The organism is Modestobacter versicolor, assembly GCF_041028285.1.
Classification (GTDB): Bacteria; Actinomycetota; Actinomycetes; order Mycobacteriales; family Geodermatophilaceae; genus Modestobacter; species Modestobacter versicolor_A.
Map to the genome: position 1 here is coordinate 565,707 of NZ_JABGDB010000002.1, position 56,718 is coordinate 622,424.

Annotated in this window: 54 protein-coding genes (2 of these 54 running past the window's edge); 24 read left to right on the forward strand and 30 right to left on the reverse strand. The window is 74.4% G+C overall.

Features of this window, described 5'->3' with window-relative positions; all coding sequences use genetic code 11:
• The 5 genes from HL054_RS09095 to HL054_RS09115 form a co-directional block, all read right to left on the reverse strand.
• Positions 1-552 carry the 5' portion of an extracellular solute-binding protein gene (locus HL054_RS09095; RefSeq protein ID WP_369138607.1) on the reverse strand. Its footprint begins 546 nt before the window's first position, so 552 of the gene's 1,098 nt are visible here — the first part of the coding sequence; the start codon lies at positions 550-552; its stop codon lies beyond the left edge, outside the window.
• Between the two features lie 272 nt (positions 553-824).
• Positions 825-1,958, reverse strand: coding sequence for an ABC transporter ATP-binding protein (locus HL054_RS09100; protein ID WP_369138608.1), 1,134 nt, complete (start codon positions 1,956-1,958; stop codon positions 825-827).
• The gene (locus HL054_RS09105) at positions 1,958-2,830 is read right to left on the reverse strand and encodes an ABC transporter permease (RefSeq protein ID WP_369138610.1); all 873 of its coding nucleotides are present in this window, start codon (positions 2,828-2,830) and stop codon (positions 1,958-1,960) included. The genes HL054_RS09100 and HL054_RS09105 overlap by 1 nt, the downstream gene beginning before the upstream one ends.
• Positions 2,827-3,669 carry an ABC transporter permease gene (locus HL054_RS09110; RefSeq protein ID WP_369138611.1) on the reverse strand — a complete coding sequence of 281 codons (843 nt, stop codon included), beginning with the start codon at positions 3,667-3,669 and terminating at the stop codon, positions 2,827-2,829. The genes HL054_RS09105 and HL054_RS09110 overlap by 4 nt, the downstream gene beginning before the upstream one ends.
• A gap of 113 nt (positions 3,670-3,782) precedes the next feature.
• On the reverse strand, positions 3,783-4,568 hold the full coding sequence (locus HL054_RS09115; RefSeq protein WP_369138612.1) for an IclR family transcriptional regulator: 786 nt from the start codon (positions 4,566-4,568) through the stop codon (positions 3,783-3,785).
• 194 nt (positions 4,569-4,762) lie between these two features.
• Between HL054_RS09115 and HL054_RS09120 the strand changes: the two genes are divergently transcribed.
• The 7 genes from HL054_RS09120 to HL054_RS09150 are packed head-to-tail and all read left to right on the forward strand — an operon-like array spanning position 4,763 to position 11,742.
• On the forward strand, positions 4,763-5,683 hold the full coding sequence (locus HL054_RS09120; protein ID WP_369138613.1) for a DUF6282 family protein: 921 nt from the start codon (positions 4,763-4,765) through the stop codon (positions 5,681-5,683).
• Positions 5,683-6,630 (forward strand): 3-keto-5-aminohexanoate cleavage protein, encoded by a 948-nt coding sequence (locus HL054_RS09125; RefSeq protein WP_369138614.1) that lies wholly within the window; start codon positions 5,683-5,685, stop codon positions 6,628-6,630. The genes HL054_RS09120 and HL054_RS09125 overlap by 1 nt, the downstream gene beginning before the upstream one ends.
• Positions 6,627-7,538 (forward strand): hypothetical protein, encoded by a 912-nt coding sequence (locus tag HL054_RS09130; protein WP_369138615.1) that lies wholly within the window; start codon positions 6,627-6,629, stop codon positions 7,536-7,538. Before HL054_RS09125 ends, HL054_RS09130 begins: the two co-directional genes overlap by 4 nt.
• Positions 7,535-8,320 (forward strand): HpcH/HpaI aldolase family protein, encoded by a 786-nt coding sequence (locus HL054_RS09135; protein WP_369138616.1) that lies wholly within the window; start codon positions 7,535-7,537, stop codon positions 8,318-8,320. Before HL054_RS09130 ends, HL054_RS09135 begins: the two co-directional genes overlap by 4 nt.
• A gap of 11 nt (positions 8,321-8,331) precedes the next feature.
• On the forward strand, positions 8,332-9,087 hold the full coding sequence (locus HL054_RS09140; protein WP_369138618.1) for an SDR family NAD(P)-dependent oxidoreductase: 756 nt from the start codon (positions 8,332-8,334) through the stop codon (positions 9,085-9,087).
• Positions 9,080-10,318 (forward strand): iron-containing alcohol dehydrogenase, encoded by a 1,239-nt coding sequence (locus HL054_RS09145; RefSeq protein ID WP_369138620.1) that lies wholly within the window; start codon positions 9,080-9,082, stop codon positions 10,316-10,318. Before HL054_RS09140 ends, HL054_RS09145 begins: the two co-directional genes overlap by 8 nt.
• Positions 10,315-11,742, forward strand: coding sequence for an NAD-dependent succinate-semialdehyde dehydrogenase (locus HL054_RS09150; protein ID WP_369138621.1), 1,428 nt, complete (start codon positions 10,315-10,317; stop codon positions 11,740-11,742). Before HL054_RS09145 ends, HL054_RS09150 begins: the two co-directional genes overlap by 4 nt.
• A gap of 16 nt (positions 11,743-11,758) precedes the next feature.
• Here HL054_RS09150 and HL054_RS09155 read toward each other — a convergent pair whose 3' ends face one another.
• Complete coding sequence (locus HL054_RS09155) at positions 11,759-12,907, reverse strand: 3-deoxy-7-phosphoheptulonate synthase (protein WP_369138622.1); 1,149 nt, start codon at positions 12,905-12,907, stop codon at positions 11,759-11,761.
• Between the two features lie 149 nt (positions 12,908-13,056).
• On the reverse strand, positions 13,057-13,929 hold the full coding sequence (purU, locus tag HL054_RS09160; protein ID WP_369138623.1) for a formyltetrahydrofolate deformylase: 873 nt from the start codon (positions 13,927-13,929) through the stop codon (positions 13,057-13,059).
• A 315-nt stretch (positions 13,930-14,244) separates the two neighbouring features.
• On the opposite strand from purU, the gene HL054_RS09165 reads away from it, so the two are divergent.
• Positions 14,245-14,874 carry a putative quinol monooxygenase gene (locus HL054_RS09165; RefSeq protein WP_369138624.1) on the forward strand — a complete coding sequence of 210 codons (630 nt, stop codon included), beginning with the start codon at positions 14,245-14,247 and terminating at the stop codon, positions 14,872-14,874.
• Between the two features lie 45 nt (positions 14,875-14,919).
• On the opposite strand, the gene HL054_RS09170 is transcribed toward HL054_RS09165, so the two are convergent.
• From HL054_RS09170 to HL054_RS09215, 10 genes are all read right to left on the reverse strand, one after another.
• Positions 14,920-15,702: an NAD(P)-dependent oxidoreductase gene (locus HL054_RS09170; RefSeq protein ID WP_369138625.1), complete on the reverse strand. Its 783-nt coding sequence runs from the start codon at positions 15,700-15,702 to the stop codon at positions 14,920-14,922.
• The gene (locus tag HL054_RS09175) at positions 15,699-16,655 is read right to left on the reverse strand and encodes a VOC family protein (protein ID WP_369138626.1); all 957 of its coding nucleotides are present in this window, start codon (positions 16,653-16,655) and stop codon (positions 15,699-15,701) included. Before HL054_RS09175 ends, HL054_RS09170 begins: the two co-directional genes overlap by 4 nt.
• A 90-nt stretch (positions 16,656-16,745) precedes the next feature.
• Positions 16,746-17,822, reverse strand: a complete 1,077-nt coding sequence (locus HL054_RS09180; protein ID WP_369138627.1) for a 4-oxalomesaconate tautomerase — start codon at positions 17,820-17,822, stop codon at positions 16,746-16,748.
• Complete coding sequence (locus tag HL054_RS09185) at positions 17,819-18,514, reverse strand: GntR family transcriptional regulator (RefSeq protein WP_369138628.1); 696 nt, start codon at positions 18,512-18,514, stop codon at positions 17,819-17,821. Before HL054_RS09185 ends, HL054_RS09180 begins: the two co-directional genes overlap by 4 nt.
• Positions 18,515-18,638: 124 nt before the next feature.
• Entirely contained in the window at positions 18,639-19,895 is a 1,257-nt protein-coding gene (locus HL054_RS09190) for an ABC transporter substrate-binding protein (protein WP_369138629.1), read from the reverse strand.
• Positions 19,892-20,977, reverse strand: coding sequence for a branched-chain amino acid ABC transporter permease (locus HL054_RS09195; protein ID WP_369138630.1), 1,086 nt, complete (start codon positions 20,975-20,977; stop codon positions 19,892-19,894). The genes HL054_RS09190 and HL054_RS09195 overlap by 4 nt, the downstream gene beginning before the upstream one ends.
• Positions 20,977-21,858: a branched-chain amino acid ABC transporter permease gene (locus HL054_RS09200; RefSeq protein ID WP_369138631.1), complete on the reverse strand. Its 882-nt coding sequence runs from the start codon at positions 21,856-21,858 to the stop codon at positions 20,977-20,979. The genes HL054_RS09195 and HL054_RS09200 overlap by 1 nt, the downstream gene beginning before the upstream one ends.
• A 2-nt stretch (positions 21,859-21,860) precedes the next feature.
• Positions 21,861-22,571 (reverse strand): ABC transporter ATP-binding protein, encoded by a 711-nt coding sequence (locus HL054_RS09205; RefSeq protein WP_369138633.1) that lies wholly within the window; start codon positions 22,569-22,571, stop codon positions 21,861-21,863.
• Positions 22,558-23,340, reverse strand: a complete 783-nt coding sequence (locus HL054_RS09210) for an ABC transporter ATP-binding protein (protein WP_369138634.1) — start codon at positions 23,338-23,340, stop codon at positions 22,558-22,560. Before HL054_RS09210 ends, HL054_RS09205 begins: the two co-directional genes overlap by 14 nt.
• A gap of 223 nt (positions 23,341-23,563) precedes the next feature.
• Positions 23,564-24,784: an MFS transporter gene (locus tag HL054_RS09215; protein ID WP_369138635.1), complete on the reverse strand. Its 1,221-nt coding sequence runs from the start codon at positions 24,782-24,784 to the stop codon at positions 23,564-23,566.
• Positions 24,785-25,329: 545 nt separating this feature from the next.
• Between HL054_RS09215 and ligM the strand changes: the two genes are divergently transcribed.
• Together ligM and HL054_RS09225 are read left to right on the forward strand one after the other, a co-directional pair.
• Positions 25,330-26,730, forward strand: coding sequence for a vanillate/3-O-methylgallate O-demethylase (gene ligM, locus HL054_RS09220; protein WP_369138636.1), 1,401 nt, complete (start codon positions 25,330-25,332; stop codon positions 26,728-26,730).
• 258 nt (positions 26,731-26,988) lie between these two features.
• The gene (locus tag HL054_RS09225; protein ID WP_369138637.1) at positions 26,989-28,350 is read left to right on the forward strand and encodes an aminomethyl transferase family protein; all 1,362 of its coding nucleotides are present in this window, start codon (positions 26,989-26,991) and stop codon (positions 28,348-28,350) included.
• Positions 28,351-28,480: 130 nt separating this feature from the next.
• Here HL054_RS09225 and HL054_RS09230 read toward each other — a convergent pair whose 3' ends face one another.
• The 8 genes from HL054_RS09230 to HL054_RS09265 form a co-directional block, all read right to left on the reverse strand.
• A complete protein-coding gene (locus tag HL054_RS09230) occupies positions 28,481-29,332 on the reverse strand; it encodes a class III extradiol dioxygenase family protein (protein ID WP_369138639.1) in 852 nt (283 codons plus the stop codon).
• Positions 29,325-29,693 carry a protocatechuate 4,5-dioxygenase subunit alpha gene (gene ligA, locus HL054_RS09235; protein WP_369138640.1) on the reverse strand — a complete coding sequence of 123 codons (369 nt, stop codon included), beginning with the start codon at positions 29,691-29,693 and terminating at the stop codon, positions 29,325-29,327. Before ligA ends, HL054_RS09230 begins: the two co-directional genes overlap by 8 nt.
• Positions 29,694-29,743: 50 nt before the next feature.
• Positions 29,744-30,025 carry a muconolactone Delta-isomerase family protein gene (locus HL054_RS09240; RefSeq protein WP_369138641.1) on the reverse strand — a complete coding sequence of 94 codons (282 nt, stop codon included), beginning with the start codon at positions 30,023-30,025 and terminating at the stop codon, positions 29,744-29,746.
• A 1-nt stretch (position 30,026) separates the two neighbouring features.
• Entirely contained in the window at positions 30,027-30,764 is a 738-nt protein-coding gene (locus HL054_RS09245; protein ID WP_369138643.1) for an alpha/beta fold hydrolase, read from the reverse strand.
• A gap of 168 nt (positions 30,765-30,932) precedes the next feature.
• Complete coding sequence (locus HL054_RS09250; RefSeq protein WP_369138645.1) at positions 30,933-31,232, reverse strand: 2Fe-2S iron-sulfur cluster-binding protein; 300 nt, start codon at positions 31,230-31,232, stop codon at positions 30,933-30,935.
• 161 nt (positions 31,233-31,393) lie between these two features.
• Positions 31,394-32,056 (reverse strand): response regulator, encoded by a 663-nt coding sequence (locus HL054_RS09255; RefSeq protein ID WP_369138646.1) that lies wholly within the window; start codon positions 32,054-32,056, stop codon positions 31,394-31,396.
• Positions 32,053-33,645, reverse strand: coding sequence for a sensor histidine kinase (locus tag HL054_RS09260; RefSeq protein WP_369138647.1), 1,593 nt, complete (start codon positions 33,643-33,645; stop codon positions 32,053-32,055). The genes HL054_RS09255 and HL054_RS09260 overlap by 4 nt, the downstream gene beginning before the upstream one ends.
• A gap of 143 nt (positions 33,646-33,788) precedes the next feature.
• Positions 33,789-35,630, reverse strand: coding sequence for an acyl-CoA dehydrogenase (locus tag HL054_RS09265; protein ID WP_369138648.1), 1,842 nt, complete (start codon positions 35,628-35,630; stop codon positions 33,789-33,791).
• Between the two features lie 238 nt (positions 35,631-35,868).
• On the opposite strand from HL054_RS09265, the gene HL054_RS09270 reads away from it, so the two are divergent.
• The 11 genes from HL054_RS09270 (at position 35,869) to folP (ending at position 47,558) form a co-directional block, all read left to right on the forward strand.
• Positions 35,869-36,675 carry an ABC transporter ATP-binding protein gene (locus tag HL054_RS09270; protein ID WP_369138649.1) on the forward strand — a complete coding sequence of 269 codons (807 nt, stop codon included), beginning with the start codon at positions 35,869-35,871 and terminating at the stop codon, positions 36,673-36,675.
• Positions 36,672-37,535, forward strand: a complete 864-nt coding sequence (locus tag HL054_RS09275) for an ABC transporter ATP-binding protein (RefSeq protein ID WP_369138651.1) — start codon at positions 36,672-36,674, stop codon at positions 37,533-37,535. The genes HL054_RS09270 and HL054_RS09275 overlap by 4 nt, the downstream gene beginning before the upstream one ends.
• Positions 37,532-38,422: a branched-chain amino acid ABC transporter permease gene (locus HL054_RS09280; protein WP_369138652.1), complete on the forward strand. Its 891-nt coding sequence runs from the start codon at positions 37,532-37,534 to the stop codon at positions 38,420-38,422. Before HL054_RS09275 ends, HL054_RS09280 begins: the two co-directional genes overlap by 4 nt.
• A complete protein-coding gene (locus tag HL054_RS09285; RefSeq protein ID WP_369138654.1) occupies positions 38,422-39,573 on the forward strand; it encodes a branched-chain amino acid ABC transporter permease in 1,152 nt (383 codons plus the stop codon). The genes HL054_RS09280 and HL054_RS09285 overlap by 1 nt, the downstream gene beginning before the upstream one ends.
• Complete coding sequence (locus tag HL054_RS09290) at positions 39,570-40,844, forward strand: ABC transporter substrate-binding protein (protein WP_369138655.1); 1,275 nt, start codon at positions 39,570-39,572, stop codon at positions 40,842-40,844. The genes HL054_RS09285 and HL054_RS09290 overlap by 4 nt, the downstream gene beginning before the upstream one ends.
• A 276-nt stretch (positions 40,845-41,120) precedes the next feature.
• Entirely contained in the window at positions 41,121-41,984 is an 864-nt protein-coding gene (locus HL054_RS09295; protein WP_369138656.1) for a methylenetetrahydrofolate reductase, read from the forward strand.
• A gap of 76 nt (positions 41,985-42,060) precedes the next feature.
• Positions 42,061-42,921: a bifunctional methylenetetrahydrofolate dehydrogenase/methenyltetrahydrofolate cyclohydrolase FolD gene (folD, locus tag HL054_RS09300; protein WP_369138658.1), complete on the forward strand. Its 861-nt coding sequence runs from the start codon at positions 42,061-42,063 to the stop codon at positions 42,919-42,921.
• Complete coding sequence (gene pabB / locus HL054_RS09305) at positions 42,921-44,759, forward strand: aminodeoxychorismate synthase component I (protein ID WP_369138659.1); 1,839 nt, start codon at positions 42,921-42,923, stop codon at positions 44,757-44,759. Before folD ends, pabB begins: the two co-directional genes overlap by 1 nt.
• Positions 44,756-45,388 carry a cyclodeaminase/cyclohydrolase family protein gene (locus tag HL054_RS09310; RefSeq protein WP_369138660.1) on the forward strand — a complete coding sequence of 211 codons (633 nt, stop codon included), beginning with the start codon at positions 44,756-44,758 and terminating at the stop codon, positions 45,386-45,388. The genes pabB and HL054_RS09310 overlap by 4 nt, the downstream gene beginning before the upstream one ends.
• Positions 45,385-46,719, forward strand: coding sequence for a bifunctional folylpolyglutamate synthase/dihydrofolate synthase (locus HL054_RS09315; protein ID WP_369138661.1), 1,335 nt, complete (start codon positions 45,385-45,387; stop codon positions 46,717-46,719). The genes HL054_RS09310 and HL054_RS09315 overlap by 4 nt, the downstream gene beginning before the upstream one ends.
• Entirely contained in the window at positions 46,716-47,558 is an 843-nt protein-coding gene (folP, locus tag HL054_RS09320; RefSeq protein WP_369138662.1) for a dihydropteroate synthase, read from the forward strand. The genes HL054_RS09315 and folP overlap by 4 nt, the downstream gene beginning before the upstream one ends.
• Here the strand turns inward: folP and HL054_RS09325 are convergent.
• Together HL054_RS09325 and HL054_RS09330 are read right to left on the reverse strand one after the other, a co-directional pair.
• The gene (locus tag HL054_RS09325) at positions 47,546-48,142 is read right to left on the reverse strand and encodes a 5-formyltetrahydrofolate cyclo-ligase (RefSeq protein WP_369138663.1); all 597 of its coding nucleotides are present in this window, start codon (positions 48,140-48,142) and stop codon (positions 47,546-47,548) included. The two genes, folP and HL054_RS09325, sit on opposite strands and share 13 nt — an antisense overlap.
• A 77-nt stretch (positions 48,143-48,219) precedes the next feature.
• On the reverse strand, positions 48,220-49,329 hold the full coding sequence (locus tag HL054_RS09330) for a transglycosylase family protein (RefSeq protein ID WP_369138664.1): 1,110 nt from the start codon (positions 49,327-49,329) through the stop codon (positions 48,220-48,222).
• A 131-nt stretch (positions 49,330-49,460) separates the two neighbouring features.
• Here HL054_RS09330 and HL054_RS09335 point away from each other — a divergent pair, with 131 nt between their 5' ends.
• Complete coding sequence (locus HL054_RS09335) at positions 49,461-50,027, forward strand: hypothetical protein (protein WP_369138665.1); 567 nt, start codon at positions 49,461-49,463, stop codon at positions 50,025-50,027.
• Between the two features lie 31 nt (positions 50,028-50,058).
• Here the strand turns inward: HL054_RS09335 and HL054_RS09340 are convergent, their stop codons facing one another.
• Complete coding sequence (locus HL054_RS09340) at positions 50,059-50,658, reverse strand: TetR/AcrR family transcriptional regulator (RefSeq protein ID WP_369138666.1); 600 nt, start codon at positions 50,656-50,658, stop codon at positions 50,059-50,061.
• 86 nt (positions 50,659-50,744) lie between these two features.
• Here HL054_RS09340 and HL054_RS09345 point away from each other — a divergent pair, with 86 nt between their 5' ends.
• Positions 50,745-51,368 (forward strand): hypothetical protein, encoded by a 624-nt coding sequence (locus tag HL054_RS09345; RefSeq protein WP_369138667.1) that lies wholly within the window; start codon positions 50,745-50,747, stop codon positions 51,366-51,368.
• A gap of 4 nt (positions 51,369-51,372) precedes the next feature.
• Entirely contained in the window at positions 51,373-54,183 is a 2,811-nt protein-coding gene (locus HL054_RS09350; protein WP_369138668.1) for a BTAD domain-containing putative transcriptional regulator, read from the forward strand.
• On the opposite strand, the gene HL054_RS09355 is transcribed toward HL054_RS09350, so the two are convergent.
• Both HL054_RS09355 and HL054_RS09360 read right to left on the reverse strand, forming a co-directional pair.
• Positions 54,152-55,330 carry an FAD-dependent monooxygenase gene (locus HL054_RS09355; protein ID WP_369138669.1) on the reverse strand — a complete coding sequence of 393 codons (1,179 nt, stop codon included), beginning with the start codon at positions 55,328-55,330 and terminating at the stop codon, positions 54,152-54,154. The genes HL054_RS09350 and HL054_RS09355 overlap by 32 nt on opposite strands.
• On the reverse strand, positions 55,327-56,718 hold the 3' portion of the coding sequence (locus HL054_RS09360) for an FAD-binding oxidoreductase (RefSeq protein ID WP_369138670.1). The gene runs 60 nt beyond the window's last position; the window shows 1,392 of its 1,452 coding nt (coding positions 61-1,452); its start codon lies off the right edge, out of view; the stop codon is at positions 55,327-55,329. Before HL054_RS09360 ends, HL054_RS09355 begins: the two co-directional genes overlap by 4 nt.

Genomic DNA, 56,718 nt, shown 5'->3' on the forward strand with positions numbered 1-56,718 from the left:
CAGGATGCCGCGCTGACCGGGGTACTTCTCCGTGTCGAAGAAGTCCGCCACCGTCTTCGGCGCCTCGGCCGGGTCGGGGAAGGCCTCGGTGCGGTACGCCAGCGGGGTGGAGTTGATGAACCCGCCGACGTAGCAGTCACCGACCGCCTGGTCGACCAGCTCGGCCTCGTCCACGCCGCTGTAGTCGATCTCCTCGAACAGCGTGCCGCAGTTCTGCTGCGCCGCCGCGGGGGCGACCGCGACGACGTCCCAGGCCACCGCGCCCGCCTCCACCTGGGCCTTGACCTGGGCGACGTCCGGCGGGGAGGTGTTGACGAAGGTGATGCCGGGGTTCTCGGCCGTGTACGGCTCCTGCCAGTCCTTGATCATCGCGTCCTGGCCGTCACCGCCGTACCCGACGAAGGTCAGCTGGGCCTCGTCGGCGGCGGGGCTGCCGCCGGCGGAGGTCGCCGCCGCGGTGTCGCCACCGCCGTCGTCGCTCCCGCACGCGGCCAGCGAGGCCGCCAGGACCATCGCACCGAGGGCTCCGAACGCGCGCTTGGATCGTGGCACCGTTGTCACTTCCCTTTGAGTTGCGGGCCCGAAGGCCTCGGGCGAGTTGTTCGGCATGTGATGTATGCCTTCGCGATGTGAACGCTAGCCCCGAGGGAACCCGCGCGGCAAGCATGCGCGGCACGCCATCCGAGAAAGTCGCCCGCGCCGTGACGCATCGGTCCGCATCGTGAACGTGCAGGTGACAGCCCTGTCCCGGCGGTCGGCACAGCCCGGGCGCAGACGTGCCGGCGGTGCCGAACGGAGCTCCCGCGCGGCACCGCCGGACGCCGTCAGCGGGAGACGACCCGCTGCCGCTCCACCCGCCACCAGGCCGTCACGGCCTGCCCGACGGCCAGCTGGGTCTCCGACGCGTCCAGTCGCGCCCGGCCGGCCACGCCGCCGGCGTAGGACAGCACCACGGTGCGGTAGGACCCGAGGTACTGGACGTCGGTGACGGTCGCCGGCACCGACGGGACCCCCGGCGGGACGGCGTCGTCGGAGGGGGCGATGTGCACGTCCTCCGGCCGCACCACCAGCGCCGCCTGGGCCGCCGCGCGGGCCCGGTCGGACACCGTCCCCGGGTCGACGGTCCAGCTGCGGTCCTGCCATGCCACGGTGCTGCCCGGCGCCGAGGCGAGCTCGAAGACGTTCGAGTCGCCGAGGAAGCGGGCGGTGAACAGCGTCTCCGGCGCCTTGTACAGCGCCTCGGGCGACCCGACCTGCTCGATCTTGCCGTTGTTGAACAGCGCGATCCGGTCGGACAGGCTCATCGCCTCCTCCTGGTCGTGGGTGACGAAGACGAACGTCGACCCGACCTCCCGGTGGATGCGCTGGATCTCCGCCTGGAGCGCGCCGCGCAGGTTGCGGTCCAGCGCACCGAGCGGCTCGTCGAGCAGCAGCGCGGTGGGGCCGAACACGATGGCCCGGGCCAGCGCGACCCGCTGCTGCTGCCCGCCGGACAGCTGGGCGGGCACGTTGTCGTCGCGGCCGGTGAGCTGCACCAGCTCCAGCACCTCGGCCACCCGGCGGGTGATCTCGGCCTTGGGCACCTTCCGCTCCCGCAGCGGGTAGGCGACGTTCTGCGCCACCGTCATGTGCGGGAACAGCGCGTAGTTCTGGAACAGCATCCCGAGGTTGCGCTTGTGCGGCGGCAGGCTGCTGACGTCGTCCCCGTCGAAGGAGATGTGCCCGGAGGTGAGCGTCTCGAAGCCGGCGATGAGGTTCAGCGTCGTCGTCTTGCCCGAGCCCGACGGGCCGAGCAGCGTCATGAACTCCCCCGGCTCGATGGTCAGGGAGACCCCGTCGACGGCGGGGACGGCCAGGCCGTAGTCCTTGACGACGTCGGTCAGCCGGATCTGCGTCCCGGCGCGGGCCACCACGGGGGCGACGGGCGGCCGGGCGGTGGAGGTGGAGGTGGCGGGCATTACGACTCCTGTCGGTTCTTGCGCCGGGTGCCCAGCAGCAGCGGGACGAGGCAGACAACGGTGACCGCGGTGACCACCAGGGAGGACGTCGCGGCGATGGTCGGGTCGACCTCGAAGGTGACGCTGTTGAACATCTGGACGGGCAGCGTCTGGAAGGTCGGGGAGCGCAGGAAGAGCGCGATGACGACCTCGTCGAAGGAGGTCACGAAGGCGAAGACGGCGCCGGTGACGATGCCCCGGCTGATCAGCGGCATGGTCACCCGGACGAAGGTCCGCAGCGGGGTCGCCCCCAGGGACGCCGACGCCCGCAGCAGCTTCGAGTCGAAGCCGGACAGCGCGCTGGTCACCGAGACCAGCACGAACGGCATGCCGATCGCGGCGTGGGCGAGCACGTAGCCGGTGAAGCTGCCGACCAGGTGCCACTTCAGAAAGGAGATGTAGACGACGACCGCGATCACGATGCCCGGCGTGACGATCGAGATCATCAGCACCGTGCGGGCCAGCCGGGCCAGCCGGCCGGTGAGGTGGTGCAGCCCGACCGCCGCGGCGGTGCCGACCACGGTGGCCAGCAGGGCGGCGACCAGCGCGACGACGAAGGAGTTGCGCAGCGAGGTGAGCCACACCGGGTCGGTGAAGAAGTTCCGGTACAGCTGCAGCGAGAAGCCCTCCGGCGGGAAGCTGAAGGTGGTGGACTCGCTGAAGCTCATCGGGATGACGAACAGGGTGGGGAGCACGAAGTAGAGCCCCACCACGGCGACCACCAACCGCAGCCACCACGGGACGGCGTCCACCCCGCGGGAGCGGCGCCGGACCGGGCGGGCCGGCGGTGCGTCGGGGACGTCGGTGCGCGGGGCGCTGCCGGTCGCGGTCATCGCGGGTCCTTCGTTCCGGAGGTGGCGACGACGCCGATGGCCGAGACGGTGCCGCCGATGCGGTTGGCCCAGGCCACCAGGACCAGGGTGATGACCAGGACGACGAGGCCGAGCGCGCCGGCGCCCTCGAAGTCCAGGAGCTGGGTGGTGCGCTGGGCGAGCAGCTGCGCGATCAGCGACTCCTGCGGCGTGCCGAGCAGCGCCGGGGTGACGTAGAAGCCGAGGCTCAGGGTGAAGACCAGGATCAGCCCAGCCGTGACGCCGGCTCGGGACAGCGGCCAGTAGATCTTCCAGAAGGCGACCACCGGCGAGGAGCCGAGGCCGCGGGCGGCCAGCAGCAGCCGCCGGTCGATGCCGCCGAGCGCGCTGTACAGCGGCAGCACCATGAACGGCAGCAGCACCTGGCTCATCGCGATCGCGACGCCGGAGACGTTGCCGTAGAGGACGACGTCGAGGCCGAAGAGCTGGAAGAACCGGTCGACCGGGCCGCCGCGCTGCAGGATGAGGATCCAGGCGAAGTTGCGGGCCATCACCGAGGTCCAGAACGGCACCAGCACGATGACCAGCAGCACCGCCCGCATCCGCGGTCCGACCCGCGTCATCACGTAGGCGTAGGGGTAGCCGAGGACGAAGGCGATCACGGTGACCAGCAGCGCCGTCTGCACCGTGCGCAGCAGCACCCGCATCGTCACGCCGTCGGTGAACAGCGTCCGGTAGTGCTCATCGGTGAGGTCCGGCGCCCCGACGCTGCGCAGGAAGCTCTGCGCCAGCGGGAGGAGCAGCACCACCCCGAGCAGCGCGAGCGCCGGGACGAGCAGCAGCCAGTGCGGCCGCGGCACCCGGCGGGCGGGACCGTCGGTCCGCGCCGGGCGCCTCGTCGGTGCGGCGGTGTCGGGCGGTGTCCTGTCGGGCGGTGTCCTGTCGAGCGTTGTCATGGGGAGCCCTTTCCGACTCAGCCGGCGACCATGGAGCCGAGCGTGGACGCCGCCTCCTGGAGCGCGGCGACGCGCTCCGCGGAGTCGGCGGGGTTGAGCATCGTGCTGGTGCCGATCAGCGCCATCGCGGCCTGGACGTCGTAGGTGGCCAGCACCGGGACGGCGACCGAGGCCAGCCCGACCCGGTCGAGGTCGGCCCAGGCCAGCCGGTGCCGCCGGACGTCGTGCAGGGCCTGCCGCTCGACGGCCGCCTGGGCCTCGGTCAGCGTGGCGTGGGCCCGGGTGACCGCGCGCGGGTCGGACTGGAAGGCCAGCAGGACCCGCGTCTGGGCCGCCTTGACCTCGAGCACCGTGCCGACCCGGACGGTCAGCAGGATGGTGGTCTGCTGCGGCTCCTCGACCAGCGTGACGACCGCGCCGGTGCGGCCCAGGAAGCTGAGCACGCTGGTGAGGCCGGTGGTGTCGGCCAGCTGGCGCATGATCGCCGGGGCCAGGGTGATCAGCTGCTGGCGCACCGAGACCAGCGCGGAGAGCTGGTCGAGCAGCGGCCCGGGGCCGGCGGTGGCGCTGAGGAAGCCGGCCTGCTGCAGCGACTGCAGGTAGCGGTGCGCGGTGGTGCGGTTGAGGCCGAGCCGCTCGGCGACCAGCGGCGCGGTGAGCCGGCGGGTGTCCTGGTCGAGCAGGGCGAGCACGTTGGCCGCCCGGTCGATCGCCTGGATCAGCGCCCGCTCCGGGTCGGCACCCACCGGTGCCCGGCCCGGCGGCGGCGCCGGCGGGGCCTGGCCGCGGACGGCGACCTCCATGTGCGACTCCTCCCCTGAGCGCCCGGTGCGCTCTGCGTCACAGAGTCAAGCAGCCGTTCGTTCAGGATGCAATCACCAGATCCGCATGATGAACAATGCGCCTCACCGGTGCTGGACACCTCTCGAGCCGTGTGCATAGGCTGAACACGACGAACGCATCCCGAACACGGGTCCCGAACACGAGGAGGTCACGGATGGTCACCGCAGGCACAGACGTCACGCCGTCGCCGGCACTGCTGAAGGTCCTGGACGGCACCGTCGACCTGCACTGCCACTCCGGCCCCAGCCCGTTCCCGCGGCGCCTGGACCACGTCGAGGCGTCCTGGGAGGGCGCCCGGATCGGCATGCGCGCCGCGCTGGTGAAGTCCCACCACCACAACACGGTGATGGACCTGCTGGCCATGGGCCCGCGGCTGGCCGAGGCGCCGACGCCGATGTACGGCGGTGTCGCCCTCAACTCCGAGGTCGGCGGCATGAACCCGTCGGCGGTCGCGGTGGCGATCAACATGGGCGGCCGCTGCGTCTGGGGGCCGACGGTCTCCGCGGCGCAGCACATCGAGGCGCACCGCCACGACGACGGCTTCCCGCACAACACCGGCAACCTCTACGAGCAGGAGGTGTCGGTCTTCGACGCCGCCGGTGAGGTGTCCGAGCAGACCGACCTGGTCACCCGGCTGGTCGGCGACGCCGGCATCCTGCTCACCGGCGGGCACCTGGACGGCGACTCGATGGTGGCCTTCTTCGAGACGGCCCGCCGCAACGGGGTGACCCGGATGCTCGTCCACCACCCGGACTACATCATCAAGGCCTCGGACCAGGCGATCGAGAAGATGCTCTCCCTGGGCGCCTTCGTGGAGCACGAGCTGTCCATGTACGACCCGCGGGTGACCGCACCGGACTGGCCGATCGAGCAGCTCGTGGACTGGATCCACAAGATCGGGCCGGAGCGCACGGTCATCGACTCCGACCTCGGCCAGGTGGGCAACCCGCTGCCGGTCGACGCCTACCTGCTCGTCGTCCAGCAGCTGCTCGACCACGGCATCGCCGAGGCCGACATCCGCCAGATGATCTGCCGGAACACCGCCTTCCTGCTGGGGCTGGAGGAGACCAACTGATGCGCAAGGCCGAGAAGGTCGTCATCACCACCGCGGTCACCGGGTCGGTCAACGTCCCGTCGCAGAGCCCGTACCTGCCGCTGAGCGCCGACCAGGTGGTCGAGGCCGCGCTCGGGGCGATCGAGGCGGGTTCGGCCGTCGTCCACCTGCACGCCCGGCACCCCGACGGCCGGCCGGCGTGGGAGCCGGAGGTGTTCGAGCAGATCGTCCCGCGGATCACCGAGGCCACCGACGCGGTCATCAACATCACCACCGGCGGCTCGTCGGCGATGACCATGGAGCAGCGGCTGGCCGGCGCCACCCGGTTCCAGCCGGAGCTGGCCTCGATGAACATGGGCTCGATGAACTTCGTGTACTCGGGGATCGCCGACCGGGTGACCGACTGGCAGCACGACTGGGAGCGCCCGTACGTGCTCAACACGTACTCGCACCCCTTCGTCAACAGCTTCGACCGGATCGAGCACACCCTGCGCACGCTGGGCGAGACCGGCACCCGCTTCGAGTACGAGTGCTACGACATCGGCCACCTGTACTCGCTTGCCTACTTCGTCGACAAGGGCCTGGCCCCGACGCCGCTGCTGGTCCAGGGCGTGTTCGGCATCCTCGGCGGCATCGGCGCCGACCACGAGAACCTCGAGCACATGGTGCGGATCGCCGACAAGCTCTTCGGCGACGACTACTCCTTCTCCGCCTTCGCCGCGGGGCGGGACCAGATGCAGTTCGCCACCCACAGCGCCTGGCTCGGCGGGCACGTCCGGGTCGGGCTGGAGGACAGCCTGTGGCTGGGCAAGGGCCGCCTCGCGGAGACCAACGCCGAGCAGGTCACCAAGATCCGTGGCGTCGTCGAGGACCTCGGCAAGCAGATCGCCACACCGGACGACGCCCGCGCGATGCTCGCGCTGCGCGGCCGGGACACCACCTCATCGAAGGGCAGTGCGCTCGCATGACCACCTACGCCGCCGACGACATCCGCTCCGCGCTGGCCACCGCCGCGCCGGTGCAGACCGTCGACCCCAGCACGCCGATCCGGCCGTCGCAGTGGATCGCCTTCCTCGAGCAGCCGCCGACCGAGACCGCAGCGCACGGCAGCCGCACCTGGGTCGCCCGCGCGGCCAACCTGGTCATCGCCTGGACCGAGGCCCGGGCCGGCGACGTCTTCCCCCGCACCGGCCAGCCCGACGAGTACTCGGTGCTGCTGTACTCCGACAGCGCACCGGTGACCGTCACCGCCGGCGGCCGCACCGAGTCCGTCGCCGAGGAGGCCTTCGTCGTCGTCCCGCCCGGGGACAGCGAGGTGCGGGTGGACGCCGACGGCGTGCTGATCCGGCTGTTCTCCCCCCGCGCCGAGGACCTGGCCGCGAGCGCCGTCAACGCCGACGTCTACGCCGAGCCCGACCCGCGGGCCGCGCCGCTGGTGCCGTGGCCGGACCCGGTCGGCGGGTTCCGGCTGCGGGTCTACCGGCTGGCCGACACCCCGATCGCCGAGGGCCGGTTCGGCCGGATCTTCCGGACGACGAACGTGATGGTGAACTTCCTGGCCGAGGAGCCGGCGCCGCGCAACGCGCAGAAGCTGTCCCCGCACCACCACGACGACTTCGAGCAGGTGTCACTCGCCGTCAAGGGCCGGTTCGTGCACCACATCCGGTACCCGTGGGGGCCGGACTCGTCGCAGTGGCGGCCGGACGAGAGCCGGGAGATCCCGACACCGTCGATCTGCGTGATCCCCCCGCCGACGGTGCACACCACCCAGGGCGTGGGCGACCACCAGCAGCTGATCGACCTCTTCTCCCCGCCGCGGGTGGACTTCTCGGCCTCCGGCTGGGTGCTCAACGCCGACGACTACCCGGCCCGGTGACCGCGCCGAGGACGAGCCTGCTCCGCGCCGCCCTGGCCGACGGCCGCGGACCCGCGCTGGGCACCTGGGTGAAGATCCCGGCGACCGAGGTCGTCGAGCTGGTCGCGCTGGCCGGCTTCGACTTCGTCGTCATCGACCTGGAGCACTCGCCGATCGACCTCGAGTCGGCGTTCCGGCTGATCGGCACGGCGCTGCACACCGGCGTCTCCCCCGTCGTCCGGGTGCCCGACCTGCACCCCGGCCTGGTGCAGCGGGTGCTCGACGCCGGTGCCGAGGGCCTGATGGTGCCGCACGTGGACACCGTCGAGCAGGCGCGGGCGGCGGCGGACGCGGTGCGCTTCCCGCCGCTGGGCTCCCGGGGCGTGGGGGCCACCAGCCGGGCCGGCGCGTGGGGCGCGCTGCCGCTGGCGGAGTACCTCCGCTACGGCCAGCAGGAGGTCGTGCTCATCGCCCAGGTCGAGAGCGCCCTCGGGGTCGCCAACGCCGGGGCGATCGCGGCCGTCGAGGGGGTGGACGCGCTGCTCGTCGGCGCGGCCGACCTCGCGGTGGGCGAGGGGAAGGCCCAGACCGACCCGGACGTCGTCGCGCTCATCGCCTCCGCCGTCGCGCAGGGCCGCGCGGCCGGGGTGCCGGTCGGCAACGCCGGTGCGGCCACCGCGGAGGCCGTGCGCGCGGCCCTCGACGCCGGTTTCACCTTCACCATGCTCAGCAACGACGCCACCCTCCTCGGCACCGCGGCCCGGGCCGCGGTCGAGGCGGGCCGGGCGGTGACCTCGCGATGACAGGAGGACAGATGACCGGGCCACTGGCCGGGACGGTGGTGCTCGTCGTCGGTGCGAGCGCCGGCATCGGCGCGGACACCGCGCGGGTGCTGGCCGCCGACGGCGCGAGCCTGATGCTCGTCGCCCGCACCGAGGGGCCGCTCGCGGCGCTCACCGAGGAGCTCGCCGCGGCCGGCCACGACGTGGCCTGCACGACCGGCGACGTCTCCTCCGCCGCCGACGTCACCCGGTTCGTCGACGCGACCGTCGCCCGCTTCGGCCGGCTCGACGGCGCGTTCAACAACGCCGCGATGACCCAGGCCGGCCGGCTGGACCGCGTCCCGGAGGAGGACTTCGACCGGATCATGGCCGTGAACGTGAAGGGCACCTGGCTCTGCCTCCGCGAGGAGGTGCGGGTGATGGAGCAGCAGGGCTCCGGCTCGATCGTGAACGTGAGCAGCATCGGCGGGCTGCGCGGCAGCTCGGGCATGGGCGCCTACCAGGCCAGCAAGCACGCGGTCATCGGGCTCACCCGCACCGCGGCGCACGACGTCGGCCCGCTGGGCATCCGGGTCAACGTGATCGCCCCCGGCCCGACCGAGACGCCGATGCTGGAGCAGACCCGGCGGGCGATCCCCGGCGGCGTCGAGGCCCGGATCGCCGCGACGCCGCTGCGGAAGGCCGGCACCGGCCCGGAGGTCGGGCACGTGGTGTCCTTCCTGGTCAGCGACCGCGCCAGCCACCTGTCCGGCGTGGTGCTGCCGGTGGACGGTGGTTTCGTTGCCTGACGCCCCGGCCCTGCCGATCGGCACGCTGCGGCTGCCCGCCCGGGTGCACGTCGGCTACGGGGCCCGCGCCCAGCTGCCCGGGATCGTCGCGCGGCACGGCCGGCGGGTGCTGGCCGTGGTCGACCCCTTCCTGGTGGGCACCCCGGTGCTCGCCGAGGTCGTCGACCAGCTCACCGCCGCCGGCCTCGACGTGCGGGTGCACGCCGATATCACCCCCGAGCTGCCGGTCGACACGCTGACCGCGGCCGCCGAGGTGGCCCGCGAGCACGGTGCCGACGTCGTCCTGGCCATCGGCGGCGGCAGCGCGCTCGACGCGGCCAAGGTCGTGGCGCTGCTGTCGCGCTACGACGGTCCGCTGTCCCGCTACTACGGCGAGAACCTGGTGCCCGGGCCGGTCCTGCCGATCGTGGCGGTGCCCACGACGGCCGGCACCGGCTCGGAGGTCACCCCGGTCGCGGTGGTGTCCGACCCCGAGCGGGAGCTGAAGGTCGGGGTCTCCAGCCCCTTCCTGGTGCCGGTCGCGGCGGTCGTCGACCCCGAGCTCACCCTCGGCGCGCCGGCGTCGGTGACCGCGTTCTCCGGCATCGACGCCCTCGTGCACGCGGTCGAGTCCTACACCGCGCGACCGCTGGCGACCGACTGGTCGGCGCCGCAGCCGGTGTTCACCGGGCGCAACGTGCTCACCGAGCCCATCGCCCTGCAGGCGGCCGGGCACCTGGGGCCGTGGCTGCCGGTCGCCGTCCGGGAGCCGGGCAACCGGCGCGCCCGGCACGAGGTCGCGCTGGGGGCCCTGCTGGGCGGGATCGCCTTCGGCTCGACCGGCACGCACCTGTGCCACGCGCTGCAGTACCCGATCGGCGCGCTGACGAAGACCCCGCACGGGCTGGGCACCGGGCTGGTGCTGCCGTACGTGCTCGACCTGCTGCGTCAGGACGCCGAGGTCGCCGGCCGGATCGCCGCGCTGGGCGCGGCCCTCGAGGGCATCGCCCCGGAGGACGCCTCGGCCGAGCGCACCCTCGACCGGGTGGTCGCGATCAACGCGGAGATCGGCGTCCCGGCCGACCTGGCCGCGATCGGCCTGGACCGCGACCAGCTGCCGCACGTGGCGGACCTCGCCCTGCGGTCGGCCCGGCTGCTCGCCATCGCGCCGGTCGACCCGACCCGCGACCTGCTGCTCGACCTCCTCGAGCGCGCCCACGCCGGGACCCTGACCGATCGGAGCGCCACGTGAACCTGCAGACCGACCTGTTCATCGACGGGCAGTGGCGGCCGGGGGGCGACGGCGGCCGGTTCGACGTCACCGACCCCTCCGACGGCTCGGTGGTCGCCCGGTTCGCGATCGCCACCGAGGCCGACTGCCACGCCGCGGTCGACGCGGCCGCCACCGCCCAGGAGACGTGGGCGGCGACCGCCCCGCGGGAGCGCAGCGAGCTGCTGCGCGCCGCCTACGACGTGCTCACCGCCGAGGTCGAGCAGTTCGCCGAGCTGATGGTGCGGGAGAACGGCAAGTCCTGGTCCGACGCGATCGGCGAGGCCACCTACGCCAAGGAGTTCTTCCGCTGGTTCGCCGAGGAGGCCGTGCGGGTGCCCGGGGACTACCGGCTCTCCCCCGCCGGCGACAAGCGGATCGTGGTGGACCGGCAGCCCATCGGGGTCTCGCTGCTCATCACGCCGTGGAACTTCCCGGCCGCGATGGCCACCCGCAAGCTCGCCCCCGCGCTGGCCGCGGGCTGCACCACGATCCTCAAGCCGGCCCGGGAGACCCCGCTGACCGCCGCCTACGTGGTCGACGTGCTGCACCGGGTCGGGGTGCCGCGCGGCGTGGTGAACCTGGTGACGCCGGTGCCCACCGGTCCGCTGGTGAAGGCGATGGTCGACCGGCCCGAGGTGCGCAAGCTGTCCTTCACCGGGTCGACCGAGGTCGGCCGGGAGCTGCTGCACGCCTGCGCCGACAGCGTGGTCAGCGCCTCGATGGAGCTCGGTGGCAACGCCCCGCTGGTCGTGCTGCCCGGGGCCGACCTGGACGTCGCGGTCGCCGGGGCGCTGCTGGCCAAGATGCGCAACGGCGGCTCGGCGTGCACCGCGGCCAACCGGTTCTACGTGCACAGCTCGCTGCACGACGAGTTCGTCGCCCGGATGGACGCCGCGCTGGGCGAGGTGGCCGTCGGGCCGGGGCTCGACCGCACCAACGACCTCGGCGCGCTCGTCTCGGTGGCCGAGCGGGACAAGGTGGCGGCGCTGGTCGACGGCGCGGTGGCCGCGGGCGCGACCGTCGTCCGGGGTGGCTCGTCCTCCACCCGGGGCGCGTTCTACGACGCCACCCTGCTCACCGGCGTGCAGCACGGCTGGCAGATCACCGAGACCGAGATCTTCGGGCCGGTCACCGCGGTCGTCCGCTTCGACGACGTCGACGACGCGGTCGCGATGGCCAACGACACCGTCTACGGGCTGATGGCCTACGTGTTCGGCGAGGAGCGGGCCGCGATGGCCGTCGCCCGCCGGCTGGAGGCGGGCATGGTCGCGGTCAACCGCGGCGTGGTGAGCGACCCGGCCGCGCCGTTCGGCGGGGTGAAGCAGAGCGGGCTGGGCCGGGAGGGCAGCTCCGAGGGGATCCTGGAGTTCCTCGAGGAGAAGTACATCGCGCTCACCGCCTGACCCCCGGGGGCGGCGCTCAGGCCGAGCGCCGCTCCCGGACCGCCGCGGCCAGCTCGGCCAGCAGCGCCTCGGTCGTGGGCAGGTCGACGCAGGCGTCGGTGACGCTCTTGCCGTACTCCAGCGCCTCCGGGTGCCGCTGGTCGAGGTCCTGCCGGCCCGCGACGAGGTTGCTCTCCAGCATCACGCCGCGGAGGGCCCGCTCGCCCCCGGCGACCTGGCCGGCGAGGTCGCGCACGACGCCGGCCTGGCGGCGGTGGTCCTTCTGGCTGTTGCCGTGCGAGGCGTCGACCACGACCACCTGGGGCAGCCCGCGGGCGGCCAGCGCCCGCTTCAGCTCGGCGACGTGCGCGGCGGAGTGGTTGGGGCCGTCCTTGGTGCCGCGCAGGATGACGTGACCGGTGTCGTTGCCGGTGGTGGACAGCTGGGCGCTGACCCCGTGGCCGTCGACGCCGAGGAACTCGTGCGGTGCCCGGGCGGTCACCACCGCCTGGATCGCGGTGTCCACGCCGCCCTCCGGCGAGTTCTTGAACCCGACGACGGAGGAGAACCCGGAGACCCGCTCGCGGGCGGTCTGGTCGGTGACGTTGCGGGCGCCCACGCCGTTGTAGGTGACCAGCCCGTCGACGTACTGCGGCGTGAGCGCGTTCAGCGGCTCGGCCGCCACCGGCACCCCGAGGGCGGTGATCGCGGCCATCAGCATCCGGGTGGCGACGAGGCCGACGCTGATCCGGCTGGACCCGTCCAGGAACGGGTCGTAGGCGAAGCCCTTCCAGTCGACCTCGGTCCGCGGCTTCTCCGTGTAGGTGCGCATCAGGAGCTCGAGGTCCGCGCCGTGCCGCTCGCGCATCCGGGCGAGGAAGGCGGCGTACTCCAGCGCGGCGGCCGGGTCGTGCACCGAGCAGGGGCCGGCGATGACCACCAGCCGGTCGTCCCGGCCGGCCAGCACGTCGGTGACGGCGCGGCGGGCCGCCGTGGTGGTGGCGACCGACGCCGGCGACAGCGGGACGGCCGCCGCGACCGCCGCCGGGGTGACGACGACGCTGAGGCCGGTGATCCGGGCGTTGACCAGCCCGGTCAGGTCGGGCGCGCCGGTGCGCGGCACCCCGAGCCGGTCCTGCACGCCGGGCAGCAGCTCGGCCAGCGTCCGGTCGATCTGCGCGTTCACCCGGGTCTGGACGTCCAGCAGCTCCTCGGTGATCCGGGTCGCGGTCTCCAGGACCTGGTCAGCCGGGATGGTGTGCCTCCTGCGTCGTCACCGGCGGGACGCCGGCGGGCAGCACCCGCTGCCCGCCGGGGAGCCAACCACAGGCCGGCTCACTCGAAGACGACGGTCCGGCTCCCGCGGACGACGACGCGGTTCTCGGTGTGCCAGCGGACGGCGTGGGCCAGTGCACGGGTCTCCGCCTCGCGGCCGCGGGCGGCGAGCTGCTCGGGGCTCAGCGCGTGGTCCACCCGGAGCATCTCCTGCTCGATGATCGGGCCCTCGTCGAGGTCGGCGGTGACGTAGTGCGCCGTCGCCCCGATGAACTTCACGCCGCGGGCGTGCGCCTGGTGGTACGGGCGGGCGCCCTTGAAGCTGGGCAGCATCGAGTGGTGGATGTTGATCGCCCGGCCGGCCAGCTCGCGGCACAGCCCGTCGGACAGGATCTGCATGTAGCGGGCGAGCACCACGAGCTCGACCCGCTCGGCGCGGACGATCTCCAGCAGCGCCGCCTCGGCCTCGGGCTTGGTGTCCTTGGTGACCGGGACGTGGCGGAACGGGATGCCGTAGAAGTCGGCGATCCCCTTCAGGTCGGGGTGGTTGGACACGATCGCGACGACGTCGATGTTCAGCTCGCCGACGGAGTTGCGGAACAGCAGGTCGTTGAGGCAGTGGGCGTACTGGCTGACCATGATCAGCACCCGCTGCCGCTCGGCCGCGTCGGCCAGGCGCCACTCCATGTCGAAGCGCCCGGCGATCTCGCCGAACGCCGAGCGCAGCGCGTCGAGGTCCAGCGGGGCGCCGTCGACGCGCGCGAACTCCACGCGCATGAAGAACATCCCGGTCACCGGGCTGTCGAACTGGTGGCTCTCCACGATGGTGCACTTCTCCTGCACCAGCAGGCCGGACACCGCGTGGACGATGCCGGGGGCATCCTGGCAGCTCAACACCAGGACTCCGTGCTGAGCGTCGGCAGGCCGCGTCATCGCGACTCCCCTTCCGGTTCGGTGCCCGAGGCCGTCGCCGGCCCCGGCAGGGTGGTGCCGCCGTCCCCGTGGTCCGACGACTGTTCAGTGCACGTGCCGTTCGTGAACCTACGCAGCCCGGCACCCGGACGGATACCGCAGATGTCCCCACCGCAGCTGCACCGAGTGTGACCCAGGCCGCGACAATCGACGTAGACGGGAAGGGCAGCCCGCCGGTTGCCGGTGGCCCGGGCGGGCGGCAGGGTGTGCCGAGCGCCACAGGCGTGCCCTGCCGCCGAGCCCTGCCGCACCAGCCCTGCCGCACCAGGAGGACGAATGACCCCGATGCACGCCCGCTCGACCACGCTGCACGGCGACCCGGGGTCGGTGGCCGCGGCGACGGCCTTCGTGCGCGACGAGGTGATGCCCGCCGTCCGCGACATGCCCGGCTGCGTCGGCCTGTCGATGCTGGCCGACGGCGGGTCGGGCCGCTGCATCGTCACCACCTCCTGGCAGGACGAGGACGCGATGCGGGCCAGCCGGGAGGGCGTCGCGGCCTACGCCGCGCGCACCGCCGACGTGCTCGGCGGCGAGCCGCAGCTCGAGGAGTGGGAGATCGCCGCGATGCACCGCGTGCTGGAGTCCCAGCAGGCGGCCCGCTCCCGGGTCACCTGGCTGCGCACCGAGCCCGACGCCGTGCACCGCGCCGTGGACGCCGTCCGGCTGTCGCTGATGCCCAAGCTCGACGACCTGCCCGGCTTCTGCAGCGTCAGCATCATGGTGCGGCGCGCGGAGGGCCTCGCCGTGGCGGCCATCTCCTACGACAGCCAGGCGCACGCGGAGGCGGCGGCCGAGGGCGCGCGCGAGTTCCGCGACGCCTTCGCGCCGACGATGGGCATCGAGGTCGTCGACACCGCCGAGTTCGACGTGCCGATCGCGCACCTGCGGGTCCCCGAGACGATCTGACGCCTGCCCCCGGCCCGGCGCAGCGCCGGGCCGGGGGCAGGTCGGTCAGGCCGGCGCGGCCGGCTGGTCGCGCAGCTCCACGAGCAGGTCGCGGGCCGCGGCAGCCACCCGGGACGGCACGCCGAGCTCCTGCAGCTGCTCGGTGGCCGCCGTCATCTCGTCGGCCCGCCGCCGGGCGTGCGTGGCCGTCCCCTCGACCAGCCGGTCGACCGTGCGCTCGTCGAAGCCGGCCAGCTCGGCGGCGATGTTGCCGCGCAGCCAGTCGGCGCAGCCGGCCGCCTCGGCGCCGCGCAGCGCCTCCACGACGGCCGCGGCCAGCCCCTTGTAGAAGACGCTGCGCAGCAGCTTGCGGGAGATGGCGGTCCCCACCGGCCCGGGCTGCACCTGCACGTCGGCGCCCAGCTCGGCCAGCAGCCCCGCGTACCGCTCCGCTGCCCCGCCGGACACCAGCATCGGCGTGCGCAGCCCCTTGCCGGGGACCGGTGACATCAGCGCCACGTCGACCACGTCGACGCCGTGCCCGGCGGCGAGCTCGGCCAGGCCCGCCTTGAGCCCGGGGCTGGCCGTGTTCAGGTCGGCCCACAGCGTGCCGGGGCGCAGCCCGGCCAGCGCCGCCTGCAGCGCCGGCCGGGCGTCGTGCGAGCTGTTGACGCTCAGCACCAGGTCGGCGTCGGCGACCGCCGCCGCCTCGTCGTCCCGGGGCTGGACGCCGTCCACCCGGATGCCCTTCGGGTCGTAGCCGCGGACGTCGGCCCCGGCGGCGACCAGGTCACCGGCGAGCAGCGACCCGGCCTCCCCCAGGCCGAGCACGGCGACCCGGGTGCTCACGCCTGCTGCTCCCCCACCGGTGGCGTGCCGTGGGTGTGGAACGTCGAGATGGTCTGCAGGCCCCAGGCCTGGCCCTTGGCCCGCTCGGCCGCCGACCAGTCGATCGGCTTCCAGTCCGGCGCCATGACCAGCCGGGCGCCGGGGTTGTCCAGCTCGATCCGGTTGCCCGCCGGGTCCCAGATGTAGAGGAAGAAGCTCTGCTGGATGGTGTGCTTGTGCGGCCCGGTCTCGATGTGGATGCCGTGCTCGAGCGCCAGGTCGGCGGCCCGGATGACGTCGTCCCGGCTGTCCACGGCGAAGGACAGGTGGTGCAGCCGGCCGGCGGTGCCGGTGTTGTCCCGCGTCCAGACCGCGTCGTAGCCCTTGTTGGTGAACGTGGTCCAACTGCCGGCCACACCGTCGTCGAGCACGATCTGCTCGGTGACCATCCCGCCGAGCACGTCGACGGCGAAGTCGCGGTTGGCGACCGGGTCCACGCCGAGGTAGTTGATGTGGTCGATCCGGCGGACGCTGACGCCGCGGCCGGGGTAGGCCTGCGCCTGGTTCTTCAGCGCCGGCTTCAGGTCGCCCTCGGGCCGGTACCACTCGGTCTCGTAGTAGACGCCCATCTCGTGGCCGTCGGGGTCGGCGAAGACGTAGACCGGGCCGTAGCCGTTGTCGCCGTCCTGCCAGCCCCGGCCCAGGCCGCTGGCCTCGATGGCGGCCACCCGGCGCTCCAGCGCCTCGGGCGTGCTGGCCCGGAAGTTGGTCCGGCCGACGCCGGGCTGCGGCGCCGCGGTGAGCTTGATGGTGGTGTTCTCGTAGTCGTCCCAGGCCCGGAGGTACACCGAGTCGCCGGAGGACCCGTTCTCGGTCATGCCGAGGTACCGCACGTAGAAGTCGAGGCACTCCTCGGGCTTGTCGGTGAGGACCTCGACGTGGGCGAGGTGGGCGATGTCGTGGAGCGGCGGCACGGTTCTCTCCTTTGAGTGGGTGGTACTTCCGGCCCTCCTGCAGGGGCCCACCGCGAGCTCGCGAGTGGTGGGGGGCAGGAGGGTCCTTCGTCAGCGCGGGAAGGCGGTCCCGTCGAAGAGCTTGCGGGCGGTGCGCACCACGCCGGAGCGCAGGACGCGCGGCGGCGTGGCGTCGGCGTCGACGACCACGTCGACGAGGAGGTGCCCGGTCGGGTGCTCGACGTCGACCTGGGAGGTACCGGCCGGCCAGTCGGCGGTCAGCTCGTGGCCGACGGCGCCGGGCAGCAGCATGCCGGTGACGACGCTGACCGCGCCCAGCACGCCGATCGAGGTGTGCGGCTGCACCGGGATGAACGACCTTGTGCTGACGTGCCCGCCGTCCCGGGGGGCGGCGACGAGCACGGTCTTGGGCACCGAGGCGCTGGAGACGTCGCCCATCCCCATCAGCTCCGCGGCCTTGCGGCGGAAGGCGTCCACCCGGGCCAGCAGCCCGGTGTCGGCGGCCAGCTGCTCGTGGGTCTCGTACCCGGTCAGCCCGAACGACGCGGCCGCGGCCAGCACCACCGGCATGCCGTTGTCGACGCAGGTGACGTCGATGCCCTCGACGGTGTCGCGCACGTGGCCGGTCGGCAGCAGGGCGCCGGTGGCCGACCCCTCGGTGTCGGCGAAGGCCAGCACGACCGGCGCCGCCGTCCCCGGGACCCCGGCGATCGCGACGTCCCCGCGGTACTCGACCCGCCCACCGGGGGTCGGGAAGGTGGCGACGGCGACGCTGTCGGAGTTGACCATCCGGATCCGCACGCTGGTCTCGGTGTCCCCGGCCGGCACCAGCCCGCGCTCGACGGCGAAGGGCCCGACGCCGGCCAGGATGTTGCCGCAGTTCTGCCGGTCGCTGACGGTGGCCTCGTCCACCCCCAGCTGCAGGAAGAGGTAGTCGACGTCGACCTCGGGGTCCGCCGACGGCGAGACGATGCCGACCTTGCTGGTCAGCGTGGTGGACCCGCCGAGCCCGTCGATCTGCCGGGGGTCGGGCGTGCCCATCAGCCGCAGCAGCAGGTCGTCGCGCTCGGCGGCGTCGGCGGGCAGGTCGCCCGCCTCGAAGTACAGCCCGCGGGAGGTGCCGCCCCGCAGCATCGTGCAGCGCACCCCGGTGTCGTCGTAGCTCACCGTTCCTCCTCGGTCGTGCTCGTGGGTCGTGCCGGTCGGCCGGGCTCGGGAGCCGGCTCGGGGGACGACTCGGACAGCGCCGCGATGACGCTGCGGAAGTGGGCGGCCGCGGCCGCCTCGGCCCGGTCCGGGTCGTGGTCGGTGATCGCCTCGACCAGCTCGGTGAGCTCGGCGAGGCTGACGCGGGGGCGCCCGGGCCGCAGCGAGAGCCGGAACTGGTGCCGGACCAGCTGCGCCTGCAGCCGCCCGACCAGGTCGGCGGCGACCGCGTGCCGGGCCGTGGTGGCCACCAGGGCGTGCAGCTGCTGGATGAGCTCGCCGTAGCGGAGCAGGTCGCCGGCGCCGACGGCGGCGGTCATCGTGCGCAAGTGCGCGCGCAGCTGGTCGGCGTCGGCGTCCGTCAGTCGTTCGGCGGCCTTGCGGGCGAGCAGCGCCTCCAGCGGCAGCCGGCACTCGGTGATCTCGACGGCCTCGGCCACCGACACCACCCGCACCCGCGCGCCCTTGTTGTGCACCCGCTCGACCAGGCCCTCCCCGGCCAGCGCGTCGATGGCCCGCCGGACGGCGCTGCGGCTGACCCCGGTCAGCGCGACGACCTCGGCCTCGACCAGGCGGTGCCCGGGGGGCAGGTCACCGCGGGAGACGGCGCCGCGGAGGAAGGCCTCTGCCGTCTCCTCCGCCGTGGACGCCATGGCGGAACGCTAGACCACCGGGCCGCGATTGCCAACAATCCTGTGGACGATCCGCGGGTGCCCCGGGGACGACGAAGGGGCGGCCCGTCCGCAGACGAACCGCCCCTCCGTGGTCACGCAGGTGTCACTCGAAGGTGGTCACCGTCTCGTAGCCGGTGCCGTTGTACTTCTGCACGACCACCGACGACACCGCAGGCTGACCGGCCTCGGTGGTGTCCACCGAGGTGTCGGGCAGCATCAGCGGGGCCTCGAAGCCGCTGATCGAGCGCAGCGCCTCCATGAAGTTCTCCCGCGTCGGCTCGGTCATCTCCGCGAACGCCTGCTCCAGGGTCGCGCCGACCATCCAGCTCCACTGGCAGTGCGGGAACGCAGGCGCGTCCGGGTAGTCGCCGTACTGCTTCAGCGCGGCCAGGTACTCCTGGACGTCCGGCTCCGACGCGGCCGGGCCGGCCGGCGCCTTGGAGAAGGCCACGGAGTAGACGCCCGGGAACGCCGCGCCGCCGCCGGGCCCGAGGACCCCGCCCGGGCTGGAGGTGTTCGAGGGCAGGAACCAGCTCGGCGACCAGTTCAGCTGCTGCGCCTTCTGCAGGGCCGAGACCGCGAGCGGGACCAGGGACATCGCGTTGAACATGATGTCGGCGTCGCTGGCGGCCAGCTCGGTCAGCTGCGCGTCGACCGACGTGTCGGTCGCCTCGTAGGTGAGCTCCTCGACGATCTCGATGTTGTCCGCACCCTCGACGGCGGACTTGAAGCCCTCGACGTAGCCCTCGCCGTAGTCGTCGTTCTGCGACAGGATCGCGACCTTGTGGTCCTGGCCCGAGCTCGCCAGCAGCTCGCCGAAGGCCTCGCCCTCGTTCTGGTAGATCGGCACGAAGCCGAGCTGCCAGGGGCTCTCGTCCGGGTCGGAGAACAGCGGGTCGCCGGTCATGATCAGGGCCTGCGGCACCTCGTCGGCGATCGCCGCGTCGCGCCAGGCGCGGTTGGTCGGCGTGCCGAGCCCCGCGGTCATCGCGAAGACGTCGTCCTTGAGCTGGTCGTAGTTGGCCTTCGCCTGCTGCGGGTCGTAGGCGTCGTCCAGGGCCTCGATCTCGACCGTCCGGGTCTTCCCGTCGCCGAACTCGATGCCGCCCTCGGCGTTCTTCGCGCCGAAGTACGCGGTGACGCCGGCGACGGTGCAGGTGCCCGGCCCGGCCGTCGACCCGCTGAGCGGGGTGGAGATGCCGAGCGTGACCGTCGAGTCGGTGATCCCGGGGCTGGCCGACCCGCCGGAGTCCCGGTCGCCGCCGTCTCCCCCGTCACGGCCGCAGGCCGAGACCGAGAGCGCGAGCGCCGACGCCACGGCGATGCCGAGCGCCCTCCGCGGTCGAGAGTGCATGTTCATGCGTGTCCTTGCCTCTCTTTTCCTGTTTCCCCCGCCGCGGCGCCCGTTCCCACGGTCGACGACGGGGTGGTCGGGGTGGTGGCCGCGGCACCGGGCCCGGCGCCGGAGCGCCGCCGGCCGCGGGTGAGCCTGCGGAGCAGCGACGCGAGGCCGCCGGGGAGCACGAACAGCACGGCCAGCAGGATCACGCCCTGCAGCAGGGCCGTGAGGCTCGAGTCGACCTGGTTCGTCAGCTCCGGGACGAGCACGTAGTACGCGCCACCGAGCAGCGACCCCACGATGCTGCCGGCACCGCCGATGACCATCGCGGCGAGCAGCTCGATGGAGTGCCCGAAGCTCATCGTCTCCGGCGACGTGTACTGGATGACGAACATGTAGAGGAAGCCGCTGATGCCGCCGATGAGCGAGGCGATGGTGAACGCCAGCACCTTGTAGCGGTACGGCGAGATGCCCATCGAGGAGGCCACGGCCTCGTTGCCCTTGACGATGGCGAACGCCCGGCCGTACTTGCCGCGGACCAGCGCGCGGGTCAGCAGGAAGACGATGCCCCCGATGACGAGGACGACGTAGAGCTGCCACTGGTCGTCGTAGAGGCCGGTCGCCTCCGGGGCGTCGGAGAACCGGGCGGACAGGCCCTGCGAGCCGCCCGTCACGTCGCTGAGCCGCTTGGCCAGCGGGACGCCGACGATGGGCAGCGCGATCGTGACCATCGCGATCGCGAGCCCGCCCAGCCGGGCCGCCGCCAGGGCGACGACCAGGCCGGCGAGGGCGGCGCCCAGGCAGGCCAGCAGGAAGACCAGCACGACGTTCCAGCCCTGCTGCACCCCGTAGCCGGTGATGTAGGCACCGAGGCCGAGGAAGAAGATCTGGCCGAGCGAGACCTGGCCGGTGTAGCCCATGACCACGTTGAGCCCGAGCACCGCGACGGCGAAGACGCCGATCCGGGCGAGGGTCTCGTTGGTGTTCTCGGTCAGGACCAGGGGCAGCACGGCGAGCACGGCCACCAGCAGCAGCGGGGCTCCCCAGCGGACCCACGGCCGCTGCCGCAGGGAGGGGGCGGAGGTGTCCATTGCACTGGCCATCAGACGCGCACCACGAGTTTCCGGCCGAACAGGCCCTGGGGTCGGACGAGCAGCACGACGAAGATCAGGATGAACGGCACGGCGACCTTGAGGTCGTAGCCGATGAACGGCACGTACACCGCGGCCAGGTTCTCCAGGACGCCGATCAGCCACGCGGCGACGACGACGCCGACCGGGCTGGTGAGCCCGCCGAGGATGACCGCCGCCAGCGCGTAGACCAGGGCGTTGTCGAGCATCCCGGGGGTCAGCGTGAGCTGCGGGGCGACCAGCGCGCCGGCGACGGCGCCGAGCGCCGCCGCCAGGCCCCAGCCGACCATCAGCAGGCGGCCGACCGGGAGCCCGGAGAAGGCCGCGGACTCCGGGTTGTTCGCGACCGCCCGCAGCGCCAGGCCGAGCTTGGTGCCGACGAACAGCGCCTGCAGCAGGACCATCACCACGATGATCACGGCCGTGGTGCCGAGCGACCGCTGGCTGACCGAGACCCCGAGGAAGGACACCGTGTCCAGGGAGAACAGCGAGGGGAACTGCTGGTTGTTGTAGGTCCACAGCCACCCCGCGACACCGGTGATCAGCGTCAGCAGACCGATCGTGACGACCACCGCGGTGTCCGGGTCGCCGCGCTCGAAGCGCCGCATCAGCCACCGCTCCACGACCGCCCCGAAGGCGATCGAGAACACGATCGACACCAGGATCGCCAGGATCAGCGGCACGTCCTTGGTGGTCAGCCACCACGCGATGTAGACCGACAGGACGGCCATGCCGCCCTGCGCGAAGTTGATCAGGCCGGTCGCCTGGTGCACCAGCACGATGGCCAGGGCGATCGCGGCGTAGACCGAGCCGGTCGACAGGCCGTCGACGACGAGCTGGACGAATGTGCCCATGGTCAACCTCCCAGGTAGGCGCGTCGGATCTCGTCCATGCCCTTGAGCTCGGCGGACGTGCCGGTGAGCACGCTCCGGCCGGTCTCCAGGACGGTGGCGCTGTCGACGAGGGTGAAGGCGAGGTTGGCGTTCTGCTCCACCACGAGCATCGCGATGCCCGAGGTCAGCCGGAGCTTGCGGATCGCGTCGTAGACGTTCCGGGCGGTGCTCGGCGCCAGGCCGAGCGACGCCTCGTCGAGCAGCAGCAGCCGCGGCTTGCTCATGATCGCCCGGCCCACGGCGAGCATCTGCTGCTCGCCGCCGGACAGCGCGGAGGCGTTGGAGGAGATCCGGTCCTGCAGGTTCGGGAACAGGTCGAGGCAGAAGTCGATGTCCTCGGCGATGCCCTTGCGGTCCTTGCGCAGGTACGCGCCGACCCGCAGGTTGTCCCGGACGCTCAGGTCACCGAGCGTGCCGCGACCCTCCGGCACGTGCGCGATGCCGAGGGCGGCGACCTGGTCGGGCCGCAGTCCGCGGATGTCCTTGCCGTCGAAGGTGACCTTGCCGCCCACCCGCACGGTGCCGCTGATCGCGCGGAGGGTGGTGGTCTTGCCGGCGCCGTTGGCACCGAGGATGCCGACCGCCCCGTTCTCCGGGACGCTCAGCGACACGCCCTCCAGCACCTGCACCGGGCCGTAGGACGCGGTGACGTCCTCGAGCTCAAGCAGCGTCATCCGCGGCGTCCTTCCCGATGTAGGCCTCGATGACCCGGGGGTCGGACTGCGCCTCGGCAGCAGTCCCCTCCATGAGCTTGCGTCCGTGGTCGAGCACGACGACGCGGTCGGTGAGCGCGGCGATGAGGCCCATGTGGTGCTCGACGATGACGACGGTGATGTCGTCCTCGGAGCGCAGCCGCCGGACCGTCGTGATGAGCTGCTCCACCTCCGCGTGCGGCAGGCCCGCGGCCGGCTCGTCGAGGAGCAGCAGCCGCGGCTTCATGAGCAGGGCGCGGCACAGCTCGACGCCCTTGTGCAGGCCGTGCGACAGCTCGTCGGCCGGCAGGTGCGCGGCCCAGCCCAGGCCGTTGCGCTCCAGCAGCTCCAGCGCCTCGGCCCGCAGGTCCCTCTCCGCGCGGCGGGTGCCCGGGGTGCGCACCGCCCACGCCAGCGGGCTGCCGGGCAGCCGGGAGTGCCCACCGAGCAGCACGTTCTCCAGGACCGTCTCGTGCAGCTGCAGCGCGGGGTGCTGGAAGGTCCGGGCCAGCCCGTGCTGGGCCAGCGTCGCCGGGCGGGCGCCCTGCACCTCGGTGCCGTCGATCCGGACCGCGCCCGCGGTCGGGGTGTAGTGCCCGCTGATGCAGTTGAACAGCGAGGTCTTGCCGGCGCCGTTGGGCCCGACGAGCCCGAAGATCTGGCCCGGTTCGACGGTGAAGCTCACCTCTTGCAGCACCTTGATGCCGCCGAACTGCAGGTCCACGTCCTGCAGCACCAGCTCAGCCGCCATCGTCCACCTCATTCCCCGTTGCCGCGTCGCACCGGTGCACCTGGCCCCGACCCGCCGCGGGAACGTATGTACGTCCGTGAGCACTGTCAACGACCCCGGCAGGACCGTTGCGCAATCGTGGTCGTCCCGGTCGGTGACCGGAGGGGCATCCTCTCCCCCGCCTCCGGGCGGCCGGTTGCCGGGTGCACCGGCGACCCGCGGGACGACCGGACGGGACGACCGGTCAGCCGATCCGCTCGCCCCGCGGCAGCACTACGGCCCCGAGCGCGATCAGCCCGGACAGGCACACCAGCAGGGTCGACTGGGCCGCGCCGGCGCCGGCCGCCGCACCGACCGCGACGACCAGCGGCGGGCCGAGCAGCTGCCCCACCCCCGACCCCTGGGTGAGCAGGCCGATGGCCGCGCCGGCCGAGCCGGACCCGGCCGACACCGCGGCCACCCCGGCGAACAGCGCCGAGGGGACCAGGCCGGCGATGAAGGAGAAGGCGATGGCCGACGCGACCCGGGGGGCCAGCGGCAGCGACGGGTCGAGCACCCCCCACACGGTCACGGCCATGCCGGCGCACCCGGCGGGGATCACCCAGCGCAGCGTCGCCCCCCGGTGCAGCAGGTAGGCCCCGAGCAGGTTGGCCGGTGCGTTGACCAGGAACACGACCGCGCCCACCAGCCCGGCGGCGCCGACGGTCAGCCCCTCGTCGGCGACCAGGGCGGCGGGGAAGAGGCCGACCACCGCCAGGTACTGCGCGGCGTACAGCGCGAAGCACCCGGTGATGACCAGGACCGACGGCGAGCGGAGCGCGCCGAGCAGCCCCTGCAGGTCCGACGGCCAGCGCGCCGCCGCGGACGACGGCACCCAGCGGAGGACGGCGCCCAGCACGGCCACCGCGACGACGGCGTCCAGGACCGACGCCCCCTCCCAGCCGACCGCGGAGATCGCCGGCGGCACCAGCAGCGCGGCCAGCCCGGCGCCCACCGGCATGTAGGCCCCCCACATGCCGGCGACCAGCCGCCTGTCCCCGGGGGTGGCCACGGTGAACAGCAGGCCCGGTGCCGCGAGGATCACCATCACCAGCCCGACGCCCTCCCCCACCCGCGCCACCAGCAGCCCGGCGAGGGAGTCGACCAGGGCGCCGCCGAGGTCGGCGAGGACGATCGCGACCAGCCCGATGCGCACCTGCCGGGCCAGGCCCAACGTCTGCCCCAGCCAGCCCAGCAGCGCCCCGGCGACCGCGCTCAGCGCGCTGACCGTGGACAGGTACCAGGCCGCGGTGGTCGAGCTCAGCCCGAACTCGTCCTGCAGCACCGGCAGCGCCGCCGACGCCCCGCCGATCTGCGCGGCGGCCACCACCCCGGCGCCCATCAGCGCCAGCACGGCGGTCCACGACGTCCGGTCCCGCGGGGCCGCGTCCGCCGGCCGTGCCCCGGGGGCGGGTCTGCGCGCCACTGTCTCGTCCCTCCGTCGCGGACCGGTCACCTCGACCGGACGGCTCCGTCCGAACTGCACCACGCCGGCCCGCCCGGCGGTCGGCTGCCACCCGGAGATACGTCAAATGACGGAGCGGACCGGACCATCCGGCGCGGTGCCCCCGGCCACAACGGCCGACGGGGGGTGACGGTTGACTGTGGGCTGGAGCACAGCGGTCCCCCTAGGCTCGAGTCGCACGCTGTGCGACGGCGACCGGACCGGCACGCCCCGGCCGCCGCGGCACACCGAACGGCAGTGCACCGGGTCCGCGCACGGGAGGGGGAACGTGTCCAGCTCGAACGCCGCTGCGACCGGTCCCACCCCCCGGGACCTCGCGGTCACGGGTGCTGCGGCCCCCGGCACGGCCTGGTGGACCGGCGTGACCGGCTTCCGGACGACGGGAACCCCGACGCCGGATCCCGGGGGTCGGGGCAGGATCCCCCTGACCGACCGATGACCGGCCAGCAGGCCACGGGCCGGGACCCCCGGCCCGCAGAAGTGACACCCGAAGAGAACGGACGGACATGACTGCCAAGAACCTCCAGCAACTCCTCGACGAGACCGGCGACACCGTCGGACTGCTCCGCAACTCGCAGCTGGGCACCTACATCTACCCGGTGGTCCCGTCCGAGTTCACCAACTGGCGTCGGGAGCAGAAGGCCTGGCAGCAGACGGCCGTGCTCTTCGACCAGACGCACCACATGTTCAACCTGTTCATGACCGGCAAGGACGCGATCAAGCTGATCTCGGACACCGGCATCAACAGCGTGGCGAACTTCCCGGTCGACATGGCCAAGCAGTTCGTCCCCGTGACCCCCGCCGGCAACGTCATCGGCGACGGCATCCTCTTCCGCCTGGCCGAGGAGGAGTACGTCTACGTCGGCCGTGCACCCGGCGCCAGCTGGCTGCAGTTCCAGGGCGAGACCGGCGGCTACGACGTCGAGATCCGGAACGACCCGCGGTCGCCGTCCCGCCCCTACGGCAAGCCGGTCACCCGTGACCTGTGGCGCTTCCAGATCCAGGGCCCCAACGCCTGGCCGATCATCGAGAAGCTCAACGGCGGCACGGTCGAGCAGCTCAAGTTCTTCCGGATGGGCGAGATGAAGATCGCCGGCGAGACCGTGCGCACCCTGCGCCACGGCATGGCCGGTGCGCCGGGCCTGGAGATCTGGGGCCCCTACGAGGGCCACGAGCGGGTCCGCGACGCCATCCTCGAGGCGGGCCAGGAGTTCGGCATCGAGCCCGTCGGCTCGCGCGCCTACTCCACCAACACCCTCGAGTCGGGCTGGATCCCCTCGCCCCTGCCGGCGATCTACACCGGCGAGGAGCTGCGCCCCTACCGCGAGTGGCTCGGCGCGGACAGCTACGAGGCGACCAACGCCATCGCCGGCAGCTTCGTGTCCGACAACATCGAGGACTACTACACCAACCCGTGGGAGCTCGGTTACGGCTCCTTCGTGAAGTTCGACCACGACTTCATCGGCCGTGAGGCCCTCGAGTCGATCGACAAGGACGCCCAGCGCCGCAAGGTCACCCTGGAGTGGAACTCCGAGGACCTGGCCAAGCTGCTGGCCTCCCCGGTCGAGGGCGCCAAGTACCAGTTCTTCGACCTGCCGAACGCCAACTACGGGTCGTCGAACTTCGACCGCGTCATCGACGCCGACGGCACGGACCTGGGTGTCTCGATGTTCACCGGCATCTCGGCCAACGAGCAGAAGGGCCTCTCGCTGGCCACCATCAGCCCCGACGTGCCGCACGGCGCCGAGGTCAAGGTGGTCTGGGGCGAGCCCGACGGCGGCAGCAAGAAGTTCACCGTCGAGCCGCACGAGCAGTTCGAGGTGCGCGCCATCGTCAGCCCGGTCCCCTACGCCACCATGGCGCGGGAGACCTACCAGGGCGGCTGGCGCACCGCCGGCAAGGCCTGACACACCAGCTCACCGGCTGTGGCCGGATGACGACGACCTCGTCATCCGGCCACAGCCGTGTCCAGGCCCTTTCCGGCAGGCGGTAGGTCAGATGTCGCGGCCCGGTCGGGACCGGACGGCCCCGGATCGACGTCATCCGCGTGATCCGGGGCACAGCCGTCGTCCCTACCGTCGAGGTACCAGCCGGGGGACTCCTCCCACCGGCCAGCACCCCGGCCAGGCGCCCGCCTGACCGCCCCCGACGAGAGGCCCCCACCCATGACCTCCGAGAGCCTGGCCGCCGCCCTGGCCCGCGCCGGCAGCCCCGTCGAGCTGCTGCGGAACCTCGCGTTCCCGCCCAGCACCTTCCCGGTGCAGCCCGAGTTCACCAACTGGCGCGCCGAGCAGCGCTCCTGGGTGGAGTCCTGCGCGCTGCTCGACCAGTCCCACCACATGACCGACCTGTTCATCTCCGGCCCCGGGGCGCTCCAGCTGCTCAGCGACGTCGCGGTGAACACGTTCGCGAACTTCGGCGTCGGCCGGGCCAAGCAGTTCGTCGCGGTCTCCCCCGACGGCCACCTCATCGGCGACGCCATCCTCTTCCACCTCGAGGAGGACCTGTTCGACCTGGTCGGCCACCCGATGGTCATCGACTGGGTCACCTTCAACCTCGAGCGCGGCGCCTACGACGCCACCGTGGAGCGGGACGACAACTCCGCCGTCCGCGCGTCCGGCCCGCCGAAGCTGTACCGCTACGAGCTGCAGGGACCGACGGCCGCCGCGCTGATGGAGGAGGTGACCGGCGCCCCGCTGCCCGAGGTCAAGTTCTTCCACATGGCCGAGTTCACCATCGCCGGCCGTCGCGTCCGCGGCCTGCGGCACGGCATGGCCGGCCAGCCCGGCTACGAGCTCTTCGGGCCCTGGGAGGACGCCGAGGCGGTGCTGGGCGCGCTGCTCGGCGCCGACCCCGCGCACGGGCTGGTCCGGGTCGGGGCGAAGGCCTACTCGACCGCCAACCTGGAGTCCGGCTGGGCGCCCGCACCGATGACCGCGCTGTTCGGCGACGACCCGCTCATGCAGGAGTACCGCGAGTGGCTGCCTGCCACCAAGGTCGGTTCCATCGGCGGCAGCCACCCGGCCACCGACATCAGCGACTGGTACCTGACGCCCTACGACGTCGGCTACGGCAAGACGGTCAAGTTCGACCACGAGTTCATCGGCCGCGGGGCCCTGGAGCGGCTGGCCGAGGCACCGCCGCGGCAGAAGGTGACCCTGGTCTGGAACGCCGACGACGTCACCGCCGCGGTCGGCTCGCTCTACCGGCCCGGCCCCGGCGCCAAGTACATGGAGCTGCCGAAGATCCGGTACGCCACCCACCACGAGGACGCGGTGCTCGTGGACGGCCGGCAGGTGGGCATCTCACTGGACTGCGGCTACCTGGCCAACGAGCGCTCGATGGTCTCGCTGGCCACCGTGGAGAACGAGTTCGCCGCGCCCGGCACCGAGGTGACCGTGGTCTGGGGCGAGGACCCCGTCTCGCGCAAGCCGGCGGTCGAGGAGCACCGCCAGGTGCAGGTGCGCGCCACCGTCGCGCCGGTCCCGTTCGTCGACTTCGCCCGGGAGGGCTACCGGTCCAGGTGACCGGCTGACCCGACGACGACCCGCCCCCGGCCGCGCCGGGGGCGGGTCGTGGTCCGTCCAGGGCCCCCGGGACGCGACGAGGCCCCGGGGACGGTGCGTCCCCGGGGCCTCGACGGCAGGTGGTGCAGGGTCAGGCAGGCGCCTTGTTGTCGAACAGCGCGATGCCCGCGGCGGTGTTCGACGCCGGCACGAAGTAGTCCGAGTGCACCTTGGTGACCTGGTCGTCCATCGCGCCCCGCATGATCAGCCACATGATCAGCTCGATGCCCTCCGAGCCGGCCTGACGGATCAGCTCCTCGCGCGACAGCGCGGCCAGCTTGGCCGGGTCGGTGTGGATCGCCTCCATCCACATGGTGTCGAAGTCGGGGTTGATGAACCCCGCCCGGGTGCCGGCCAGCTGGTGGGACATGCCGCCGGTGCCCAGGACGCCGACCGTGACGTCCTTCGGGTAACTGCGGATCGCCCGGCCCAGCGCCTGGCCCAGCGCGTAGCACCGGGCCGCCGTCGGCTGGGGGTACTGGATGACGTTGACCAGCAGCGGGATCACCGGGCACGGCCAGGCGTCGCCGGGGTCCGGCGTCCAGACCGACAGCGGCACGGTGAACCCGTGGTCGACGGCCAGCTCCTGGAAGACCGTGAGGTCGAAGCCCTCGTCCACCAGGCTCTCGACCAGGTGGAAGGAGAGTTCCGGGTCACCGAGCACGTCGGGCACCGGACGGCGGCCGAAGCCCTCGTCGGCCACCTCGTACCGGTCGGCGGTGCCCAGCCCGAAGGTCGGGATGAAGTCCAGGTCGATGCCGTTGGCGTGGTCGTTGTAGACGACGATCGCCACGTCGGGCTGGTGCTCGGCCAGCCACGCCCGCGCCGGGGCGTAGCCGTCGAACAGCGCCTTCCAGTTCGGGTCGTCGGTCTTGCCGCGGTCCATCGCGGCACCGATCGAGGGCACGTGCGAGGTCGCCAGACCCCAGAGGACCTCAGCCATCGCGGCGGCCCCCGGCGCGCATCGCGGCGAGGAAGTCGTCCTCGCCCATGCCGGTGAAGACTCCACCGAGGTACTGCATCGACCGGCCGTCCATCATCGCCAGCTTGTAGACGTAGAAGATGCTGCCCCCGAGGTCGATCATGGCCTGCCAGTCGCGGCCGAGCACCGCCTCCTGCTGCTCGGGGGTGAGCCCGAACTCCTGGCAGTAGGCGGCCTCGTCGGCCAGGAAGCGCTCGCGGGCGGCCGCGTCGCGCAGGCTCATGAAGAGCTTGTTCATCCGGAACCCGCGGCGGCTGGTGTCCCCGTCGAAGATCGGTGTGCCCGGCAGGTCGAGACGGCCGGCTCCTGCAGCTGTGCCCATGTCCCTCGTGTGTCCTCTCTCCCGAACCGGTGCGCTCTCGAGCAGGTCGGTCACGACTGCTGCTCCTGGGGGTGGGTGGCGAGCGCCTCCACGTGGACGTCGAGCCACGGGGACATCGGCAGCGACATGAGGGCGTCGTGCAGCGCCGCCGGGTCCGCTGCCTCGTAGAGACCGATGGTGGCGTTCCGACCCGGAACGCGCCACAGCCGCTTCAGGACGCCCTCGGCGCGCAGCTCCACGGCGCGGGCACGCTCACCCGCCCGCAGCTCCGCGCGCCGCTCGGCGGGGGTGTCGGCCGGCAGCCGGTTCTCGGACCGGACCAGGAACTCCATCTCAGATCCCTCCCTGCGCCGACGGGGTCGGCAGACGGCCGGCGAGGTCGGCCAGCACGCGGGCCAGCTCCTCGGGGGCGGTGACCATGGCCTCGTGGCCGGTCTCGAGCTCGTGCACCGGCCACTGCCGGGCGCGGGCGCGCTCGGCCTGGCCGGCGAAGACGCGCATCCAGCTGACGCACTCGACGAAGGCGGCGGGCACCGCGTCGACGGCGCCGGTCAGCCGGAGCGGGTCGGTGTAGGTCTTCCAGGGGTGCGGGGTGAGCTTGGGGGTGAGCCAGTCCAGGTCGGCCTGCTCGGTCACGCCCAGCACCGACAGCTTGCGCACCGCCACCAGCCAGCCGAACCCCTGCTCGGCCGCGGACTCCGCCCAGTGGTGCTCGACGGTCTCCGGCAGCAGGTCGCGGGCGGCCTCGCCGTCCTCGCCGACGAAGGCGTCGAGGTAGACCCGCTGGGCGATCGCGGCGGGCCGCCGGTCGGCCACGGCGGTCACGACCTGCCCGGCGTAGCTGTGCCCCACGAGCACGACGTCGGTGAGCCCGAGGACGTCGATCAGCCGGACGACGTCCTCGACGTGCGTGTCCAGCCCGACGAGCGGGGTGAGCAGGTGGGCGCGCTCGGACAGCCCGGTGAGCGTCGGCGCATGCACCTCGTGGCCGGCGGCGCGCAGCCGCGGCGCGACCCGGTCCCAGCACCAGCCGCCGTGCCATGCCCCGTGCACGAGGACGAACGTGGCCATCTTGTCGTCTCCTCCGGGGTCGGGGTGGGCGCTGCTGCGCCTCCACGGTGACGGTAGGCACAGTCCGCGCGGGCGTGATCGGTCCGATGTCACGACGTCGCCACCGATGCGGCAGGACGCCCCTACGTCATCCGTCGTGCTGCTCCCCCGCCCGGGGTGGCCGGGAGGTCAGAGGTCCAGCACCAGCCAGGGCGTCGTCGCCCGGGACACGCAGATCATCATGGTCTCCCCGAACGCCCGCTCCTCGGCGTCGAGCACGCCGTCCCGGTGCTCGGGGGTGCCCTCGAGCACCCGGGTCTCGCAGACCCCGCAGCGTCCGTCGGGGCAGGCCGCCGGGACCTCGAGGCCGACCGCCCGGACGGCGTCCAGCACCGACGTGCCGGCCGGGACGGGGACCGAGATGCCGGCGGCCGCGCAGTGCACGCGCAGCGGGCAGGCACCGGCGGCAGGCTCGGGGAGGGCGGTCACGCCACCTCCCTCCACGAGCGGTCGGGCCGCGGGACGGGGGCACCGGGTGCCCGACCGGGGACCACGCTAGGAGGGCCGGCCGCACGGCGGATCACCCGCTTGACGGTCACCGGGAGCAGTCGCTGTCGCGCGGGTGCCGCGACAAATGACGGCACCGGTCCTCAGCGGGGCTGGACGAGCCCTTCCTTGACCGCGAGCAGCGCCGCCTGGGTCCGGGAGGTGAGGCCCATCTTCGCCAGCAGGTGGCTCACGTGGGTGCGCGCGGTCCGCTCGCTGATGACCAGGTGCTCGGCGATGTCCTTGTTGGACCGGCCCTCGGCCACCAGCACGAGCACCTCCTTCTCCCGGGCGGTGAGCACGCCGAGCCCGGTGCGCGGGGCGCGGATCTCCTGGGTGAGCCGGCGGGTGACCGCGGCGTCCAGGAACACCTCGTCCCGGACGGCGGCGCGCAGCGCGGCGTCCACCTCGCCGGGGCCGGCGTCCTTGAGCAGGTACCCGGACGCCCCGCTCTCGAGCGCCGCGTGCACCCGCTCGGTCTCCCCGAAGCTGGTCAGGATGACCACCTTCAGCTGCGGCCAGCGGCGCAGCACCTCCGCAGTCGCGGTCACCCCGTCCATGCCGGGCATCTGCAGGTCCATCAGCACGACGTCGGGCAGCTCGCCGTGCGCCGCCGCCCGGGCCAGCCGGTCCAGCGCGGCCTGCCCGTCGCCGGCCTCGTCGGCCACCTCGACGTCCTCCAGCGCCTCGAGGTAGGCGACGACCCCCCGGCGGACGACGGCGTGGTCGTCGACGACCAGGACGCGGATCGGGTCCGGTGCGGTCACGGGGCGACCTCCTCGTCGGTCGCGGGCAGCGACGTGGGCAGCGGCAGGCTCAGGAACACGCTGGTCCCGCCGGCGGCGGGCTGCCGCACCCGGACGGCGCCGCCCCAGCGGGCCGCGCGCTCGCGCATCACGGTCATGCCGAAGCCGCTGGAGGCGCACTCGCCGGCGTCGGCGGCGTCGCTGGGTGCGGCCAGGCCGCGGCCGTCGTCGACGACCTCGGCGACCAGCCGCCGGCGCCGGCCGTGCGGGGCCACCGCCACCCGCACGTGGATGCGGCCGGCGTCGGCGTGCTTGACGCTGTTGTGCAGCGCCTCGGCGACGATCCGGTACACGTCCTCGAGCAGGGCGGCGTCCAGGGTGGCGAGCTCGGCGGCGTCGTCCTCGACGGCCAGCGACACCGGGATGCCGGTGCGGGCGGCGGTGGTGTCCACCAGCGACCGCACCGCGGGGGCCAGCCCGCCGGCGGTGGCCGCGGCCGGCCGCAGCTCGACGACCATGCCGCGCAGGTCGGCCAGCACGTCCTCGGCGCTGGAGCTCAGGTCGTCGGCGACCTGGGCGACCTTCTCCGGCGTGGGCGGCAGCCCGCGCGCGACCAGCACGCCCAGCGAGCGGGCCTGCATCATCATCGAGAACACCTGCTGGACGACCGAGTCGTGCAGGTCGCGGGCCAGCTTCTGCCGCTCCTCGCGCCGGGCGACGTCGCGCTCCCACTCCAGCAGCGCGGCGTGGTCCACGGCCATCGCGGCCTGCTCGGCCATCGCCAGCAGGAACTCCAGCTCGGTGTCGCCGACGACCTGGCCGGGGGCGAAGAAGGCGTTGAGGATGCCCACCGGCTCGCCGCGGGCCAGCAGCGGGACGCTGACGAACCAGTCCCAGCGGGGGTGGCGCATCAGCTGCTTCAGCGGCGCCCAGGCCGGGTCGCGCATCACCGCGTCGTACCGGTTCGCCGCGACGATCGGCTGCCGGGTCTCCAGCGCCTCCAGCATCATCATCCGCGCGCCGAGGGCCCGGCACTCCATCAGCTTGTCGAAGAAGTCCGCGGCGCGGCCGAAGCCGGAGGCGCCGATGACGTGCAGCCGGTCACCGGTCGAGTTCACGGTGAGCACCTGGACGCCGGCCAGGGCGTTGGTGCGCGCCACCTCCTGGGCCAGCGCCTCCAGGGTGCCGACCAGGGACCGCTTGGACGCGACGTCGGAGGCGGCCTTGGCGATCGCGGCCAGCCGCCGCTCGCGCAGCCGGCTCAGCGTGACGTCGCGGAAGGAGACCACCCACCGCTGGTGACCGGGCACCGGGGACAACACGTAGGCGAACTCGCGCCGCTGGCCGGGCGCCGGCTCCCAGGCGACGGTCAGCTCGCCGGCCTTGGCGGCGGCGGAGGCGTCGTCCGGCGCGGGGAACGGCGAGGGTGCGCCGGCCACCTGGTCCGGGGTGAGGCCGCACAGCGCGACGGCGGCCGGGTTCGCCTCCACGAACCGCGCCTCGGCGTCGATGACCGCCAGCCCGTCCGGGGCGTGCCGCACCAGGTCACCGGGTGAGATCACCGGAGCGGTCGTCGTCGTGCCGACGTCGGTCGGTCGAGCTGCGTCCACCGGGTCCACCTCCCTGCGCGGCGTCGTCGCCGCGTCCTCCCCAGGGTGCGCCTGCCCACCCCGGGCAGATCTTGGCAGCCGGGCACGTCCGGTGCGCGGGGACCCCGCCCGGGTCACCCGGAGGAGCGGTCCGGCGGTCGCGGTCAGAAGGACCCCTCGGCGACCTGCATGAGCGAGCCGTCGGTGTCCTCGACGACGGCCCGGTCGGCCGCCAGCCGCGGCAGCACCTGCGTGGTGAAGAACCGCGCGGCGGCGAGCTTGCCCTCGTAGAACAGCCGGTCGGCCGCGGACACCTCACCGGCCAGCGCGGTCAGCGCGACCTCGGCCTGGCGGACCAGCAACCACCCGGTGACCAGGTCGCCGGTGGCCATCAGCAGCCGGGTGGTGTTCAGGCCGACCTTGTACAGCGCGGTGCGGTCCTGCACGGCCTCGGCGTGGAAGCCGGACAGCGCGGCCAGCATCCCCTGCAGGTCGGCCAGCGCCGCGGAGAGCCGGCGCCGCTCGACGGCCAGCCGGTCCTGCTCCCCCGCCGGGGCGCCGGTCGCCGCCACCTGCTCGGCCAGCCAGGTCATCGCCACCCCGCCGTCCCGGACCACCTTGCGGAAGAAGAGGTCCTGGCCCTGGATCGCCGTCGTCCCCTCGTAGAGGGTGTCGATCTTGGAGTCCCGGACGTACTGCTCGACCGGGTAGTCCTGCAGGTACCCCGAGCCGCCGAGGGTCTGCAGGGTCTCGGCGGTGAGCAGCTGGCTGGCCCGCTCCGAGCAGAAGCCCTTCACGACCGGGAGCAGCAGGTCGTTGACCCGGGCGGCCAGCGTCGCCGCCTCCCCCTCGCCGTCCCCGGCCGCCGCGGCCTCGGTGACCTGGTCGCGCAGGCTCGCGGTGTAGAGGTACAGCGCCCGCATGCCCTCGGTGTAGGCCTTCTGCAGCATCAGCGAGCGGCGGACGTCGGGGTGGTGGGTGATCGTGACCCGCGGGGCGTCCTTGGTCGTGGCGGTGAGGTCGGCGCCCTGCACCCGCTCCTTGGCGTAGCCGAGGGCGACCCGGTAGCCGGCGGACAGCGTGGCCACGGCCTTGGCCCCGACCACCATCCGGGCGTACTCGATGATCTTGAACATCTGGGCGATGCCGTCGTGCACGTCGCCGATCAGCCAGCCCTGCGCCGGGACGTCGGTGGCGCCGAAGGTCAGCTCGCAGGTGGTGGAGACCTTCAGGCCCATCTTCTTCTCCACGCCGGTGACGTGGACGCCGTTGCGCTCCCCCAGCACGCCGGATGCCAGGTCGACGTGGAACTTGGGGACGGCGAACAGCGACAGCCCCTTGGTCCCCGGCCCCGCCCCCTCCGGCCGGGCCAGCACCAGGTGGACGATGTTGTCGCTGAGGTCGTGCTCGGCGCCGGTGATGAAGCGCTTCACCCCGGACAGGTGCCACGAGCCGTCGGGCTGCTGCGCGGCCGAGGTGCGTCCCGCCCCGACGTCGGACCCGGCGTCGGGCTCGGTCAGCGCCATCGTGGCGCCCCAGCCCCGCTCGACCATCAGCTCGGCCAGCCGGCGCTGGTCGGCGGTGCCCAGCGCCTGCAGGACCGTGCTCATCGTGGTCGCGGTGCCGTACATGACCAGCGCCGGGTTGGCGCCCAGCAGCATCTCGGTCGCCGCCCAGCGGAGCACCGCCGGGGCACCGAAGCCGCCGTGCTCCTCGGGCAGGTCGAGGCGGAACCACTCCCCCTCCCGCCAGGCCCGGTAGGAGGCGGCGAAGGACGCCGGCATGGTCACCGCGTGCGTGGCCGGGTCGAACACCGGCGGGTTGCGGTCGGCGTCGACGTAGGACGCGGCGACCGGGCCCTCGGCCAGCCGGCGGACCTCGGTCAGCACCCCGGCGGCGGTCTCGGCGTCGACCTGCTCGAACGGGCCGGACCCGAAGCGGGTCGCGTCCAGGAACTCGAAGAGGTCGAACTGCAGGTCCCGGAGATCTGCGGTGTAGTGGTGCACGTCCTGCTCCCTCGTCGGCCGGTCGGGCTCCGCAGCGGACCGGCCCCACAGGCGGACGACGGCACGACCGTCGGTCCAGGCTAGCCAGCGGCCCCCGGCGTGCCACAGGACAGATGACGTATGACCACCGGCACACTTGGTGGGTGACACACGTCATAGGACTCTCGGTCGGGGATGACTCCCGTCACTACGGTTCGCCCGACGACCAACGCCGGTCGTCCTGGACCGAGGAGTGTGGGTGACCCGTCAGCCACCGGAGGCAGCGGGCTCGGGAGGGCTCGTCGTCCGGGACCTCACCGTCCGCTACGGCCGCGCCATCACGGTCCTCCGCCAGGTCGACCTCGAGGTGCCGCAGGGCAGCGTCGTCGCCCTGATGGGCGTCAACGGCGCCGGCAAGACCACGCTGGCCCGCGCCGTCACCGGCATGCTGCCCTTCCACTCCGGGACGGTCGTCGAGGGCGACATCTCCTGGCACGGGCAGTCGCTGCTGGGCCGCAAGCCCGGCCAGATCGTCCGCGCCGGGGTCAGCCAGACGCTCGAGGGACGGCGGATCTTCGCCGAGCTCACCGTCGACCAGAACCTCGGGGTCGGCGGGATCAGCAAGCGGAACGACCAGACCCTCAAGGACCGCCGCGACTGGGTGCTGGAGCTGTTCCCCAAGCTGCGGGAGCGGCTGGAGCAGCGCGCCGGCTACCTCTCCGGCGGTGAGCAGCAGATGCTCGCGGTCGGCCGCGCGCTGATGCAGTCGCCGCAGCTGCTGGTGCTCGACGAGCCCTCGCTGGGCCTGGCACCGATCATCGTGGACCAGATCCGGGAGACGATCCTGACCATCCGGGACGCCGGCACGAGCGTGCTGCTGATCGAGCAGAACGCGATGATGGCGCTGGCCGTCTCCGACCACGGCTACATCCTGTCCCACGGGTCGGTCACCCGGCACGCGCCGTCGCGGGAGCTGCTCGACGACCCGGACATCCAGTCCTTCTACCTCGGGCTCGACGAGGCCGCGGGCGAGCACGCCCCGGCCGGCGACGGGACCCCGGCGTGACCGCCGTGGCGCAGCCGCTGCTGCAGGCCGAGCACGTCCGGCTGACCTTCGGCGGCATCACCGCGATCAGCGACGTCTCCTTCGCCGTCCAGCAGGGCGAGTTCTTCGCCGTCATCGGCCCCAACGGGGCCGGCAAGACCTCCCTGCTCAACGTGCTCAACGGCGTCTACCGCCCGAGCTCGGGGTCGGTCACCTTCCAGGGCGAGTCGCTGCTGGGCCGCAAGCCGGCCCAGATCGCCTCGCTGGGCATCTCCCGCACCTTCCAGAACCTCGCCCTCTTCGAGGAGATGACGGTGCTGGACAACGTGGTGCTCGGCCGGCACCACCTGATGAAGGCCGGCCTGCTCTCCGGCGCCGTCTGGTTCGGCCGGGCCCGCCGCGAGGAGCACGAGGCGCGGCGCGACTGCCTGCCGCTGCTGGAGCTCATGGGCCTGGACGAGATCAGCGGCGAGGTGGTGCACGACCTGCCCTACGGCGTGAAGAAGCGGATCGAGCTCGCCCGCGCCCTGGCCATGCAGCCCACGCTGCTGCTGCTGGACGAGCCGGTGGCCGGGATGAACGCCCAGGAGACCAACGAGCTGGCCCGCTGGGTGCTCACCGCCAAGCAGGAGCTCGACCTCACCGTGGTGATGATCGAGCACGACATGGCGCTGGTCACCAAGGTCGCCGACCGGGTGCTGGTCCTCGACTTCGGCGAGGTCATCTGCTGCGACACCCCGGACGTCGCCGTCACCGACCCCCGGGTCATCCGCGCCTACCTGGGCGGCAGCGGCGACACCCTGGTCGAGCGGGCCACGGCCGGCCTGCAGACCCCCACCGCCGACGCCGAGCCCGACCCCGACCACGGAGCACGCGCGTGACCGCCAACCTGCAGATCCTGATCTCCGGCATCTCGCTGGGCTGCGTGCTGGCCCTGCTGGCCCTCGGCTTCGTCGTCGTGGCCAAGTCCACCGGGGTCTTCAACCTCACCCAGGGCGGCTTCGTCGTGCTGGGCGGCTACCTGAGCTACACCGCCCACCAGACGTGGGGGCTGCCCTTCGTCCTGGCGGTCCTGCTGTCGATCGTGCTGGTCGCCGCGCTGGCGGTGTTCCTCGAGGCCACCATCGTCCACCGGATCGCGACGACCAACCTGTTCACGCCGATCCTGGTCACCTTCGGCCTGCTCATCATCATCCCGCCGGTCGCGGCCGGGATCTGGGGGCCCGACCAGAAGAACCTGGGCGACCCGTGGGGCCTGAAGGTCCTCCGGGTGGGCGACCTGACCATCACCCACCGCGACCTCGCGGTGATCATCTCCACCTTCGTGCTGCTCGCCGCGTTCGGCGCCTTCTTCCGGTTCTCCCGGATGGGCCTGGCCATGCAGGCGACGGCCCTCGACCCGGAGGCCGCGCTGGCCCAGGGCGTCAGCGACCGGACGGTCCACCGGCTCTCCTGGGGCATCGCCGGCGCCCTCGGGGCCTTCGGCGGGACGATGCTGGCCACCACCGCGGGCGCCGGGCTCGGTCCCGGGCTGGAGCAGTACGCCCTGCTGGCCATCCCGGTGATCATCCTGGGCGGTCTGGAGTCCCCGCTGGGTGCGGTGATCGGCGGGCTGTTCGTCGGCATCGTCCAGCAGTTCGCGGTCGTCCGGGTGCCCGAGTCCTTCGGCGCCGGCTTCTACGAGGTCGTCCCCTACCTCCTCATGCTCGTGGTCATGCTCGTGCGTCCCGAGGGCTTCTTCGGGACCAAGAAGGTCAGGCGGATCTGATGGCCACCGACGTCTCCACCCCCACGGGCTCGACCCGGGCCGCCCCGGAACGGAAGGTGCCGCCGCTGCGGCTGGTGGGCTCCCGCGGCGGCCGGCTGGGCATCCTGCTGTTCGTCGTGCTGGTCATCGCCGTCCCGCTGAACATGACCAGCACCTACTGGCTCGGCATCCTCAACGCCGCAGGGGTGGCGGCGATCGCCGCCGTCGGGCTCAACGTGCTGACCGGGTACGCCGGCCAGCTCTCCCTGGGCCACGCCTTCTTCGTCGGCCTGGGTGCCTTCGTCGCCCAGTGGGTGGGCGGCATCCACGGCCTGCCGATGCTCCTCTGGCTGCCCGCGGCCGGGATCGCGGCGGCCCTGGTCGGTGCCGCCGTCGCCCCCTTCGCCCTCCGGCTGCGCGGGCCCTACCTGATGATCGTGTCGCTGGCGCTGGTCTTCATCGGCATCTACGTCGCCCGCAACCTGAAGTCGATCACCGGTGGCAACGAGGGCACGATCGTCGAGGCCCGGGCGACGCTGGGGCCGATCGACTTCGAGGAGCTCACCCTGGGCACGCTGGTGTTCGCCCGCGAGCAGGGGCTGTTCATCCTCATCTGGGCGACCCTGGGCCTGGTCCTGCTGGTCGTGGCGAACGTGATGCGCACCCGGGGCGGCCGGGCCATGCAGGCCGTCCGCGACCACGACGTCGCCGCCGAGGTGCTCGGCGTGCGGATGATGCGGACCCAGACCAACGCCTTCGTGCTGGCCTCGGCCCTGGGCGGGATCGCCGGCGGGCTGCTCGCGGTGAACCTCGAGTACATCCGCCCGGACAGCTTCAACATCGACCTGTCGGTCCAGTACCTGGCGATCATCGTCATCGGCGGGCTCGCCTCGCTGTGGGGCCCGGTGCTCGGTGCGGTGTTCGTGACCCTGGTGCCGGTGTTCGTCGACCAGTTCTCGACCAGCCTGCCGTTCATGGCCCAGGGCGGGAACGCCGGCCTCACCACCACCGACCTCAGCCTCATCCTCTACGGCGCGATGATCGTGGTCTTCCTGCTGGCCGAGCCCAAGGGGCTGGTCGCCACGCTGGGGCGCCTCCGCCGCGCCGTCCTGCCGTCCGCCGGTCAGACCGGCCGACCTCCCCGCACCACCCACCGAGAGGACACCGCATGAGGCACCGTTCCCGGGGGCTCGGCCTGCCGATCCCCGCCCTGCTCCTGTGCACCGCCCTGGCCGTGACGGCCTGCGGCGCGCAGAGCAGCACCAGCGACAGCGGCGACGGCGGGTCCGGCGGCGGCGAGCTCTCCGCCGTGCCCGGGTTCGACCCCGATGCCGGCACCATCGCGGTGGGCAACCTGGTCGCGCTGAGCGGCCCGATCTCCGCCACGGCGCGCGAGCAGCTGCTCGGCCAGCAGGCCTGGTTCGACAAGGTCAACGCCGACGGCGGCATCGCGGGCGAGTACCAGATCGAGCTGATCACCGCGGACAACCAGTACGACGCCCAGGTGACGGTGCAGGCCTACCAGCAGATCAAGGACCAGGTCGTGATGCTCTCCGGCATCCTCGGCACCCCCTCGGTCAAGGCGCTGGTGCCGATCCTGAACCGGGACGAGGCCGTCGGCGTCCCCAGCAACCAGGCCGCCGAGCTGCGGGACGAGCCGGCGCTGCTGCCGGTCTTCCCCTCCTACCAGACCAACGTGGTCAACGCCGTCGCCTACCTCAACGAGCAGGACCCCTCGCTGAAGGACGCCGTGTACTGCGAGCTGGGCTACGACAGCGAGTGGGGCGACGCCGTGGAGGAGGGCCTGACCTTCGCCACCGAGCAGCTGGGCACCACCGTCACCTCGGTGCAGCGGTACGCGCCGCTGGACACCTCGGTCACCGCCCAGGTGCAGGAGCTCAAGCAGGCCGGGTGCGAGGTCGTCGCCTTCAGCGGCGCGGTGAACAACACCCCGGCGATGGTGGCCGCGGCCACCCAGCTGGACTTCAAGCCGCAGTGGATCGCCGAGTTCATCGCCAACTCCACCGCGTTCTCCGGGACGCCGATCGCCCAGTACCTGCAGGAGAACGTGCTCTTCACCGGCCCGGGCGCCGACCTGTCCGACACGTCCATCGAGGGCATCAAGGTGCTCAAGGACTCCCTCGGTGACACCGACCTGACCCTGCAGCACGTCTACGGCTACATCCAGGCCGTCGCCGTCACCACGCTGCTGGAGAAGGCCGTCGAGGAGGGCGACCTCAGCGGTCCCGGCCTGCGTGAGGCCCTGACCACGATGGACAAGATCGACTTCCAGGGGCTCAACGGCGACCTGACCCTCGGCGAGCCCGAGGACCGGGTGCTGCCGCAGGCGACGACCATCTACGAGTACGACCCGGCGACCCCCTACGGGCTCAGCGCGGTCGCCCCGCAGTACCAGGCCGAGGAGACCAACCCGGACTTCTGACCTCGGCCGCACCGGACGCGCCCGCTCCTCCCGGATCCCCGGGGGGAGCGGGCGTTCCCGTGTGCGGAAGTCGGAGAGCGCAGCCGTCGCCGCACCGCGACGATTGACCTAGGGCCGGCGACCGATCCGGTGGACCAGGTGCCGTCATGTCACCGTGCCGGACGGCGCGTGGTCCAGGTCACGATGGTGGGCAGTGGACGGACGTCTGCGGCCGGAGGCCGTCGACGACCTCCGAGGAGCGGGAACTCGCCCGACAAGTGCAGAGGGAGACACCACGTGAAGCGCTCGCTGACGGTTCGTGACGGAGCCACGCGGGAGTCGCTCAAGCGGGCGATCAACGACCTCGGGTTCGAGGTCATCCCCTTCAAGAAGACCGAGCAGAACGTCCTCCAGTACGTCCCCAAGGACATCCGGCTGACGGTGACCGCCTCCCCCGCCAAGGGCCAGGACGCCACCATCGACCTCACCGTCGCCCTCGCCGGCCACGGCTACAAGGTGGCCCCGCACCTGTCCGCGCAGCAGGTCCGCGACCGCGCGCACCTGGCCGAGATCGTGGCCCGCTGCCGCGAGGCCGGCATCACCGACGTCTTCGTCGTCGGCGGCGACCCGACCGAGGAGCCCACCGGCTTCAACAACGCCCACGAGCTGCTGGTCGCCCTGCACGAGCTGGACCACGGCTTCACCGACATCGGCATCGGCGGCCACCCCGAGGGCCACCCCACCGCCTCCACCGAGCTGCTGTTCCAGGCGCTCAAGGACAAGGCGCCGCTGGCCACCCACATCAAGACCCAGATCGTGTTCGACCCCAAGGTCATCCTGGCCTGGTCGCGCGAGCTGAAGAACCGCGGCATCGACCTGCCGGTGCACGTCGGCGTGCCCGGCGCCGTCACCCGGCAGAAGCTGATGCGGGTCTCCGGCGGGCTCGGCATCGGTGAGTCGGCGAAGTTCCTCAAGAAGCAGTCGAACCTGTTCTGGCGCTTCTTCATCCCGGGTGGCTACAGCCCTGACAAGATCATCAAGGGCCTGGCCCCGCACATCGGCAAGCCGGACAACCACCTCGAGGGCTTCCACGTCTTCACCTTCAACGACCTGGAGCCGACCACGGCCTGGCGCCAGCAGCTGCTGCGCGACCTGGGCTGAGCCCGGCCGACCCCCTCGCGACGGGCACACCGCCCGGCGCGACCCCGACCTCCCGACCCCTGACGAGGAGTACCTGGTGACCGCACGGGTGATCGACGGCACGGCCGTGGCACGACGGGTGCGCGAGGAGGTCGGCCGCGGCGTGGCCGCCCTCGTCGCCGCGGGTGGCACCGCCCCGGGACTGGCCACCGTGCTGATCGGCGAGGACCCCGCCTCGGAGGTCTACGTCCGCAACAAGCGCCGGCTCTGCGTGGCCGCCGGCATGGCCGACCTGCACCGCCACCTGCCCGGGGACGTCGACCAGGAGACGGTGGCCGCGCTGCTCGACGAGCTGGCCGAGGACCCGGCGGTGTCCGGGATCCTGCTGCAGCTGCCGGCGCCGGCGCACCTGGACTCCGAGGCGCTGATCGCCCGCATCCCGGCGTCCAAGGACGTCGACGGGCTGACCACCGCCAACGCCGGGCTGCTCGCGCAGGGCCGGCCGGGGCTGCGGCCGTGCACGCCGGCCGGCGTGATGGAGCTGCTGGCGGAGTACGACGTCGAGCTGTCCGGGACCGAGGCGGTCGTGGTCGGCCGGTCGGTGCTGGTCGGCAAGCCGATGGCCCAGCTGCTGCTGGCGAAGAACGCCACGGTGACGATCGCGCACTCCCGCACCAAGGACCTCGCCGAGGTCTGCCGGCGCGCCGACGTGCTCGTGGTCGCCGCGGGCATCCCCGGGCTGGTCGGGGCGGAGGCGGTCAAGCCGGGCGCGACCGTCATCGACGTCGGCATCCACCGCGGTGAGGACGGCCTGCGCGGGGACGTCGACTTCGATGCCGTCGCCGAGGTCGCCGGGGCGCTCACCCCGGTGCCCGGCGGGGTCGGCCCGATGACCATCGCCATGCTGCTGGCGAACACGCTGCGGGCGGCCGAGGTGCAGCAGGGCCGAGCCAGCTGATGACCCGGTCCGGGGCGCCGTCGGGGGCACCGTCGTGGGGCCGGCCGTGGGCGCGGTTCGACGACCTGCGCACCGGCGGGTCGCTGCGCTGCCCGCCGCCGTACCGGGTGCTCACCGCCAGCACGCCGGCCGAGGTGCCCGGCGTGCTGCAGCAGGTGCACGACGCCACCGAGGCCGGCAGCTGGGCCTACGGGTACGTCGCCTACGAGGCGGCGGCGGGGCTGGACCCGCAGCTGCCGGGCGGGTCGACCGCCCCCGGGGAGCCGCCGCTGGTCTGGTTCGGGCTGTGCGAGGAGCCGGTCCCGGTGCCGCCGCCGGCCCCGGCCGCCGCAGCGACACCGGCCACCCCGTGGCTGCCGGACTGGACCGACGACGGGCACGCCCGCGCGGTCGGCACCGTCCGGGAGCACATCGCGGCCGGCGAGACCTACCAGTGCAACCTCACCGACCGGCTGCGCTCCACCGTGACCGGGGACGTCGAGGAGCTCTACACCCGGCTGGCACTGGCCCAGCGCGGCGCCTACAACGCCTACCTCGACCTGGGCCGGCACGTGGTGGCCAGCGCCAGCCCGGAGCTGTTCTTCGAGTGGTCCGGCGACGTCGTCCGGACCCAGCCGATGAAGGGCACGGCCCCGCGCGGCCGGACCACCGCGGAGGACCAGGAGCAGAGCGGCCGGCTGCGGGCCAGCAGCAAGGAGCAGGCCGAGAACCTGATGATCGTCGACCTGCTCCGCAACGACCTCGGCCGGCTCGCCGAGGTCGGCAGCGTGGTCGTCGACGAGCTGTTCTCCCTCGAGCGCTACCCCACCGTCTGGCAGCTGACCTCGCAGGTCAGCGCCCGGCTGCGGCCGGGCACCGGCCTGCTCGACCTGTTCCGCGCACTCTTCCCCTGCGGGTCGGTGACCGGGGCGCCCAAGCGCCGGACCATGCAGCTGATCGACTCCCTCGAGCCGACGCCGCGCGGTGTCTACTGCGGCGCCGTCGGCCTGGTCGGCCCGCCCTCGGCGCCGGTCCGCGCCCGGTTCAACGTGGCCATCCGCACCGCCGTCGTCGACCGCGCCACCGGTGAGGCCGTGTACGGCGCCGGCGGTGGGATCACCTGGGGCTCGGAGGCCGCGGCCGAGCGCGCCGAGCTGCACGCCAAGGCCGCCGTCCTCGCCCACGACGTCACCGACCACCGGCTGCTGGAGACCCTGGCCTTCCTGCCCGGCGAGGGGCTCCGCAACCTCGAGGGCCACCTGGCCCGGATGGCCGACTCGGCGGACTGGGCCGACGTGCGCTTCGACCGGGCCCGGGTGCTGGCCGCCGTGCGGCAGGCGGTCGCCGGGCGCACCGTGGCCGCCCGGGTGCGCGTGCTGCTGGCCCGCTCCGGCGACGTCGAGGTCGAGCTGCAGCCGCTCCCCCCGCCCGCGCCGCTGCCGGTGCGGCTCGTGGTGGACGACGACCCGGTGGACGCCACCAGCCCGTGGCTGCAGCACAAGACCACCCGCCGCGACGTCTACCTGACCCGGGCGCTGCGGCACCCCGAGGCCGACGACGTCGTCCTGGTCAACCAGCACGGCGAGCTGACCGAGACGACCACCGCGAACCTGGCGGTCCGGCTGGGTGGCCGGTGGTGGACCCCGCCCACCAGCTGCGGCTGCCTGCCCGGCGTCGAGCGCGCCCGGCTGCTGGCGTCGGGCCGGCTGGCCGAGCGGGTGCTCACCGCGACCGACCTCGCCGGCGCGGAGGACGTCGCGGTGCTGAGCTCGCTGCGCGGCTGGCGGGCCGCCACGGTGCTGGGAGGTCCGGGTGCGGCCCGGGTCGCGGTGCCGAGCGCGACGGGGGCCGGCTCGTGAGCGGCGGCCCCGACGAGCTCCCCCGGCAGTCGCTCGGCGACTTCCTGGACCAGCTCTCCGCCCGGATCGCGGCGCCCGGCGCCGGCGCCACGGCCGCCGTCGAGGCCGCGCTGGCCGCCTCGCTGGTCGCGATGGTCGGCCGGTTCAGCACCGCCGAGGAGCACGCCGAGCTGGTGGGCGAGGTCGTGGCCGCCGCCGACGCGCAGCGGGCGGTGTGCCTCACCGCCGCCGCGGACGACGAGACGGCGTTCACCGCCGTGGCCGCCGCGATGAAGCTGCCGCGGGACACCGAGGCCGAGCAGGCGACCCGGCGCCGCCGGCTCGCCGAGGCGCAGCTGGCCGCGACCGGGCCACCGCTGGCGGTCCTGCAGGCGGCCGCGGAGGTGATGGTGCTGGCGGCCCGGGTGCTGCCGGTGGCCAACCCGAACCTGGTCAGCGACGTCGCGGCCGCCACCAGCGCGGCCCGGGCCGCCGCCACCACGGCCCGGCTGGCCGTGGAGGCCAACCTCGACGGCCTCGACGACGACGCCGCCGCCGCTCACCTGCGGTCGGCGGTGGCCGTGGTCGAGGACCTCGCCCGGCAGGCGGACGAGGTGGAGGCCGCGGTGCGCGCGCGGATGTCGCGGTGACGACCCCTGCTGCCCTGGTCCGGGCCGACGCCGTCGAGCGCGACCTGCTGCGGCGCTGGCCGGAGAGCCGGCTCGAGCCCTCGCTGGACCGGGTCCGGGCGGTCACCGACGCCCTGGGCCGGCCGCAGGACGCGGTCCCCGTCGTCCACCTGACCGGCACCAACGGCAAGACCACCACGGCCCGGGTGGTCGACGAGCTGCTGCGCGCCTCCGGGCTGCGGGTCGGGCGCTACACCAGCCCGCACCTGGAGACGATGCGCGAGCGGGTCGTCGTCGACGGCGAGCCGCTGGCGGCCGACCGGTTCGCCGACGTGCACGACGCGCTGCGGCCGGTGCTGGAGCAGGTGGAGGCCCGGCACGGCGCGCTGTCCTTCTTCGAGGTGGTCACCGCCATGGCGTTCGCCGCCTTCGCCGACGCCGGGCTGGACGCCGTCGTCCTCGAGGTGGGCATGGGCGGCACCTGGGACGCGACCAACGTCGCCGACGGCCGGGTCGCCGTCGTCACGCCCGTCTCGCTGGACCACACCGAGTACCTCGGCCCGGACGTCGCCGCCATCGCCCGGGAGAAGGCCGGCATCGTCAAGGCCGGCTCGGTGGCCGTGCTCGCCGACCAGCCACCCGCCGCCTCCGCCGTGCTGCTGGACCGGGCCCGCACGGTCGGCGCGACCGTCGTCGACGCCCGGCGCGAGCTGCGCGTGCTCGACCGCACCCCGCGCCCGGACGGCCAGCTGTTCGGCCTCCGCACCGGGCACGGCGACCTGCCCGGCCTCTCCCTCCCGCTGCTGGGCGCCCACCAGGCCGGCAACGCGGCGACCGCCGTCCTCGCCGCCGAGGCGTTCCTCGCCGCCGACGGCCGGGAGCTGGCCCCGGCGACCGTGCGGGACGTGCTGGCCGCCGTCCGCTCCCCCGGCCGGCTGGAGACCGTGCAGGACTCGCCCCGGGTGTGGGTGGACGCCTCGCACAACCCGGCCGGGATGGCGGCGACCGTCGCGGCGGTCGGCGAGCTGCCCGACGTCGATCACCTCGTGGTCGTGCTGGCCGTGCTGGAGGGCAAGGACGTCGACGGGATGCTGCTCCCGCTGCGCGGTGCCGCGGCGCACGTGCTGGTCACCGAGAACACCTCGCCGCGGCGGATGCCGGCCGCGGCGCTGGCCGCCCGCGCCGCCGCCGTCCTCGGCGCCGACCGGGTCACCGTCATGCCCGACCTGCCGCGCGCGCTGCAGGCGGCCCGGGACCGGGCCGCGCGTCCGGGTGCCGCGGTGCTGGTCACCGGCAGCGTGGTCACCGCCGGCGAGGCCGGTGCGCTGCTGCGGTCCGGGGCACCCGGGTGACCGACGGGCCCGGCCGGTGCCTGGTGATGGGCATCCTCAACGTCACGCCGGACTCCTTCTCCGACGGCGGCCGGCACGACACCGTCGAGGCCGCGGTGGCGCAGGGGCAGGCCATGGTCGCGGCGGGGGCGGACTACGTCGACGTCGGCGGGGAGTCCACCCGGCCCGGCGCCGAGCGGGTGACGGCCGAGCAGGAGCTGCGGCGGGTGCTGCCCGTGGTGGCCGCACTGGCCCGCGCCGGGGTCGCCGTCAGCGTCGACACCACCCGCTCGCAGGTCGCGGCCGCGGCGCTGGCGGCCGGCGCGGTGCTGGTCAACGACGTCAGCGGCGGGCTGGCCGACCCGGCGATGGCCCCGGTCGTCGCCGACGCGGGCGTGCCGTGGGTGCTCATGCACCGGCGCGGCGACAGCCGGGACATGTACGCCCGGGCCCGTTACGACGACGTGGTCGCCGAGGTCCGCCGGGAGCTGTGCCGGCGGGTGGACGCGGCGATGTCGGCGGGCGTGGCGGCCGAGCGGCTGGTCGTCGACCCCGGCCTCGGGTTCGCCAAGCAGCCCGAGCACGACCTGGCCCTGCTCGCCGGGCTGGACCGGATCACCGACCTGGGCTTCCCGGTGCTCGTCGGCGCCTCGCGCAAGCGCTTCCTCGGCGCGCTGCTGGCGGCACCGGACGGCACCCCACGGCCGGCCGACCAGCGCGACCGCGCCACCCTCGCCGTCTCCGCGCTCGCCGCGGGCGCCGGGGCGTGGGGGGTGCGGGTGCACGACGTCGCGGGCAGCGCCGACGCCCTGCGCGTCCTCGCCGCGGTCGGTGCCGCCCGCCGGGGTCAGCCGGCCTGAGGGACGAGCTCCTGCCAGCCGCCGGACGGCGTGACGACCGCCCGCACCGGCCGATCGTGCACCTCGCGCGGGAGCTCGTCGAGCCGCTCGTCGTCGAACACCAGCGTCACCAGGACGGCGTCGGGCCGGGCGTGCACCAGGGCGCGGTCGTAGTAGCCGCCACCGCGGCCGAGCCGGAACCCGTCCCGGTCCACCGCCAGCGCCGGGACGACGACGGCCTCGGCCTCGGCGAGGGCGGTGGCGCCGAGCCGCGGGCCCACCGGCTGGCGCAGCCCGAAGCGGCCGACCTCCAGCTCACCGGTGTCCGCGGCCCACTCCAGCACCCGCCCCTGCGGCAGCACGACCGGCAGCAGCACCCGGGCGCCGAGCGCGGCGTAGGCCTGCGGCAGCAGCCCGGCGCCGGGCTCCTCGGGGTCGGGGACGAAGGCGGCCAGCGTCCGCACGCCCTCCAGCCCGCGCAGCAGCGCCGCCACGACCGCCTCCGCGTCCGCCGCCCGTTCCTCGGCCGGACGCGCCAGCCGGCGGGTGAGCAGGTCCGCGCGCAGCGCGTCCTTGACGACGGCGGGGTCCGCAGGATCGATCACCCCGGCAGCCTAGGAGCGCGCGACCGGCGACGCAGTGCGCCTTCCGCCCCCCAGGTCACCGGCCGGCGCGCGACCGCTCAGAGCCGGCGGCCGCAGGTGGGCCAGGCGCCCTTGCCCTGGCCGGCGAGGACCTGCTCACCCACCGCGATCTGCTGGTCCCGGGAGGCGAGGTCGGCGCGCGGGGCGTACGCCGTCCCGCCGTAGGCGGCCCAGGTGGACGGGCTGAACTGCAGCCCGCCGTAGTAGCCGTTGCCGGTGTTGATGCTCCAGTTGCCGCCGGACTCGCAGGCGGCCACGGCATCCCAGTCCCGGCCCGCGGCAGGGGCCGGCGCGGCGGGTGCCGGGGCCGCCGGGGCCGGCGCCCGCGAGGCCGCGGCCTCGGGGCTCGGGGGAGCCGGCGCGGCGGGAGGCGGGGGCGCCGGGGCCTCCGGGGCCGGCTCGGGCGTTGCCTGCTCCGCCTGCGCCGCCACCACCGCGGCCCGCGCCGCCTCCAGCCGGGCCGCCAGCTCGGCCTGCCGGGACGCCAGCTCGGCCGCCTGCTCCCGGGCGGCCTGCTCCTGCTGCTGCGCCGCCGCGAGGTCCGCCGCGGCCTGCTCCGCCCGGGCGGTCGCCGCCGTGACCGCGGCCTCGGCCGCGGCCGCGACGCCGGCCGCCTGCTGCTGGCCGGCGGTGAGCCGGTCGGCGACCTCGGCCCGGCTGCGGCCCACGGCGTCGAGGAGGGCGACCCGCTCCAGCACGTCGGCGGGGTCGTCGGCGGTGAGCAGGGCCAGCAGCCCCGGGGAGGTCGTGGCGCCCTTGTAGCTGTCCCGCGCGAAGTCGGCGACCGCCCCCCGGGCGAGCGCGGCCTCCTGCTCGGCCTGCCGGGCCGTCCCGGCGGCGGCGGCCGCCGCGTCCCGGGCGGCCTGCCCGCCGGCGAGGTCCTGCGCGTACCGGGCCCGGGCGACCTCGGCCGCCGCGGTCGCGGAGCCGATCGCCGCCACCGCCGCGCCCTGCTCGGTCAGCGCTGCGGCGACCTGCGCGGCGGCGTCGTCGGCGGCCTGCTGCGCGGCGGTGGCCGCGTCGTCGGCGGGGGCGGCCGCGGCGGTGCCCGGCGCCAGCAGTCCGACCGTGCCGGCGATCGCCACGGCGGCCAGCCGGCCGGTCCAGGACCGGGCACGCGCGTCCCCGTCTCGCGTCGACTCCCGCACGCAGCGTCCCCTCGTTGCCGGTCCTGGTCGGGACCGCCGCGCGGACCGTCCTGCCGCCAGTCTGCCCCGGGCCCGCCGACCCGGCCCGGCGGGCCCGGGTCGCGACCGCCGTCGGTGGGTAGGACGGCGGGATGAGCGGGAAGACGGCAGACGACTACACCGACGACTACACCGACCCGGAGCTGCGCGCGCGGCTCAAGGAGGAGCTCAAGGCGGGCGACCGCGGCGGGCGGCCCGGTCAGTGGAGCGCGCGGAAGAGCCAGCTGCTGGTCGCCGAGTACGAGCGGCACGGCGGCGGCTACCGGCACGAGGGCGAGCGCACCGCCTCGCAGCAGCACCTGCAGCAGTGGACCGACCAGGACTGGCACACCGCCGACGGCGGCACCGACGCCCGGGACGGCGACAGCACGGCCCGCTACCTGCCCGACGCCGCCTGGCAGCTGCTGAGCCCGGCCGAGCAGCGGGCGACCGAGCGGGCCAAGCGGGACGCCGAGGGCCAGCACGCCGCCAACACCGACGCCGCCCGCCGGGCGCGGGCGGCCGCCGAGCTGGTCGACCTCCCCGCGGCCGAGGCGCGCGAACGGGTGGCCGGGATGCACGGCGAGGACCAGCTCGACCGGGCCCGGCGGGCCGAGGAGGAGCTGGGCGAGAACCGGACGACGGTGCTCCGGTCGATCGAGCAGCAGCGCGAGGACTGAGCAGCGACCCGGCCGCGGGTCCGGCGCCCGGTCAGCCGGCCCGGACGGCGGCGAAGGGCACGACCACCTCGTCGACGACCTGCCGGACGACGTCGTCGGTGATCGGGTCGCCAGTGACCAGGAAGCGGTGCCAGAGGACCGACTGGCCCAGCTCGCGGGCGATCTCCACCGGGACGTCGGGCCGCACCTCGCCGCGGTCGATGCCCCGCCGGATCAACGCCGCCATCTCCGCCTTGCGCCAGCCGATCACCCCGTCCCGGAACGCGGCGGCGAACTGCGGGTCCTCGACCATCGCGGCCACGACGGCCGCGACCACCGGCGCCCGCGGTCCGGTGAGCAGCGCCGCCCAGCCCCGCAGCACGGCCAGCAGGTCGCCGCGGAAGCTCCCGGTGTCCGCGGTCGGGATGGCCCGGGTCGCCTCGGCCAGCAGCACGTGGCGCAGCAGCGCACCGCGGTCGGGCCACCGGCGGTAGAGCACCGGCTTGCTGGTGCCCGCGCGGGCCGCGACCGCCTCCATGGTGACCGCCCGGGCACCGCCCTCCCGCACGATGCCGAGCACGGCGTCGGCGATGGCCGCCTCAAGCTCGGCGCCGCGGCGCCGGGTCGTCCGCTCGTCCGACGTCGTGCCCACCTCCCCGCGAGAGAAACGCTTGCGTGTCTTGCTGTGGCAGCCTAGCGTCCGGCGCAAGACACGCCACCGTATCCCCGGAGTCCGCCATGGCCCTGCCGGTCCTGTTCCCGCTGCGTCCCGTCGACAGCGCCCGCGTCACCGTCGCGCACCTCCCGCACGGCCGCCGGCGGGTCACCATCGACCACCGCCCGCTGGACGGCGTCACCCCGGCGATGCTGCTCGACTGGTTCCGCGGCCTCGGCGGCACGCTGGAGTACGGCGGCGCGGTGGTGCCCCGCTACCTCGCCTGGCACCCGGTCGACCACCTGCACTGGGCGCTGGCCCGGCCGGCGCCGGGCGGCGGCGCCGACGAGGGTGCCCGGTTCCGGATCGTCGAGCAGTTCGGCGGCCGGCCCGACCGGCGCGTCGACGTCGTCGACCGGGTGGAGAAGCTGGACGCGACGGGCATCCGGCTGGTGCAGCGGGTGGCCGGCGCCCTGGTGTTCCAGCTGGAGCACACCTGGTCGCCCGGGCGCGGCCGCACCCACTACGTCAGCGTGCTCGACATCGGCGCCCGCAGCCTGCTGCTCGCGCCGCTCACCAGGGTCTTGACCCGCCGCTTCCCCGACGACATGGTCACCGCGTGGGTGCGCCACAACGTGGAGGAAGTCGGTCAGCTGGAACACCTGCTGCCCCGGCTCCCGGTGCCGGGCGCCGCGGCGTCCCGGTGACCCGGTGACCGCCGCGGGCCGGCTCGAGCTGCAGGTGCTGGGCCCGCTGGCGGCCACCCTGGACGGCGTCCCGGTCGACCTCCGCGGCCCCAAGCAGCGCGCCGTCCTGGCCTGCCTCGTGGCGGTCAGCCCGCGGATGGTGCCGGCCGACCAGCTCCGCGCCGACGTCTGGCCCGGACCGGGTCCGCCCGACGTGGCCACGCTGCACTACTACGTCTCCCAGCTGCGGGGTGCGCTGGAGCCGGGCCGGCCGCGCGGCCAGGCCCCGGCGGTGCTGGTCCGCCGCGGCCCGGGCTACGCGCTGCAGGTGCCGCCGGACGCGGTCGACGCGGTGCGCTTCGAGCAGCTGGCCGCCCGCGGGTGCGCCGCGCTGGCCGCCGGCGACCCGGCCACCGCCGTCGGGTCGCTGACCGGCGCGCTGGACTGCTGGCGCGGTCCCGCCTACGCCGACGTCGCCGGCCTGCCCGCGCTGGCGCCGGACGTCGTCCGGCTCGAGGAGCTGCGGCTGGCCACCACCGAGGCGCTGCTGGACGCGCTGCTCCGCACGGGGCGGCACGCCGAGGTGGTCGGCCGGGCTGAGGAGCACACCGCCCGGCACCCGCTCCGCGAACGGGGCTGGGAGCTGCTGGCGCTCGCGCTGTACCGCAGCGGCCGGCAGGCCGACGCGCTCGGGGCGCTGCGCACGGTGCGCGGCGTGCTCGCCGAGGAGCTCGGGCTGGACCCCGGGCCCGGGCTGGTCGCCGTGGAGCGCACGGTGCGCAGCCAGGCCCCGCTCCCCCCGGCCGGCGCCCCCGCCGCACCGGTGGCCGCGGCGCTCCCGACGCCGCTGACCGACCTGGTCGGGCGGGAAGCGCTCGCGCGTGAGGTCGCCGCGGCCCTGGCCACCGCCCGGCTGCTCACCCTCACCGGGCCGGGCGGGGTGGGCAAGACCCGGCTGGCGCTGGAGGTCGCCCACCGCCGGCGGGACGCCGAGGGCCCGTGGTTCGTCGAGCTCGCCGCGCTGAGCGACCCGACGCTGCTGGCCGCCACCGTCGCCGACGTGCTCGGGCTCCCGGGCGTCGCCGACGCCGCCCGGCTCGCCGCGGTGCTCGGTGGGCGCCCCGGGCTGCTGGTGCTGGACAACGCCGAGCACCTGGTGGACGCCGTGGCCGAGCTGGTCGGCACGGTGCTCCCCCGGTGCCCGGGCCTCACCGTGCTGGTCACCAGCCGCGAGGTGCTCGACGTGGCCGGCGAGACGACGGTCGACGTCCCACCGCTGGACCCGGAGGGCGACGCCGTCGAGCTGTTCACCCGGCGGGCCCGGGCCGCCGCGCCCGGCTGGACGGCCGCGCCGGGCGAGGTCGCGGTGGTCCGGCGGATCGCCGCCGACCTCGACGGGCTGCCGCTCGCCCTGGAGCTGGCCGCCGCCCGGCTCCGGGTGCTGTCGGTGGAGGAGCTCGCCGAGGGCCTCGTCGACCGGTTCGGCCTGCTCCGCGGACGTCGCGACGCCCCCGACCACCAGCGCGGGCTGGCCGGCACCGTCGCCTGGAGCTACCGCTCGCTGAGCGCGGCGGAAGCCGAGCTGTTCCGGCGGCTGGCGGTCTTCCCCGACGGGTTCGACCTGGCCGGCGCCACGGCGCTGGCCGGCGCGGGGGCCCCGGCGGTGGAGCTGCTCAGCAGCCTGGTCCGCCGGTCGCTGGTGACGACGGTGCCCGGTCCGGGGCCGCGCCGGCACCGGCTGCTGGAGACGCTGCGCTCCTTCGCCGTGGCGCACAGCGACCCGGCGGAGGTCGCGGAGACGGCGGCGCGGCACCGGCGGCTGGTGCTGCAGCGGAGCGCCGCCGCCGCCCGCCGCGCCCGGGGTCGGGAGGCGGCCCGCGCCCTCGACGAGCTGCGCCGCGGCCGTCCCGACCAGCGGGCGGCGCTCGCCTCGGCCGCCGAGGCCGGCGACGGCGAGTACCTGCTGGACCTCTGCGGCGCGCTGGGCTGGTCCTGGTACCGGGCCGGGGACATCGCCGAGGGGCTGGTCGCCACCCGCACCGCGCTCACCACCGCCGGCGACGCCCGGCCCGGCGACGCCGCCGGCTGCGCCCGCCGGGCCCGGGCGATGGCCGTGCTGGGCAGCCTGAGCTACCTCGCCGCCGACCTGGACACCGCCCGGGAGGTGATGCCGCAGGCGGTCCGGCTGGCCCGGGCGGGCGGCGACCCGGCCCAGGCCGCCCACGTCGAGGCCTGGACGGCCCACCTGACCAGCTTCGGCGGCGACCCGGCCGAGGTGCTCGCCACCGCCGAGCACGCGGTGGCCGCCGCCGCGGCCTGCGGCGAGCGCTGGGTGGAGGCCGAGGCGCTGATGATCCTGGGCATGGCCCGGCGGTCCACCGGGGCCGGGGGCGCGCTGCCGGTGCTGCGCGAGGCGGTCGCCGTCGCGGAGGACGCCGGCCACGCGTGGGGCCTCATCTCCACCACCTGGGCGCTGATGAAGGCCGCGATCGACAGCGGTGACCTGACCGAGGCGCTCACCGCCGGCGCCCGGATGCGCGAGCCGCTGGAGGCCGAGGGCGACGTCACCTCCTGGATCGTGCTGCTGCACACGACCGCCTGCGCGCTGGCGCTGTCCGGGCGGACCTCGGACGCCGCGCTGCTCGCCGGGGCCGCCGCCGCCCACGGGGACAGGGTGGGCTTCGACCCGGCCCGGATGGACCCGGTCGACGGCCCCCGGGAGGCGGCCGCCGTGCGGGCGGCCCTCCCTCCGGAGGAGTACGAGCGGCTCACCGCCGAGGGACGGCGGTGGTCGCGCAGCGAGGTCAGTGCACTGCTGTGCGCGCTGGTGTCCTGACAGCGGGCGCCGGCGGTGGCCGCCACTGCTGCAGCCGGACCAGCGGTCGCGCCGCGACGGCGGCCGGCACCAGCGGGAGCACGGCGTCGCGTACGGCGGCCCGCCGGCCGGCGGCCTGGGCGACGGCGCCGACGCTGCGCGCCCGGCGGGCGACCGCCTGCGTACGGGGGCGGCGCAGCCGGTCGTACTGCCCGAGCACCGTGCCGACGTCGCGGTGCGGCGAGCGCAGCAGGGCGACGAGCGTGGCGGCGTCCTCCAGCGCCTGGTTGGCGCCCTGGCCCAGGTCGGGGGTCATCGCGTGGGCCGCGTCGCCGAGCAGCACGCAGCGCTCCCGGCGGAAGGTCGGCAGCGGGCCGGCCAGGTGCTCCACGTCCAACCGGCTCACCGCGTCCGGCGGGGTGGCGGCCACCAGCTCGGGGACCGGGTCGTGCCACGAGCCGAACAGCCGCTGCACCCGGGCGTGCTCGTCGCCCGACGGTGAACGGGCCGGCATGGTGGCCACCGCGAACCAGTAGACGCGCCCGTCGGCCAGCGGCGCGGCCCCGAAGCGCAGCCCGCGGCCCCACGTCTCCCCCGCCGCCCCGCGCAGGTCCACCGGAGCGGCGGTCACGCCCCGCCAGGCCGCGTAGCCGGCGTAGCGCACCCCCGGGTCGACCGGCCAGCCGGCCCGGACCGCGCTGCGGATGCCGTCGGCGGCCACGACCACGTCGAATCGCTCGCCCCGGGTCTGGCCGAGCACCTCGCCGAGCACCTCGCCCGACGACGGCACGACCCCGCGCACCGGGGTGCCCCACCGGACCGTCCCCGGCTCGAGCGCGGCCAGCAGGACCCGGTGCAGGTCCGCCCGGTGCACCACCCGCAGGCGGGCCACGGCCGACGCCGGTGTGCGGGCGAGCCAGCGCCCGTCGGGCCGGCGCTGCCCGGCCTGCAGCAGCGCCGGGCCGGCGGCGGTGACCGACCGGATCGCGTCGCCCAGGCCCAGGGCGTCCAGCGCGGTGCGGCCGTTGCCGAACAGCGACAGCCCCGAGCCGGCCGGGCGGGGGCCGGGAGCCCGCTCGAACACGGTCACCTCGACCCCGTCGCGCTGGAGCCCGGCCGCCGTCGACAGGCCGCCGATGCCGGCCCCGACGATCCCGACCCTCGTCACCGGACCGGCTCGTCGGGCGTGGCGAGCACGACCACCGGCTCGGCGTCGACCGACCAGCGCGCCGCCGGGGACAGCACGCCGTCCGGGTCGGTGGCCTCCCGCAGGGCGACCATGCGGTCCCAGGTCTCGTCGCCGAACGCCTGCCGCACCCGGTCGACGGCGACCCGGTCGGTGCCGCCGGCGAAGTTGACCAGCGCGCCGCCGGTCGACCACGGTGCCATCGCCGACAGCACCGTCTCGAGCGCCTGCGGCACGAGGGCTGCGATCGGCGGGGCCAGCACCCCGACGGCCTCCAGCGCGTAGGCCGCCGACCGGCCGCCGACCGCGTTCGGCACCGCGGCCGGCCGGGCGACCGCACCGCCCAGCAGCCGCAGCTCGGCGACCATGACCGGCAGGTCCGCGGCCGGTGAGGTGACGGCGACGAAGGCCTCGACCGCGGCCGGTGGCAGCTCGGCCAGCAGCGAGCCGCGCTCCATCGCCGGCAGCGGGTCGACCGGGTCGGCGTGCACCGCGCCGAGCGCGGCGTAGGGCAGCTCGCCCACCGTGTCCAGCAGCGGGGTCGCCGCCGTCCGGAGGGGGGCGATCCAGCGTTCGCCCTCCGCGGCGTCGCCGACGAAGGCGAACCGGACGTGGACCACCTCCCGCCCGCGCAACGGCTCGGGCAGCTCCGGCAGCGGGGGCAGGTCGATGCGGGCGACCGAGGTGCTCACCGTCTCCGGCAGGTCCTGGGTCCAGTCCCGCCAGCGGTGCAGCACGGTGCGCGCGACCTCGGCGGAGAAGAACAGGCCGCCGGCGTAGAGGGTGGCCACCGGGAACAGGTCGACGGTCATCGCGGTGACCAGCCCGAAGGCCGCGCCGCCGCCCCGCAGCGCCCAGAAGAGGTCCGGCTCGTGCTCGGCGTCGACCCGGCGGAGCTCGCCGTCGGCGGTGACCACCTCCAGCGAGCGGACGTGGTCGGCGGCGAAGCCGAAGGTGCGGGCCACGGGGCCGAGCCCGCCGCCCACGGTGTAGCCGACCGCCCCCACCCCCGGCGCCGAACCGGCCAGCGCGGCGAGCCCGTGCGGCGCGGCGGCGTCGAGCACCTGCTGCCACCGGACGCCGGCGCCCAGGGTCGCGGTGCGCGCCCGCGGGTCGACCGACAGCCCGGTGAGCCGCCGGGTGGAGACCAGCACGGTGCCCGGCCCGGCGGCCGCGGCACCGTGGCCGGTGGCCTGCACTGCGACCCGGCGGCCGGTCCGGGCGGCCAGCCGGACGGCGGTGGCGACGTCGGCCGCGTCCGCGGCGACCAGCACCAGCTCGGGGCGGTGCTGGGTGGCCAGGTTGAAGCCGGCGAGTGCCTCGGTCCAGCCGTCGTCCCCGGGGGCGAGGACGTCGCCGGTGGTCGCGGC

What these genes read in the sequence shown, in the direction of transcription:
- HL054_RS09100 (WP_369138608.1), bottom strand. Translation starts at nt 1,958, where the DNA reads ATGCCCGCCACCTCCACCTCCACCGCCCGGCCGCCCGTCGCCCCCGTG.
- HL054_RS09105 (WP_369138610.1), bottom strand. Translation starts at nt 2,830, where the DNA reads ATGACCGCGACCGGCAGCGCCCCGCGCACCGACGTCCCCGACGCACCG.
- HL054_RS09115 (WP_369138612.1), bottom strand. Translation starts at nt 4,568, where the DNA reads ATGGAGGTCGCCGTCCGCGGCCAGGCCCCGCCGGCGCCGCCGCCGGGC.
- HL054_RS09120 (WP_369138613.1), top strand. Translation starts at nt 4,763, where the DNA reads ATGGTCACCGCAGGCACAGACGTCACGCCGTCGCCGGCACTGCTGAAG.
- HL054_RS09125 (WP_369138614.1), top strand. Translation starts at nt 5,683, where the DNA reads ATGCGCAAGGCCGAGAAGGTCGTCATCACCACCGCGGTCACCGGGTCG.
- HL054_RS09130 (WP_369138615.1), top strand. Translation starts at nt 6,627, where the DNA reads ATGACCACCTACGCCGCCGACGACATCCGCTCCGCGCTGGCCACCGCC.
- HL054_RS09140 (WP_369138618.1), top strand. Translation starts at nt 8,332, where the DNA reads ATGACCGGGCCACTGGCCGGGACGGTGGTGCTCGTCGTCGGTGCGAGC.
- purU (WP_369138623.1), bottom strand. Translation starts at nt 13,929, where the DNA reads ATGACGCGGCCTGCCGACGCTCAGCACGGAGTCCTGGTGTTGAGCTGC.
- HL054_RS09165 (WP_369138624.1), top strand. Translation starts at nt 14,245, where the DNA reads ATGACCCCGATGCACGCCCGCTCGACCACGCTGCACGGCGACCCGGGG.
- HL054_RS09185 (WP_369138628.1), bottom strand. Translation starts at nt 18,514, where the DNA reads ATGGCGTCCACGGCGGAGGAGACGGCAGAGGCCTTCCTCCGCGGCGCC.
- HL054_RS09190 (WP_369138629.1), bottom strand. Translation starts at nt 19,895, where the DNA reads ATGAACATGCACTCTCGACCGCGGAGGGCGCTCGGCATCGCCGTGGCG.
- HL054_RS09195 (WP_369138630.1), bottom strand. Translation starts at nt 20,977, where the DNA reads ATGGCCAGTGCAATGGACACCTCCGCCCCCTCCCTGCGGCAGCGGCCG.
- HL054_RS09200 (WP_369138631.1), bottom strand. Translation starts at nt 21,858, where the DNA reads ATGGGCACATTCGTCCAGCTCGTCGTCGACGGCCTGTCGACCGGCTCG.
- HL054_RS09205 (WP_369138633.1), bottom strand. Translation starts at nt 22,571, where the DNA reads ATGACGCTGCTTGAGCTCGAGGACGTCACCGCGTCCTACGGCCCGGTG.
- HL054_RS09210 (WP_369138634.1), bottom strand. Translation starts at nt 23,340, where the DNA reads ATGGCGGCTGAGCTGGTGCTGCAGGACGTGGACCTGCAGTTCGGCGGC.
- ligM (WP_369138636.1), top strand. Translation starts at nt 25,330, where the DNA reads ATGACTGCCAAGAACCTCCAGCAACTCCTCGACGAGACCGGCGACACC.
- HL054_RS09225 (WP_369138637.1), top strand. Translation starts at nt 26,989, where the DNA reads ATGACCTCCGAGAGCCTGGCCGCCGCCCTGGCCCGCGCCGGCAGCCCC.
- HL054_RS09230 (WP_369138639.1), bottom strand. Translation starts at nt 29,332, where the DNA reads ATGGCTGAGGTCCTCTGGGGTCTGGCGACCTCGCACGTGCCCTCGATC.
- ligA (WP_369138640.1), bottom strand. Translation starts at nt 29,693, where the DNA reads ATGGGCACAGCTGCAGGAGCCGGCCGTCTCGACCTGCCGGGCACACCG.
- HL054_RS09240 (WP_369138641.1), bottom strand. Translation starts at nt 30,025, where the DNA reads ATGGAGTTCCTGGTCCGGTCCGAGAACCGGCTGCCGGCCGACACCCCC.
- HL054_RS09245 (WP_369138643.1), bottom strand. Translation starts at nt 30,764, where the DNA reads ATGGCCACGTTCGTCCTCGTGCACGGGGCATGGCACGGCGGCTGGTGC.
- HL054_RS09285 (WP_369138654.1), top strand. Translation starts at nt 38,422, where the DNA reads ATGGCCACCGACGTCTCCACCCCCACGGGCTCGACCCGGGCCGCCCCG.
- HL054_RS09290 (WP_369138655.1), top strand. Translation starts at nt 39,570, where the DNA reads ATGAGGCACCGTTCCCGGGGGCTCGGCCTGCCGATCCCCGCCCTGCTC.
- pabB (WP_369138659.1), top strand. Translation starts at nt 42,921, where the DNA reads ATGACCCGGTCCGGGGCGCCGTCGGGGGCACCGTCGTGGGGCCGGCCG.
- HL054_RS09335 (WP_369138665.1), top strand. Translation starts at nt 49,461, where the DNA reads ATGAGCGGGAAGACGGCAGACGACTACACCGACGACTACACCGACCCG.
- HL054_RS09345 (WP_369138667.1), top strand. Translation starts at nt 50,745, where the DNA reads ATGGCCCTGCCGGTCCTGTTCCCGCTGCGTCCCGTCGACAGCGCCCGC.